Source organism: Vibrio sp. B4-6 (assembly GCF_963888245.1).
GTDB classification, from domain to species: domain Bacteria; phylum Pseudomonadota; class Gammaproteobacteria; order Enterobacterales; family Vibrionaceae; genus Vibrio; species Vibrio anguillarum.
This window is the reverse complement of sequence record NZ_CAWPIM010000066.1, coordinates 173,015-230,685: the sequence shown is the minus strand read 5'-3', so window position 1 is coordinate 230,685 and position 57,671 is coordinate 173,015. Positions and strand designations below refer to the sequence as shown.

Here is a 57,671-nt window from a genome sequence, read left to right as displayed (position 1 = left end):
AAAACTCTGGCAGTCCTTGAGGTATGCCTCCAAAAGCCGATCCAATCGTGCGGATCCCTTCAAAGCCAACAAAATATTGCAACACGGTAACGGTGACGAGAGCAAGCAGCGGCCCTGGTACTTTCGAGAGCTTCGGGATCTTAGGACCGAAGATAACCAGCGCGAGTGAAAATAACGCAAGGCCTGTTGTGGCCCAATCCATCTGCGGAAAGGCATGGAAAATAGACACTAATTTTTGATGAAAATGCTCACCTTCGATTTTGGGGAGGCCGAAGAATTCTTGCCATTGCCCAACCCAGATGATGACACCGATACCGCTGGTGAAGCCGACGATTACGGGGTCAGGAATATAGCGGATAATGCTACCGAGTTTTGCGACCCCCAGAACCAATAGAATCACACCGGCCATCATAGTGGCTATCTGCAACCCACTGACCCCATACTGGCTAACAATTCCAGCGAGTATCACGATGAAAGCGCCCGTTGGGCCGGCTATCTGCACTCGCGAGCCGCCAAACAGTGAAACGATAACGCCTGCAATAATGGCGGTGTATATCCCTTGCTCTGGTTTCACGCCAGAAGCAATAGCGAATGCCATCGCCAGTGGCAGAGCGACAACCCCTACAATCAAACCTGCACTGATATTATTTAGCCACTGTTTTGGTCGTAGCAGACCGGCTTTATAGGATTCATATACGGCAAACATAATTGATAACCTTATTGAAAATAGGGGAAAATAGAAAGCGCGGTGGATTCTACGCTCATTTAAAATGCTGTAAAGAGGGGTGAATATTCAACTGAGGTTATAAATATAGTGGTTCGGCGGCGGAATTTTTACTATTTAGAGTTGTGGATGTGAGTCTATTTTCTTATGATTCACTAGGTAGGATGTTTTTTATACAGAGATGGAGTTTGTGATGATCAATAAACGTTTTTTTAAAACAAAAGAAGAAGTCGAAGTGACCTTTGAAGTGGACGCCCCAGATACGGCTGGCAATGTTGCGATAGTAGCGGACTTTCTTGACTGGCAACCAGAACCGATGAAAAAGGTGGCGAAAAGTAATAGTTTTAAATTTAAAACCCGTTTGCCTAAAGATGCTGAATTTCAATTTCGTTACTTGTTGGATGACCAACAATGGGTTAACGATCCTAGCGCTGACCAGTACATTGCCAATGGTTTTGGCGAGGAAAATAGCCTAGTAACGACTTATCAATAGGTTGTTGATAAATCTTGTGAAAGCGTGAAATATGATTAGGACAGTACTCATTTCCACGTGTAATTGTTGATTTATTATAAGGCACTCCGGTGCCTTTTTTGACCATAGAATCACACGATATAGGTGACTTTTGAAACAGAAAGTCTTAATCTTGAGGCTCTTTTGACTTAATCCACAGGATAGATAGTGCTTCCTCGTTCTCTCATTCTGCGCTTTTCTGAGTTTTCACTTCCAAAAAAAGCGTCGATTATTGGCCTACCGATTGTCGCGGCCATCGCATTTTCCTCGTCTATTCAGGATAGCTCCTTACAGCGCCAAATTGAGCTCTCTATTACCGAAACTCAAATTGTTCAGTCGATCTTATCTGATGCTATTGAGGTAAAAAATCTTCCGGATTTTGAATATGAGATTAAATCTGGTGACAATTTAAGTACTATCTTTAATCAACTTGGCTTTGGTTACCAAGACTTGATGAAGATTATGGAAACCGATTTAAACTACCTCGCATTGGATACGTTAAAACCTGGCAACATCCTCAGGTTTTGGAAAGCGCAAAATGGAAATGCGCTTTCCAAAATGGAGCTAGAATTTAGCCTAGTCGAGCGCGCGGTATATTCACGTTTAGATGATGGTACCTATGAGTTTCAAGATGTTAAAATACCGGGTGTATGGAAAGAGTTCGCCATGGTTGGCGAGATCCAAGGCAGCTTTTCTCAGTCGGTCAATTCGATAGGGTTAGGCAGCGCTGAGATAGAACAGATCGTCTCTTTACTTAAAGATAAACTCAATTTCTCTCGTGATCTTAGGGTTGGCGATCGATTTGAAGTGGTTCAATCTCGTCAATTTGTCGGTGAGAAATTGACGGGCAATCGTGAAATCCAAGCGATTAAAATCTACAGTCGAGGCAAAGACGTTTCTGCTTATTTACACCGTGATGGGCAGTACTATGACAAAAATGGCGATAGTTTACAGCGCGCATTTCAACGCTATCCGACGACAAATAAACGCATTACCTCTAACTTTGATGCGCATCGCCTGCACCCAGTCACAAAAAGAGTGGCTCCGCACAATGGTACTGATTTTGGTGTACCAGTCGGTACTCCGGTATTCTCGACTGGCGATGGTACGGTGATCATGACGCGTAAGCACCCTTATGCGGGTAATTACGTGGTGATACAACATGGCAGTACTTACAAAACACGCTATTTGCATTTGAGTAAAATTTTAGTGCGTAAAGGTCAGAAAGTATCGCGAGGTGAGCGGATCGGTTTATCTGGGCAATCGGGCCGAGTCACTGGACCTCATCTGCATTATGAGCTGATGGTTCGAGATCGCGCAGTGAATGCCATGACCGCCAACATACCAATGGCAAACTCAGTGCCTAAAAAAGAGATGGCGGGGTTTGTTGCAAGGCGTAATGAACTCGATTCTATGCTTCAGCAGCAAGAACTGCGGTATGCCACCAGTGAGTCTTCGGCTGACCAAGAGTCTTAATGTGATAGCATAATGGATATTAGTAATCCCTCACTTTCAGAGTGAGGGTTTTTTATGCGCGCCGTACATGGCTCATGTTGTTCCAGTGAGTCACGATAGAGTGCGGTGTTTCTGGCTTTGAAAAATAGTAACCTTGGATCTGTTCACAGCCCATAGCATAGAGTTTCTCCAGAGCTTCTTGGTTCTCCACCCCTTCTGCGACGAGATCAACTCGAAGTTGATTTGCCAATTGAATAATCAACCAAACTACGCGCTCCGTTGTTTCGTTACACACCATGTTTTTGATAAAAGTGGCATCAATTTTAATGCAATCGATGGGGTAGCTATGGATGTAATTCAAGCTCGAATAGCCAGTGCCAAAGTCATCAAGCGCGATGGTAAAACCAAGTAGTCTGAGCTTATCTAAGATGTATCTAACTTCACTGGTTTGTGAAAGTAGTACTGTTTCGGTGAGCTCAATTGTGAATTCATTGGGCTCAAAGCCGTATTGAGTAATGGTTTGCATTAAGTGTTCGAGATAGCGCTTGGAATTGATCAGTTCATGTGCCGAACAGTTAAGTCCCAATTTTACCTTGTAGCCTAAGCCCTCCTCTAGCTCAACTTTTGCTAGGCATGCCAGCTCAACAATGCGTTCTCCTAATTCCACAATTAAACCTGACTGCTCAGCAGTATCGATAAACTCAATCGGTGAAATCGCACCCAGAGTTTCGCTATTCCAGCGAGTGAGAATCTCAAAATAGTTCCACTGTTCTTGGTGACGACTGACGATCGGTTGCGCTACCACAAATAGTTCACTATTTTTACTGGTTAACTTATTGAGTTCACGGCGTAGAGCTTCTGTGATTTGGGTTTGACGATGGTATTGGTCACTCAGATGGGTATCATAGCAACGGATATTACTACCGCGAGTTTGCTTACACTCTTTGAGTGCTAAACAGGCATTGAGAATCAGTTGATCGGCCGTGATTGTCTCTTGAGTTTTCCTTGAAATGCCAATGCTTAAGCTAATTTTAATGCGATGTGATGCATCGACATAACCTGTATTTAGCTTATCCAATATACAGCGGCAGATTTGCAACGGATCATTAGAGAAGGTGATAAACGCATATTCATCCCCTGCGATTCGAAATGCCAAATTCTCTTCCGGAACGCTTTTAATGATGGCATTAGCCACAAACTTAATGATTTGGTCGCCAATATAGTGCCCATATAAGTCATTGATCGATTTAAAATTATCGATGTCTAAATAAGCAAGAGTAAACGGTTCATTGGTTGTTTCAACTAAGCGTTCTAATTTGTCAGCTAGATAACTGCGGTTCATTAAATCAGTCAGGTTGTCGTGAGAAACTTCGTAGCTAAGTTGATTAACCAAGCTGTCAGAGCGTTCGCTCAACCACTTATTGCGCAGGCAGTGAACGACTATGTTCGCAATGATTCGGTGGTAGCCAATCACGAATTCCTCATCTTTGATGGGAGAGTAGAAGGTAGACACGAGCATTCCGAGTATTTCGCCATTCTTGGCACGTAGGGGAATACCGATATAGGCATCAATCTTATTTTCAATTAGAAACTTGTCATCAGGAAAAATTTTGGTCACTTGTGATGGAAACAGACAGTATTCCTGTTTTGATTTCCACACTTGCTCACACGGTGTTCCCCTGAGCGGATAACCCGTGTCGTTGTTGTCTGGCGTCTCACCAGCATGAGATAAGGTGTGAGCTCTGTAATGCCATTTGTCTAACTCGACGATGCATGTACAGCAGGTTTGAAAATGTGTATGCAGCACCAATGTGGCCCGATCATGTAACTCAGAGCCATCGAGCAGCATGAGCTCGTTAATGGTGTTTAGACTAACTGCATCCCTAGCCAATGATGTTTTAGTCATATGTCGTACTCTGTTTTTTTAGAATATGCACTTAGTGACTATGGTCGACATTGCGCAGTTTTGCCACTCGCAATGATGGGTACTTGAGATGCAAAAAATAAAATATTGGTTATTCAGCGGCTTAGTTGCAGAGTTTTATGAGTACTTTTTTGTCTAGGGTAAATTTGCTCTGGTGGACAATTTTGTGATGGAAATAGACGTAACCCCAATTTAGTTACCTAGCTTCATTCGTTAATTTTTCTTTTAAGTAGTTGAGAAATAAATGAGTTCGAGTGTGTTGATAATCAAGTTTAGGGTAATAAGCGTAAACCGTTGCTTGATCAACGGTGATATCGGGTAGCAAACGTACCAGATTGCCCAAACGTAGCTCTTCTTTGACCATCACGTCGTTGGTGACAATCACTCCCATGCCATTTTTGCCTGCATAGAAAAGTGCTTCTGGATTGGTTGTCGCGAAATTACCCGATAACGATAGGCGTTTGCCCGTTGAGGTTTTTAATTCGCGCGTTGTGTGTTCTCCCCAAATCAAGACATTGTGCTGTTGAAGCTGTTCGGCAGATTTGGGCATACCATATTTTTCAATATAGTTAGGAGAAGCATAAAAGCCGGCCCTATGTTCAAATAGGGGTGAGGCTTTAAAACTGAGGGAATTGAGTTGGTCAATTTCTCGGCTGATGAATAAATCAAGGTGAAGTTCGGGCAATTGCCCCGGAGTTGTTGTGGTCAGTTGGATTCGAATGTCAGGGTAGCGCTGTAGAAATTCATCTAAATACTGCACCAAAAATTTTGAGCCCACAGAGAGTGTCGCCCCAATTTTTAGCAGGCCAGCGGGAGTTTGGCTGACAGATCGTGTTTCATCAACCACCGATTGCCAACTTTCAAGTTGTGCTTTTGCTCGCTCATAAAAGAGAGCACCCGCTTCGGTTTGTGTCACCGTTCGTGTGGTGCGCTTAAGTAACTGCACGCCAATTTTCTCTTCCAGCCAATGTACTCGTTTACTGATGGCTGAGCTGGTGGTATTGAGCTTACGTGCCGCGCCGTTAAAGCTGCCTTCTTCAACCACTCGCATGTATGTTTTAACATTTTGTATCCAATCCATCGTTACCCTACTCATTCCTCATTGGAACTAATTCATTTCCTGAGTGCTTTATTATCAAATCTGAGTTGCCAATATATACTGAAAACGTATTTTGACACCACACCTACCGACGATAAGAGCTCACTTAGCAACCCATGAAAACTCTCGCTAGCACACCATTTAAAAAGACGCCGATGTTATTGGCGATGATGATCATTGCCACGGGCCAAGTTGGGGTGAGCATCTATTTACCTGCACTGCCGTTGATCAGCCGAGACTTAATGGTTGACCAAGCCAGTATTCAATGGCTCGTCACGCTCTTTTTAGTGGCGTTTGGAATGTCACAGCTTTTTTACGGGCCATTGTCTGATGCGGTTGGTAGACGCCCGACATTTTTACTCGGGCAGGGGATCTACTTGGCCGGTACAGTATTGTGTGTCTGTTTTTCGGATAATTTTCATGCGTTGGCTGCTGGTCGCCTACTGCAAGGGCTTGGCGCGGGAAGTGCTTCTGTTCTTGGCCGCAGTGTGCTGCGTGACAGTTATGATGGTCTGCAATTAACAAAGGCGCTTTCTTACATCGCCATCACCGCCTCAATTATGCCAATTATTGCCCCTGTGCTCGGTGGGTGGCTTGCCTTTCATTTAAGTTGGCAGTCCGTGTTTGTGTTCGTATTAGTGTATATCTGTACCATTTTTATTTTAGGTTGGTGGATATTGCCAGAAACGTTGCCATACGCGAAACATCGGTTTCAACCGAAGGCCGTATTGCATAACTATTTGCTACTCTTGAAAAATTCCCAAGTGCTGACCAGCGCCAGTTACAACTGGATCAGCTATTTATCTAGTTTAGTGACTCTGTCGGTGCTGCCTTTTCTCTTGCAAAACAAGCTGGGGTTAACGGCCGCCGATTATGGAACCGTAATGATCGTCCCTTCCGCGGGTTTGATGATAGGCAGTGTTGCCGTTAACTTACTCAATGATCGTTTTTCATCCCAACGTTTACTTGCTTTGGCGATTGTCATTATGGCTTTTGCCGGTGTTTGGTTACTGATAACACCGATGAGCGTGTTCAATTTAGTGTGGGGATTTACTTGGTTAACGATTGCGCAAGGTATCTCATTTCCATTATCCACCAGCATGCTGCTCGGGCCACACAAAACTCAAGCGGGTTCCGTTGCGGCTCTATCTGGCTCCATTCAAATGTGTTTAGCTGGATTTTTAGGGGGATACTTGGTGGAAAGATGGATCACGAGTCAGATGTCGCTAGGCTGGTTCTATTTAGCAACCAGTTGCGCTATGTTTTTGGTGTTGTGTTCTTCCTATCGCTTACGTCAAACCAAATTCGCTTAATGCTGTTTATACCCTTCCGGTTTGAAGTGGTTTAAGTCTAGTGGTGCATTTACATCGTACATGTCGGCACAAGAGAAATAATTTGAGGTATAATCTCGGCGACATTAATTCGACGGAAAAATCAATGCAACAAGATGAATTTCAAGCATTAGTCAAAAGCTTGTGCGAGCAAAAAACACTTCCTCAAGCGTTAGATATGCTGAAAGTATTTGAAGATCAAGATATTGCTGAAGCAGCCTTATCGTTAGTGGGTCAGTTTGCTTTAGCCGAAGTGGATGGGGAGCAACGCATTTACCACGTCGTGTTGCAAGAAAATGAGCAAGGTGAAGAAGAAGAGTTTGTCGAACACATTATGAATGAAGGCGATGACGTTATTAAGTTTGTTGCTTGGTTTTTTGAAACCATGTTTGAAGTTAAGCAGAAAGAAACTTACTTGGCTGCTGGTAAAACCTATAAGCAGCCTAAACGCGGTTAACTGAAAATTAATTACTTTATTTTGTGACTAAAGTCTTGTTTTTGTTCTTTTTTGGACTAATATACACCTCGTCAGGTAAATAAATTACATGTTGAGGTGATTCATGGGTTATGAATTAGGTGGTGCTTACGTTGGTCAACTGATCGCAAAAAAAGCGATGTATGATGCAATGCATGGCAAACCACAAGCAAAGAAAAAGTCTTTCATTAAAACGCTAGTGAAGAAATTCAGCAAATAGTGAATGCCTAAGAATCAAAAAGCCCTAGCTTGGTAACAAGCTGGGGCTTTGCTTTATTTACTGGGGTAAAAATGGCTGTGCAAATTCGTCCACCATTCGTCCACAAAGAGCCCGTATACCATTACTGACTAAAGAGTCGGCGGTTTCTGAGGTGTCAGTACTTTTTCTTCTAAAGTAACCAGATGCTCTGGGGCACTACTGACTTTTTTTGGTTAGCCAATCTTCCAATTTATCACACCCGCCGATATAGCGGCTTTCTAGCCAAATTTGTGGCACAGTGACGGGCGTTTTTTGACCAATGATGGCTTTAACTTCTGGGATCATCCGGTACAGCGCCGCACTTTCTTTGACTACATCATGATAGGTGTATTGAATTCCCGCTTCATCCAGCAATTTCTTTGCTTTGACGCAGTACGGGCAAGTGGCTTTTCCATACACAATATTGCCAGTTAACTCGTCACGTTGTGCCCACTCTTTGATCACCGATTGAACCAAAACACCTCGATTTAACGCTTCTCCTTGGCTGATCACTTTACCTTCAACGACCAATATTGGGGCGTGCCATGCGCCAAGTTTCAAGGGTTCCCACCAGTACGATAGCCAGTCTTTGACTTCTAACTCGATGGGAATGCCCTCCAGTTCATTATTGAAGGTGTCAGTCAAAATGTCTTTGGTGAGCGTACACTCGCCGCAAGGGATGGTGACTTTAAATGGACCCCAACTTCCAGCCCATCGGTATAGTGTGATTTTTATCGGTTTTGCCATCGTGTTTTCCTCAAGAAGCATTGCTTAGAGAATAGGAAAGAGTTGAGTGACTTTTTATTTCAACGCGAAGATTTTTTTGTTTCCCAGTGAGTAATAAAGGCCACTGAAGCGATAATGATGGCGGCGCCAAGCCATAATCGCCCGGGTGGTGCCCAGCCAAACACTAACCAACCCGCCAAAACATTCAGTGGCAGCTTCGCGTGATCAAAAGGTTGCACAAAAGACGCATCTGCCACCGCATAGGCTTTAACGATCGCCCATTGAGCCAGTGCTGTCATCGCACCCGCAAAAAGCAATATGAGCCATAGAGTGCTCCCTTGAGGTGTTTGCCAATCTGGTAAAGCGAGCAGTAGATTGAACGGTGTGATCAGTACCAAAAGGTAGACCACCATAGTAGACGGTGAGTCATGGGCAGACAGTTTTTTCACCATCAAAGAGTAACAAGCCCAAAAAAATGCCGCGCCAACAGGCAGCAACGATGCCCAGTTGAAATCGTCAGCCCAAGGTTCAAGGATAATCATCGCCCCGACAAAGCCAGTTAATGTTGCTCCCCAGCGCGCTGTACCCACTTTCTCTTTTAAAAAAAGGCCTGAGCCAATCGTGGCAAACAGAGGAGAGGTCATCAGCAGTGCAATACCTTGCCAAATGGGTACGGGATAGGCGAGTGCCCATAACCAGAGTTGTATGCCAATCACAGATAAAAACACACGGAAAATATGCATGCTTAAATGCTCGGTGCGCAGCGAGTAGCGGATCCCTAACGTTGATAAATACGGCAAAATAACGACTAACGCGATGGCATATTGAACCAGCGCCACCGTGGTAGATGACAGGCCATAATTGATACTGGCGACTTGAGCAAGGCTATTGACTATCGCAAAGGCGAGGCCTGCGATTAGCATCCAACTTGCCCCTTGGATTGGGTGGTGAAGTATTTTGGTCATAGAGAAGAGGGTTATAGAAAAAGTCGTTGAATCATACTGACTTATCAGCGTTAAACCAATCTCTGAAATAAATGGAGTGGTTCAATAAATTTGAGCAAGTGTTATCCCTGCTGATTTCAACTTGTCTGAAACGCCAAAAATTTTGCGTATGGGCTGTGGTGATGGGATAAAAAAAGCCCCCTAAAAAGAGGGCGAAAGAACATGAACGGCCAGTGCTCTGCCTTAGCACTGAAAAGAAGCACAAACGCTGCCATGCATTTGTACTTATTACATAGCAGGTTGTGTGCCATCGTTAACTTATTGAAAAATATTGAAATTATGTTTTTTCCTCTATGAAGAATGGTCTAACCTAGTGCAATGTGTTTTATCGTGGTGCAATGCCGTCAAATAAAAAAGGCCAAGCGAGTGCTTGGCCAAAAGGATGATATCCTTAGGGAGTATATGCGTTCGTATGATTGAAATTAGAAGTTGTAACGCAGGCCTAGGCGAATAGAGTCTTTTGCATCATACGCAGTGCCGAGGTCTTTTTTATCTAGGTTGTTCATTTTGTAGGCAACGTAAGTGTAGATTGATTTATTGAAATCATAACGCCCTGTCAACTCAGCAAAATCACTTTTCGTCGTTGTGACGTTTGCAGTTTCATTTTCCGTTTTTTGATACACCCCAATCAAGCGGAAGTTACTTGTGACTTTGTATTGCGCAGCAAATTCAATCCCGTTGAATTCGCTCTTCGCTTTATCGTCCAAATCCCCTTGTGTATAGGTCAGGCCTAAGTACAAATCGTCCAACGTGTAATTCGCACCGGCAATAATTTGATTCGCTGCACCTTGGCCTGTGCCATTATCGTTGCTTGCGTAGCCCAAGCCTAAACCAAGGCCGATAGGTAAGTTATAAATTGCAGAAAGACCAAAGCCATCGGTGTCTTTTTCTTCGCCTGCAATAAAGCTTGCTTTCACATTGAGGGCATCAAATGTAGCTGCGTAGAGGAAGGTGTTGTTGATTTGCTCATTACCTGCGTTGATGAACTCTTTTTGAGCGCCAGTATAAGTACCGATGTCTGACATTTGAGAAATTTGCACGCCAGCCGTATCTTGGCGGCCGACAGAAATAGCACCAAAATCAGCTTGTAAACCTGCAAATAGGTAACGTTGGTTGAAATCAGAATTTTTATCGTTGCTGGCGGAGGAATTAACCGTTTGCTCTGCTTCATAGGTTGCAAAACCTTTCAAAGAGTCAGAGATTTCTGTTGAACCTGTAATGTTCAAACGCGCACGGCTTTTGTTTTTCATCGTGCCTTCAATTTCTTTGCCTTTGTCATCACCACCGAAATCGCCACGAAATTCTGCACGTCCACCAACTTTAAGCTCATTTCCATCCGCTTTGTAAACAGTCGCAGCAAAAGAAGAACCTGATACCAATGCTGTAAGAATTGCGGTTGCGATTGTTGCTTTTTTCATTTTATTTACCTTATCCATAATCAATGAGCTTCAGTGCTCGAACGGTTTGATGTGAGTAAAGTAGATGTTTTAAATGAATGTTTAATTACTGATTCATGATGTTTACATGTTGTTTTTATTGATGATTTATTAAAAAGAATGTTATGTAGTGATGTTCAAAATAATCAAGGTGCCATGAATTTTGAGTCGAAGATCTTACTTTTATCTAATGAAGATTCAAATCCATTCACTCGCGCTGTAGATGAGGTAAACTCGACGATCTTAGTCATCTCAAGGAAGAGTATATGTATTCGGTTCGTTTGGATAAACAGAAGATAACCCCGTCTAAAGTGTTGTGTGTTGGTCGGAACTATATTGAACATATTCAAGAGCTTAACAACACAATGCCAGAACAAATGGTGGTGTTTAATAAACCCAATACGAGCATTACAACCACTCTATCCTCGTTTCACCAAGAGACGCTTCACTATGAAGCTGAAATTTGTTTTTTGATCAAAAAAGGTCAATACAGCGCGGTTGGTTTGGGGTTAGATCTGACTAAGCGGGTACTGCAATCTCAGCTTAAAGCAAAAGGTTTACCTTGGGAGCGGGCGAAAGCATTTGATGGTTCAGCAGTACTTAGCCGATTTGTGCCACTGCATGGTATCGACATCAATAAGTTGCAGTTAGAGCTATTCATCAACTGTGTTCGGGTTCAGTGCGGCGGTGTCAACCAAATGATCTATTCACCCGCCACCATTTTAGAAGAGCTGAAATCTTACACATCGCTGCGTGATGGTGACGTTGTGATGACCGGAACGCCACAAGGCGTTGGAGAAGTGCATTGTGGCGATCTCTTTTTAGGGCGTCTTAAATGTGGAGAGCAGACCTTAATCGAGATTGAATGGCTAGCGCAATAAAACTGATTTGCGCGATTCGGGCTGCGGTTATTATCAGTATTCACCGCAGCCTCTGTCTTTAATGGGCTAAGAGCGTTAAATTTAGCAAAAAGAAAGTCGCCATGCTGATGATCGTGGTCAGCAGGACATTCTTGGTTTTCCATGCAATCAGTCCCGCTAATGCTGCGGCCCACAAGTAGGGATTATGGCGATCAAGCCAAAGTGTTTGCTCTGGCAGGAACACAATCGGAGCCCAAATAGCAGTTAATACAGCAGGGCTAGAATAAGTGAGTAAGCGCTGGATAACTGGGTTGAGACGCAGCGGTAATTTAGGCTCTAAGAACAGATAACGGCTCATAAAGACCAAAGCGGTCATGGCGAGGATAGAAAGCAGAATCATCGTTGGTTCCTCCTGCTCGAACAGAGTAAAACTTCAGAAACATAACCTGCACACATTGCGCCAATGCTTGCTAGCATTAAGCTACCTTCAACTTGCCAAAGAGTCAGGCTTACCGATAACACTAGGGCACTGATGACAGCAACGAGTATCGGTATGTTTTTAATGTTCGGAATGACAATGGCGATAAAAGTAGCCGCGACTGCGAATTCCAACCCCAACTCGTTTAAAGCGGGGATGTAGCTGCCCGCAATAATACCGACCAGTGTGGCCAAATTCCAAACTAAATAGAAGCTTAAACCCGCACCAAGCGCGTACCAACGGTTAAACTGTTTTTCATTTTGTTGTCCGCAGACCGCAAACAGCTCATCAGTGAGCAGAAAACCCAGAATTAAACGCCAACGTGTCGGGAGTGGGCTGATTTTGCTGCGCATGGAAACGCTGTAGAGAAAATGGCGAGAAGTGATGAAAAATGTGGTGATCAGCAGAGTCAACAGCCCTGCACCTGTTTTAAACATCCCCGTGGCGACGAGTTGCGCTGAGCCTGCAAATAAAACCGCAGAGAGTGCTTGGCTCTCTAATACGGTCAGGCCACTTTCAATCGCAAATGATCCTGCCAATAAGCCCCATGGTAAAACGGCAATACTCAGCGGTAGCATGGCCAGTGCGCCTTGCCCAAAGAGGCGACCTCGAGGTTCCAAATGTACGTGGTTCAATAGTGTGCTATCCATAGTAATTCCTTTGCTGGAAGTGATGAATCTATCAAGCCACAAGGTTGGGTCAAGCGATTGTACAAAATTGCGCATACAACTGTCATCCACTGAAGGGAAAAGAGCGTTGTAGTCGCAGGCATTGTTCACCTAAACAGATGAAATAAAAATGCCGCCAACAATGAACTGAAGACGGCCTGTTATTTCGCTGTGCTTGTCCGGCAATGAGCGCTACAAGCTGTGTTGGTGTTCTGCGATGAGCATCGCCATTTGCTCGTCGGCTTTTTTCTCGGCGCTGGCGAAATCTTCTTCTGCTTCGAAGGCTCCGACGACCTCGTAATAGCATTTCAATTTAGGCTCAGTGCCCGACGGGCGCACAATCACTCTCGCTCCGCCTTCCAAGTGATAGGTCAATACATCGCTAGCAGGAAGTTGAATCGCTTGCGTTGTTCCATCGGCAATATAACGTGTGAGTGATTTGAGATCGTCGGTCATGAGCACTTTTCTACCGGCGATTTCCGTTGGTGGTGTGGCGCGAAGCTTGTCACCGATCGGCGGTGAGTTAGGGTCTAACTTAATGCTACGTTGTGCATTAATGTAAAAACCGTGCTGACGGTAAATGGTTTCGAGTTGATCCCAAATAGTCTTACCTTGGCTGTATAATTCGGCCGCTAGTTGTGCAAATGCCACCATGGCCGAAAGGCCATCTTTATCCCAAACGGTTTGCCCTATGGTGTAACCCAATGCTTCTTCATAGGCGAATAAGAACTGCTGTCCATCGCTTTGTTGTTGCATCGCCACGTTGGTCAACCATTTAAAGCCAGTCAAGGTTTGGTAGTATTTTGCACCTTTTGCCTGCGCAATATTACCGAGTAAACTGGATGAGACGATGGTGTTGCCAACCAACTGTTTTGAGGCATCGGTTTTGGAGAGCAAATAGTCCCCAAATAGTGTGCCAACTTGATCGCCAGTCAGCATTTGGTATTGACCATCCGCGCGTTGTACGGCAACGGCAAATCGGTCGGCATCTGGGTCGTTGGCGCAGGCCAACTGGGCATTTTGGGCATGGGCTAACGCGATAACCATATCCATCGCCCCCGGCTCTTCAGGGTTCGGGAAGTTGACGGTCGGGAAACGGCCATCCGGCTCTCGTTGTTCCTTTACACTGATGACATGGGTAAACCCAGCGTCATGCAGCAAAGTTTCAGCCATCTCAGCGCCGACACCATGCATCGCGGTATACGCAATGGTAAGGCATTGCGGATCAGTGTGGTGGTTCAACAATGGGCTTTGATTGAGGGTACGACGGTAAGTTTGGTAATACTCTTCTGTTAGCCATTGCAAAAGGCCTTGTTGGTGCGCGTTGTCTAACGGCATCAGAGAAATAGCTCGCGTTGCCGCTAAGTCGATTTCTGCTGCAATACCTGAATCGTGAGGTGGGATAATCTGGGCACCATTTTCCCAGTACACCTTGAAGCCATTGTATTCGGGTGGGTTGTGACTGGCGGTGACTACGACTGCGGCGGCGGCATTAAAGTATTTTACCCCAAAAGCGACTACTGGGGTCGGTGCCACTTTATGCGTGAGATACACTTTGATCCCCAGCGCGGCGAGTACGGAGGCGGTATCGTGTGCAAATTGCTGAGAATCTGGCCGGCCATCATAGCCAATCACCACCCCACGTGTTTTGGCATTGCTGACTTGTTGAATGAGATAGTGTCCTAAACCCGTCGCCGTTTCTTGAATTACCAGGCGGTTCATACGATTAGGGCCGCATCCCACCATGCCGCGTAAACCCGCGGTGCCGAACTCAAGGCGTGATTGAAAGCGAGCTTTTATCTCATCTAACTGATGCTGATCGACTAGTGCTTGTAGTTCTTGGCGAGTTTTAGGATCGGGATCTTTTTCTAACCATTCGGAAACGTGTTGTATCATGGTTTCACCTTCTTACATTCATGTTGAATTAATTCTAACTGATATTCATTCTCAATAATGGGGGCGCAATCGCTAAACATCGTTCTTATTTTGTTTCTCATCACGTGTTGATTCTCTTTGATTGGTTGCGTAACTGACGCTGACAAATTCCGTGTTATCTAGTTAGAGTGATGAAGCGAGAGATGGCGTAAACTGCGTAGCTCGAGCCGCCTAAACAGTAAAGAGAGGCTTAAACATAAACCCAAGTATGCACCGCCCACTAACAACCATATTTCAAAAATAAGCCCAGAAGAGTTAGCGATTTCTGTGCCAACAAACGTCATTTCTTGAATTGAAATTAGCGATACAATCGAAGAATCTTTGACCAAAGAAATCGCTTGCCCAGCTAAAGCCGGCGTGATCGCCGCCAATACTTGAGGGGCAATGACGTATCGGTATTTTACCCATCGAGACAGCCCTAAAGAGTGCGCTGCTTCCCATTGACCTTGAGCGATTCCGGCCAAACCTGAACGAACAACTTCAGCGATATAGGCTGATGAAAGCATTCCAATACACACAATTCCAGAGAATAAATTTTCCCATAGATGAGAAGGACCAAACAGCCAATGCTGAATGACATTGGTTGGCTCATGGTGTTCCCGTAGTAGGTTTTCTAGGCCCAACAACGGGATCAGTTGATTGGAGACAAAAAAATAAAAAATGAACACGAAAACCAGCGGCGGAATGTTCCTAACTAATTGCACAAAAGCGTTAGCCGGAATTCTGAACCACGAAAACTGAGAGTGGCGTGCTACGCCAAGCAGTGTGCCTAACACAAGGGCCATCACCATCGCCCAGACACTTAAGCGCAAAGTAGCAACTAACCCCTGAAAGAAATAAGGGATAGCACCATGGCTCGTTGGGGTGAAAATCAGAGCAAAAGCTTCTTGCCAACGCCAATTATAATTCACCCCAAGCTCGGCTCGGTGCGTTAACCAAATAACAAAGCCTAACAGTGCTAAGAGTAACGCATAATCGAGCTTATTGAGCGATAATTGTAGCCATGGTTTAAGGCTCCGTTTTTCATACAGCACGGTTTTTGTTCTATTCACATCCGCCCCTCAGGCTATTGCCCTGAGACGATTTGGTTTTGCCAATCTAGCGTTGAGAACCAATATTCGTAGCGTTCACTTAACCAGCCGTCATTGGTTCGTTCAATAATCCATTGATCAAAAAAGGCTTTTTTGTCCTCTTCACCTAAGCGAACGGCAAACGCTTCGTTTCCTTTGGACAACCGTTCATTGAAAGGAATGAACAGTTTGTCACTGTGTTTCACTGTTTCATGTTCAGGTTTAGGGCTTGACGCAATCACGGCGTGTGCTTGGCCGTTTAATACTTCTTGAAAGGCTTGTGCATCGTCATCAAATTGCAGAATTTTGGCTTTGGGGAAGGTTTCACGAGCGACTTGTACGGTGAATGCCCCACGGCGCGCAGCGATAGTCACTCGACGAGAGTTGAAGTCTTCAATGGTGGAAAAGCCATTAGCTAAGGATTGATTGGCAGCAAGCTGCACGCCTGAATGTGAGTAGGGGGTGGTAAAGAGCACGCTTTTCGAGCGTTCTGGCGTGATAGACATGCCGCCGATAATGACATCAAATTTCTGTGCTAAGAGTGCTGGAATAATGCCATCCCACGCGGTAGGTACAAATTCCACTTTCCAACCTGAATCTTCAGCAAGACGTTTGGCAACATCAATTTCAAAGCCAATTAGGTCGCCTTGCTTGTCGCGCATTGCCCAAGGCACAAACGTAGACATACCCACACGCAATGTGCCTCGTTCAGTGATTTTATCAAGGCTAGGCGTTTCACTGGCAAAGGCGGGTATGGAAATGGTTATCCCTAGTAACATGGTCAACCCGAGCGATAGAGCGGCGATAGCCTTCAATCCAGCGCGTTGCCACGCTTTTGGTGCAGATTGCTGCATGATGTTCTCCTTTTAAGGATGATTATTGAGCGCGCCATTGCGCCCCGAGTTTGTGTTCTAACCATGCTGAAAACCCTGATAAAGACAGAGTTAACAGTAAATAAATTGCAGCGACGGTAAACCATATTTCAAATGGCATCGCCGTTTCTGAGACAATATTTCTACCTTGAGTGGTTAAGTCAAAAATAGCCATCACACTGACGATAGACGAGTTTTTAATTAATGACACGACTTCATTGGTCAGTGGAGGTAATGTACGTTGGATAAGTTGCGGTAAGATCACATCAACATAGGTATAAAAACGAGAAAGCCCTAATGTTCGTGCCGCTTCAAACTGTCCCTTCGGAATGCTGTTTAAACCACCACGAAACACTTCGGCAGTATAAGCGCCTTGAAACAGTGCCAAAGCTAAAATGGCAGTAGAGAAGCGATCTAAGCCCAGCACTGGGCCAAACACAAAATAGAGTAGGTATATCTGCACCAGTAGCGGCGTGTTGCGGATAAGCTCAATATAAATATTGGCCAGCCAACGCCCTACCACTGAATTGGAAAGCTTCAACAAAGCGGTTGTTAAGCCAATGACTAGCGTAAAAAATAGGCTGACCGTTGAGATTTGCACCGTAACGGCTAACCCTTCGAGCAGTTCCGCGGGCCACCATTCACCCTCGTCGTAAAAAGCGATGAAATCAGGCACACGATACCATTGCCACTGGTAACCCATAGCATGTGCGCCAGAATCAAGTAGCCATACCATCCCCGCAAGCAATAGAACTATCTGTACTAGAGCGGAGAAGATCGGTTTTATCAGTACTTTTATCATCAATGGCTCAATATTTGGTTGAGAAACTGTTGAGTTCTTGGGTGTTTTGGCTGACGAAATATCTCTTCCGGCGTAGCGATCTCGAGAATTCTTCCTTCATCCATAAAAATGACGCGATCCGCTACTTTTCGGGCAAAACCCATTTCATGAGTGACGCACATCATGGTGATGCCATCTTGAGCAAGATCTACCATGACATCCAGCACCTCTCGGATGGTTTCAGGATCGAGAGCTGAAGTGGGTTCATCAAACAATAAAATGTCTGGTTGCATACAGAGTGAGCGTGCAATGGCAACACGCTGTTGCTGACCGCCAGATAATTGCACCGGATATTTGTCAGCTTGGTCAAGAATATTCACTCGCTGTAAAAAATGGCTCGCTCTTTGTCTTGCGGCTTGCTTACTCAATTTCAGTGTACGAATTGGAGCTAAAATAAGGTTTTCAATCACCGTCAAGTGAGGGAAAAGGTTGAAATGCTGGAAAACCATACCGATTTTTCCCGCAGGCTGTGTGATGTCGGAATGGTTAGAGTTCAGGGTGATCTTGCCCGCGGTGATAGCTTCTAACCCATTGACCGTTCGGATTAATGTTGATTTTCCTGAGCCTGAAGGGCCACAAACGACTAAGATTTCCCCTCGACGAACCTGAAGAGTAATGTCTTTCAAAGCGTGAAAATTATTGTACCACTTGTTTACTTTTTCAAACTCTATCGCATTCATGGTTGAATATCTTGTTGCTATTTTGTTACTACCTACCTTAGCAATATCAACGAGATAATGCACCTACGAAGCTCATATTAGCGTTAATTTGTGGGTTCCAGTATAAAGGTGTAACTATTTTTTTACGAAATGATAATTTTGTAAAAAAGTAGCCAATATTGCCTTTTGTTGAAAATAATGATTGAAGTTGTGGTTTTTAGTAGATAAGTTACAGGGGAGAGCCGAAAGCAAGGCTGCGTATAGATCCAACCTGTCCGTTGTTCGGTAGGCAGTAGAAAAGAATAAGGAAGAAGTAAGCAATGTTTCAGACTGATGATGTAAAAATTAAACGAGTTAAAGAGTTATTACCTCCTGTTGCGGTTCTAGAAAAGTTTCCGGCAACAGAAGTTGCTGCTTCAACCACATTTCAGGCTCGAGAAGCCATTCATAATATTCTACAAGATAAAGATGATCGCTTATTGGTGATCATTGGCCCATGTTCAATTCATGATCCTCAAGCGGCTGTTGAATATGGAAAACGTCTTAAAGTGTTGCGCGATGAACTAGGTGATCGCCTTGAAATTGTCATGCGTGTCTATTTTGAAAAACCTCGTACAACCGTCGGATGGAAAGGGCTCATTAACGACCCTTATTTAAATGATACCTATAAAATTAACGATGGTTTACGCATGGCGCGTAAGTTACTGCTTGATTTGACCGATATGGGGATGCCGACAGCGAGCGAATTTTTGGATATGATCACACCGCAGTATGTGGCTGACCTTATCAGTTGGGGTGCTATTGGTGCTCGTACAACAGAATCTCAAGTTCACCGTGAGCTCGCATCGGGTCTATCTTGTCCGGTTGGGTTCAAAAATGGGACAGATGGCAATATCAAAATCGCTTCTGATGCGATTCGCTCTGCCAGTGCATCGCACCATTTCTTGTCGGTCACTAAGTATGGTCATTCGGCCATCATTCAAACGGCAGGCAACCCTGATTGCCATATCATTCTACGAGGTGGTAAAGAGCCAAACTACAACGCTCAACATGTCGCGGCTATCAAGCAGGAACTAGAAATCTCCGGTTTACCACAAAAAGTGATGATTGACTTTAGCCACGCAAACAGCTCTAAACAGTACCAGCGTCAACTGGTGGTATCACAAGATGTGAGTGAGCAGATTGCATCGGGTGAACATGCTATTTTTGGTGTGATGATTGAGTCTCATCTCGTTGAAGGACGTCAGGATCTCGTGGATGGTTGTGCGGCCACTTATGGTCAATCGATTACGGATGCATGTATTGGCTGGGATGACACTGAAGTGGTATTGCGTCAGTTGGCTGGTGCCGTAGAGGCGCGTCGCGCACGCTAAATATGGCGTCACTCTATAATATAAAGTATCAACAGAGCTCCCGATTCGGGGGCTTTTCTATTTAGACTCAGCTCTGATCGCGTCACTTTAAGCGCTATGGTTGTGAAAAGTGCTCAGATAATGCTGAACGACGATTTTTACTTGGGTCGCCGTTTTCATCGTTTTCTACCGTGCTTTCATAGCCTTGTTTGATAAAGCGTTGTAAAGGCATGACAGGTTCAATGCGCTTGAGTTGAGGGGAGTTTGTTGTCCCAGCAAGTTGGTAAATGGTCACGCCACTACCAGTGTTAATCACAATTTTATCCCCATCATATTCAAACTGAGTGCTGACTAAGCGATTATTTCGAAACACGCCATTTGAATTGAGAGTTAGAACCTCAGTGCTATAACTGGGTGTACCGATTTCGATCCATGAACCATAGACATTTTTGGGGCTTGTATACTCTTGATAGCTCACTAAAAGTAAAGTGGCAAAACTAGCTGCGATAGTGAACAGCACTATCCAAAAAAGACTTTTTAATACCCACTTTTTTTTCATAGGGTGACCTGAAGAGGCTTTATTTGCATGCGTGAAACCCTTAACTGCCATTCCCACTCCATAACGTAAGCAATCAGCGACTAGTACCGGTAAGGCTAACCAATTAAAACAAGGTTAGAGAGTGGAATATGTCGTGTGGTTTAGCAAATGTCACACTGGAAAATATGATCTTTTTTCCAAAACTAGTACTAATGGATGACAAGATGAACATTGCATCATGAATTTTGTTGACTTACCGATCAGTATAGGTCGCGTTTCACTATTTGTTTAATCCCAATTGCCACTTGTGTATTTTTACGATTTCAGATAAAACGGCTTACAAACGTGTTATTCACCATATTTTGGTGGTTTATTTTACAAGGAAGAGAAATGATCAAAGAAAACACATACTTCGACGGGGCTGTTAAATCTTTAGGTTTTGCTCACCAAAGTGGTGACAGTTCGGTGGGCGTAATGGCTCCTGGCGAATACACCTTTGGCACGGCGGCTCCTGAGCGTATGACAGTCATCAAAGGTTCGTTAACGATAAAGCGTTTAGGGGATGAACACTGGTCTACATTTAAAGCGAATGAATCTTTTGAAGTCGCTGAGAATTCGTCCTTTGATTTGAAAGTTGCCGAAGTAACAGCTTATTTGTGCGAATATTTGTAGTTGAAATAGGGCTTAAAAGCCCTATTTCTTATCGAGCTGTTAAGCCAAATTTTGCATAGATGGCTTCGATCCTTCCACTTTTTACCATTTCAGACAGAGCGTTTTGTAATGCATCCGCTTGTGGATGGCTTTTAGGCATACCGTAATAGTTGCCGATAGTGTTTGGATAGTAGTAGGTTGCTACTTGGTAGTTACTAAAATTGATTGTTTTTAATTCCACTTCTAGCGCAGGTAAATCCAATACGATAACGGTATCTATTCTCTTTGCCTCTAGCATTCTTGCTAGGTTGAAGTCATCATTAACAACCGTTCTATTTATCTCTTTGTCTTGATCAAACGCTTCGAAATAAGCGGTACCTCTTTTCACACCGACATTTAGCTCTCGTAAATCTTGATAATTGTTGATTGCTGGCCCATCACTGCGAGTGACAAAAACAATATTCCGTGTTTGCTCACTTATAGGACCGATAAAGCGAACAAATGCTTCTCTGTCTGCTGTTCGTATGACACGTGGAACAATGTCAACAGTACCATTTTCTAAAGTAGCAAGGCTGCGAGGAAATGGAATGTTTCGCCACTCGATATCGAAGCCTATATTTTTTGCTGCTTCTTCAATGATTTCCTTTAATGGGCCGCTGATTTTTTGACCATCTGGACTGATCACCATTTCTGGTGGTCGATGCCTAAAATCAGCTTTAAGGGTGTTAGCAAAAAGCGTTGAGCTGATCAGCACTGCTGCCAATGAAATGAGAATATTTCTAGTCAATACCCACATATTTCGTGCCTCTCGTCAAATTTACTACTTGAGTATAGGCAAACTTTCTGAGAACCCCAAAATGACACTTAAGATCAGCCGGATGGCTACCCTATGATTAATACTGTTCAAACAGACCTGAGTTGTAGTCTTTAATTGCTTGTTCTATCTCAGAAAATGAGTTCATTACAAACGGCCCATAATGCACTACAGGTTCATCAATGGGTTGCCCCATTAGCAACAATACTCCGCTCGTATCATTGGCTTTTAATGTTAAGAACTCACCTTTTGAGAGCAACGCTAGCTCGCCTTGCTTCAACACTTTACTGCCTAGCTGTGCATTGCCTTTGTAGGTAAATGCCATGACATTAAAGTGATTTGGAGTGGCGATCTCTAATTGGCTACCCGGTGTTGCTTGCCAGTCGGCTACACTCAATTTAACGCCCGTTTTTGTTAATGGGCCAGTTACTATCTGGTTGCCACAAGTGACATCACCCGCAAGTACTCTCAGCAGGCCAGCCTCTTGGGAGTGGTATTCGGTAATGGTTTCGGGTTGAAAGTCGTGGTATTGCGCTGGCGCCATTTTTTGGCTAGCAGGCTGATTGATCCAAATCTGAAAACCGTGCAACTGACCTTCAGTCATGATTGGCATCTCGCTATGAATAACACCTCTTCCTGCGGCCATCCATTGGGCACCTCCAGAGCGTAATTCACCGACATTACCCATATGATCTTGATGTTGGAAATGCCCATTTAGCATATAAGTGAGAGTTTCGATTCCTCGGTGTGGATGAGGAGGGAATCCGCCAATATAATCGGCTTTTTGATCAGATTTAAATTCATCGAGCATTAAAAATGGTGAAAAATTAGCGTTATTAAAGCCAGCAACGCGGCTAATTTTTACGCCATCTCCATCCGAAGTGGGTTGTGCGGGGATTATCTGTTTTATTTCACGTTGCGTTAGCATAATGATTCTCCTTGTCGGTATAACATCAGTCTAAGACAATGTGCTGATAAAGAAGAGCGCTGTGTTTTGAAGGTCTTCGTCGAGAAATTCGAACATATCTTGAGGGGGGCTATAATTAGAGTAGGTTGGATCACGAGGAGGATGCCCAATGTCTATGTTGCCCAAACATGAAGATCAGAATCCGCATTATGATCCCAAAGAGGATTTTACGCTTGAGCAGATGCACCGATTTACCAAGGTGGCTAATCAAGCGCAGAAAAATCGCGATACGCTTGAACAGCTCAGTGATAAAGACGTTTCCATTGTTGAAGCAGCAAGGCGTGCGGCAATGAGGCCAGTGATTCACCCTAAACCAAATAAACCTAATACAGCACGCTACGCCGCATGGATGGTGGTGGTATGTGCAGTAGGTTTGTGGATTATGTATATGACTCGCTAGCTTTCTTTATTGGTGTCACTGTTGCTGAATGGGTTGCAGTAGATGCTTCAGTATGGTCAAGTGAAATATGTTGGTAATACTGATATTGATTTTTGCCGTTGTGTTTTGCTGCGTACATCGCTTTGTCTGCGCACCGAGTCAGCTCTGCCAAGTTATCAGCATCAGAAGGAAACAAAGCAGCGCCGATGCTGACGGTGAGGTTATTGATCATTTCTGAGCCTTGATATTTATCCTCAAACAGATAACAAATCCGGTTGAGAACGCCATCCAAATCCTTAACCGTTTTGATATCGTAAAGTAGTAGCACGAACTCATCTCCGGCAAATCTCGCGATGGAGTAATCGTGTTTATCTGTCTTCCGGTCTTTATTTCGGACGTTGTTTTTTAAACGGTTGGCGAAATATTGCAAGACTCGATCCCCGACCTCATGTCCGTAGCTGTCATTAATGGACTTGAAATTATCAATGTCTAGAAAAACGAGTGCGGTGATGGTCTTTTTATCAGACTGCTGAGAGAGCTTTTCACGTGCCCAAGTTTCGAAACTCCAACGATTGGCGAGCCCAGTCAGTTGGTCGGTGTAGGCAAGGTCTTCAATTCCCTCTTGATAAAGATGCTGGATATAGCAAACCGCTTTGTTGTAGTAGTAAGAGGAAATATGACACATGCAACAGAGTGCGATGAGACTGAGAAAGAACCGATCTATGGGGAGATATTGAGGAAGAATATCGGCTCCGGAGAGTTGTACTGATACGCCAATCAGCATAAAGAAACTGCAGCTAAAAACTAAGCCTATACGAAAGTCATTAATGAAGATCACCGCCGCAATAATTGGAAACAACCACAGCACATTGCCGACCATATGCTGTCCATATAGTAGTAATATGACCCCTTTTGTTAACAAGATGGCACTGAGGAATAAATCGGCATAGGAGGTGTTATCAGAGTGATGGTAGAAATAAAGGTAATTAGAGGCAATGGCGATCAAGCATAATAAATTAAAAGTGCTCAGGTAATATTGCTGTTCAAGAAAATGAAGAATGCCATAAAAGGCGAAAAGTAGCACAGACACAAACGAGCATAAGGCAACGACCCTACGCTTGCGTGACGCTCGCATATTGGCCATCTCTTCTAAATGTCTACCTACCAGTTCAGTCATACTCGATCTCGATGCTATCCTAAAGTATTAGATACCGAGTTAAGTCTAGAATAAATAACAGAGTTTTGCGGACGAAGTGCATGTAGTAAGTTGAAAAATACAATGGCTAATCATTTGGCGTTTTCGTTAAGTCATTAGGCTATTAATAATCGGTGATCAATGGTCTTATAACTTATTGTATTATCAGCATGTTTTGTCGATTATTTTAACGTTGTCCAAATAAGCCATTATTTAAGCCATTATTTTTTTATAAAAAAATGAATATAAGCAAATGTGGATATAGCAAAAAAATCTAAGCCGTCCTGTCGTTACATTACAAATTTAGTTACATCGCAAATTCTTTTTTGATCCAACTTCTTAGCACTAAGATACTCTCTTGTTTCAGTTGCTCTTTGGCACAAACGAAGTAGTAGTCTTGATAGGGATTAGTCACTGCGGAACCGAGTTCTTGTAGTAGGCCTAACTTGATGTCATCTTTTACAAAGAGGCGATGGGTAACGAAAATACCTAATTGGCGGATAGTTGCTTGTACGGCTTGTGCTGAAGAAACAAATGATAGGTTTTTGCGACTTTCTGGCATGCTAAGTTGATAAGCATCGCACCAAATTTGCCAGTCTTTTTTGCGGCGCTCGTTCACAGCGATAATCGCTGGGTGGCATTTAAGTATGGATGAAAGCGTCTGCTTATCACCTTGCTTTATGAGGTCAGGTTTTATGAGTTCAGGGCTGCATACCAGCACCAATTCATCTTCGGCAAGTTTCTCACAATAGTAGTCTTGCCACTCATCTTGTTTACCATGAACAATCGCGATATCAACGTTCTCTGATGTTAGAGAAAAAGTGCCTGTTAAACTCGATATTCTCACGTCTATATGTGGCGCATGCTCTTGAAAGCGGTTAACTCGTGGTATCCACCAGTGCAGCGCTAATGAGTTGACCATGTTGAGTGTCAGTCGGTTATGGCGCTCATCTCTCATAAGCACTTCAGTTGCTTCAACGATTTGCTCCAAAGCAGGCGCAATTCTCCGATAGTATTTTTGACCAGCATTATTGAGTACGACGTGACGCCCAACGCGATTGAATAGCGGCTGGTTTAGCTGGTTCTCTAATGCTTTTATTGATTGACTGACGGCTGAATGACTAACATTAAGGTGCTTTGCTGCATCCGTCATGCTGCCTGTTTCTGCTACGGCAATAAATGAGTAGAGTGACTTGAGCGGAGGTAGTTTTCGCATTGGTAAGTTTCTCTTACAGGTTTGGTTAATATTACTCGTTATTTTTCCTTTCGTCATTGTTCTATGATGGCTGTACTAGAGGAGAGTTGTATGAACCCACGAATTTTGGCTCCATTATTTATGTTGTCCTCCACATTTAGCTTGTCATTGACAGGGCTACTGTCTAAGTTTCTTGCACATGAGATACCGCTACAAAGTCTCAGTTTTCTCCGATTTTTACTCCCCGCGCTTATATTGTTGGGAGTAATGAGCTTGACTCATTTCCGTTTTCCTCCCAAAGGTATGAAACGGGCTCTGTGGGTTCGCTCAGTATGCATTGCAGGCTGTCAGCTCTGTTTTATTTACTCACTTCAGCACCTTTCTTTGGTGGAAAGTGTCGTATTGTTCAGCACTGGTCCACTGTTTATTCCTTTGTTAGAAAAATTAATATTTGGTGTAGTGATGAAAGCAGGCACGGTTGTGAGCTTGGCCATTACATTTATCGGGGTGTTACTGCTGGCTGGCGATGTTTCGGGCATCCATTTACGGATGGAGTTATTGGTCGGTTTACTTGCGGGAGCACTGAATGCGGGATCGCAGTTAAGCTTATATCGAGCGACGAAAAGTGATATGCGATCTATTGATATCAATGCTTGGACGTTTGTGTGTGCATCAATCTTATTACTACCTTTGTTATTTCTTCCTACCTCGGACGTGAATGTACTTCAACAAACCTGGGGCAGCTTGCAGCAGTTAGCTGTGGTTATTGCCTTGAGCGGAGTCTCTATATTAGTCATCAACACTCAAATTTTTCGAGCCAAAGCCTACCGTCTGGCACACTCTGGCTCGCAGCTCGCTCCGTTAATTTTTACCAATTTGCTTTTTACCGCTTTATGGCAACAGTTGTTTTTTAATGTGCAGTACTTGCCAACACAAATGGTAGGATTGGGCTTGATTGTGATGGCAACTTTTACCGGAATTCTTATCCCGAAGCTATTTAAATCCTCAGTATCGTCAAACCAGCTTAAATCAGCTTAACCCGCTTATTGCTACTGTCTGATGAGCCCATAAGGCAGGCTAGAAAATACCTTAGGATTATTTTTCACTGTGGGCGCTTGGTTGGTTTTCTGCCAGTCAAGTAACATAATGGCAAGTACATTGCGGTGCTCTCCGTCGGCAAGGTCAAACACACCTGAGGTAGAGGGGATCATCCCTTTCTTTTTATCAATCGCTTGTTGAATTGCGAGACGAGTTTTTTCTACAACAGGATCCTTTTCTAAACCTGCGAGTAGAAAAGTGATTCCAACTTCAGCAACCACATCTTCCTTCGCTCTTAGCAAAATGGTATCGATATTATTGCGAAAGTAGTCGAAGATCCATTGATGCTGCTGCTCTTTAATGGGATTTTGATAGTATTCTGAATCGGCAAAAATAATGTGTGTCATGCCATACAGCTTATTGCCATATTGTTGCGCGGAGAGTGCTTTATCAGCAGAATCTGGGTATGTTTTCCTAAAGCTATCAATGAATGGTTGTACGACATCTTGTTCACCTAACTGGCGTAACCAATAGACTTGGTTAGCAAGTTGTGCGGCCCACGCTTTAATCATTTCTTCATCAGTGGCGTACTTAGTAAAATCATAACGGCGGATCACTTGGCGCAAAAGCTGATCTTCTTTATGTTTCAAACCATATTCGTTGGCACGGGCCATAGAGCCTAATAGGTCGACGCCTAAGTAGAGGTATTCTGGCATATGTTTAGTGGCGATATAGCGTAATTGGCTGCGTTCATCTTCGTCATCGAGGTATCCAGCCAAACGTTGCTCAGAGTAGAGAAAAACCTGTTCAGCAGTTGAAACTTCTGCGGAAAATTGATTAAGTCGGCTCGCCACGCGAGCAAGATCACTCCACACCGCTGCTGAATATTTAGGATCTAGAGTTTGGCGGTACATCCGCAACCCATAGTGCCCCTCTTTGAATGCCGGCAATGTGAAAAGTTGCTCTTCATAGGTTTGACGAATAAGCTCCGCAGATTCAGAAAAAGTGTTATTCGTTGTTGACGCTGGCTCTGCATAGCCAGAGGCAGGCAACCACAATGCAATAGCGAATCCCAGAAATAGGCCACTCTTTTTTAATAACATGATGAAAACACACCTTTAAGCTAATATTCATAATAATATTATCATTTCATATATTTATTATTGTTGGTGATGTGTTCGGTGTGCGTAAAATGACCACTTTGAGCCGTCGTTAGGATAATGCGTTTAGCTGATTGTGCTTTTTACGCTATGCAAATTGATGAATTAAAATCTTACTATGTTAGCAAAAAGCTACGAGTTCATTTGGTTATATCAATAAATTTGTAATTAATTTGGGTATTCCCTCATTAATTACGTTAATCTTAAGTAAGAAGCACTATTCTAAATAGAGCAAGTAAAACCATACACATGTAGTGATCGCTACAGGCTAGTGAGGGAGAGTTGCATGAGACATATCTCAGGCAAACAGTGGTCTGTCAATTTGCTTCTCGTTGCCTTCATCATTTTTTGTGGAGGGTTGATCGAAATTATCAATTTCAATCAACGAAGTTTTATCCGAGATAATCTTCAAACCAGAGCAAAGGAAGAGCTTTCGATTATTCGAGCTCAGTTAGAAGCTGCCATTTTGTCTGACATCTATGTAGCAAATGGGTTAACCAGTTTAATTGCGATTAACGCCCATTCTCAGTTCGAAGATTGGGAAAAGATTGCGGCTAATATTTTACATGAAGGTAGACATTTGCGCGTGATTGGGCTTGCGCCTGATGATGTGATTCGTTACACCTATCCATTGAGCGGAAATCACAAAACGATAGGCTTAGATTACCGTACCGTTCCCAAACAATGGGCCACGATCTTAAAAGCAAGGGAGATCCAAGAGATCTTCATTGCAGGCCCTGTGAACCTGGTTCAAGGTGGGCGAGGCCTTGTTGCTCGGATTCCTATATTTACTGACCCTCCTGATAACCAACAATATTGGGGAGTATGCAGTGTCGTGATCGATTTAGATTCGCTATTACTTTCCACTGGCGTTGAACGTTTTACTCACCGCTTTAATTTGGCGATACGTGGGGTAGACAGTACTGGTTCGGAAGGCGAGGTATTTTTTGGTGAACAAGAGGTGTTCACGAAAGCTTTTGCAAAACAAAGTGTTCATTTTCCCTATGGCGGCTGGGAAATTGCTGTTGCGCAGAAAAGCGATGTTTTAGGTCAAGTGCCTTGGTATCAGGTTCACATTGTACGGTTGCTAGGCTATCCGATCTTAATCTTGTTGGTTGCGGCGTTTATTACGATATATCGCTTGTACTCTATTGCTAATGAAAGAGCACTTCATGACGAATTAACTCAGCTTCCTAACCGTCGGTACTTCATGTATACGCTTGATCGATATTTTGAGCAGGCTATCAAAATGGACCAATCGGCTGGTTTTGTGATCCTCAACATTGATATTGATAAGTTCAAATCGATCAATGACACCTATGGGCATGCGGCGGGTGACAAGGTATTGATTGCTTGTGCGGAGCGAGTGAAAAGCGTATTGCGTTCTTCGGATTTAGTTGCACGCATTGGCGGTGATGAGTTTCTGGTTTTACTGTCTCGAGTATCGGACAACGATGATATTGAGCGGATCAGTCTCAAAATAAAAAGTGCGTTGTGTAATGCGCCAGTCATTTATGAGCAGCACTTAATTAACCTACATGTCAGTGTAGGCGCAGCCGCATTTAGCCCAGAATTTGATAATGTGGATGCGATGTTGAAACTGGCTGATGAGCGGATGTATCAAGAAAAGAGGCAGCAGTACTACTAGATTATTTATTCAGATTCGCATTTTGAAATTTAATTGCAAAATGCAAATTTATTATGCGACACGTTGTAATGAAACCGCTCATAAAGTAGACAGATAAGGTGTTTTTTGGCAGTTTTAAAGTTGGCATGCATCCTGCTATATAGTAAGTGACCCTTCTAAGCCGAGGGTCACCTAGCCAACTGACGTTGTTAGTGAACCTTATTTTTGTTCACACTTATTAATAGCCAATCATACTTTTTGTGATTGGCTTTTTTTATTTTTACGCTCTGCAACTAGCCAGCACATTTCTCATAGCAGCTTGGTTTTCTTGGACAGACAGCACCGCGTGAGCAGATTAAGCGCGCATTATTTTCAATTCCGCGTTCAATCCAATTAATATTAAGAATTTTAGCAATAGTCGTGAGATCTTTTTTGATGTGTCTTGGAATAAGAGAGCTCCCGCCGTTGCTGACGCATAACGCTTTGAGCTCCTCAGCAATTGAGTGAGCATCCCCACCTTGTGCATTGATGGCTGGATTCAAATCTATTCCAGCGCATAGCACTCGATTATTGCCTGCTGGATCGATCATATTGACGGATTCACAGCAATATATTCTCGGCTCATCACCTACATTCAAAATCGAAATTTGCGCAGAGCTGCCACTTTGCGGCTCTGAAAGACGTCTAAACACGGCCCAATGCTGGCAAGGGTCATTCACTTTACGCATATTCCCCCACGGTAGAGGGATCCCATTGCCACGATAAACCGCTTTTAATTTGCCTTCACCATAAGCATCGAAATAGTGCCAATGCGGATAGGGTGACACGACCGTCATGCGCCTCATCGCAACGGAAGGAGAAACCCCCGCTTTCAAATGTACATCGATTTCGTAACCGCTGCGATCAAGAAGTTGTCGATAAGGCACTTTGGGGCACAGCAGTGCGCCAGCAAAAAAACTCGATTCAAAATCTCGCCATGCCTGAAGGATATCTTGGGAATTTAATTCACAGGTGGCGGTGGCATCAGGCGTTTCTTCCCAACTGTTTGTGTGGCCAACCGTTAAGACACTTTTTAGTCCCTCTTTGCTGTGCAGAATATTGTGGCCAATATACACTGCGAGGTCGTACTTTAGGCGAGTTGGGTACTCACGTAGAATTTCATTGAGGTAGATCGTGCATGGTGGTTCAAAAAAAGAGGTAATAAGTTGTTTGGCGCTAACACCAAGCTCATCAACAACATCTTGCGGGGTTCTCGTGACCCAGCGGATAACCAAACCAAGGCTTTTGGCGATGTCGATAAGATCTTCAACAGCTAAGTTTAAGCGTTTTAAACCCACTTCTTCTGCTGCTCGCTCAAGATCTGGGAAGTGGTTTTGTAAACTCTCTTGGTGAGCACGGATCAATAGATGAGCAAACTGTTTGCCAGTGATCCCGGTTTGGGAAAGCATCTCTGGGATTGCGATTTGTAAAATATCATTTGAGAATAAAAAGCTAGGTTCAAGAGCCATACCGCTGATCCCACCTCTGTTACCCTTGTCAGGAGTAATATCCGTTTGACCTGGTTCATCATCTAAAAACCAAGCGGGATCTTTTTGGAAAACTTGGGCAATGACCTCCAACATATCAACACTAGGTACCCGTTTTCCACGCTCAATCATCGAAAGGTATGAAACGGAGGGGGCGTATTCTGGGTTGATACGAATACAGCGTGCCGATAAATCTTCCATCGTTAGGTGATTACGCTTTCTTAAGTTTCTGACTTTTGTCCCTAAGAAATGTGACTGACGAACTAAGCTTTTTGATAAGGCCATTTTGTAAAATTCACACTGTAAAATTTTTGTTGTGAAATTGTAGTAAAAAATTGGTTAATCTACCAAGTAAGCAAGGTCACAAATTTGCACAAAGGTTAAACGCAAGTTTGGAATAATTGCTCTAGAACACAAAATGTTGAGTTACCTATAAGGAAAAGACGATGAATATGCTGACATTCGATAAAACAGAAATCCAAAAACTAGATAAACCCTTTATCGCTGAAGCCGTCTTCGCCGTCGAGACTATCAGTGCTAATCAACAAAATGAAAAACAGAGTAGAGCGAAGCAACTACTCGATAGATTGTTCCCTTTGGCGACGGGCTCTCATCAAGATGTGACCAGTTATGTGATCGATTACCGCCATGTGTTGGCTTATTTCAAGGATGGGCGTCATAGTGGTTTGAAGCACCCAAAACATTTTGTTGCCTTCAATGGTGAAAAGGAGTCACCATGTTCGATCTTGTTCCGTGATGGAAGTGGTAGCCATGTTGAAGTGATGTTAGGCTGCACTAAAGGGACTGGACGCGTTGAACTGATAGAGATTAATGATATTCAGTTAGAAACGTGTACCACATTTACCCAATCGGTGGAAGAAATGCCCAGCGCCGCAATGCGCCACTGGGTAAGCCTAGTCAAAGGTGATGAAAAGGGTAAGCCTCAAGCTTGTAGTGAAGATAAGGAGTACACCGCAAAAGATGGTGAAGACTATTACTTAAACTACAGTTTTAACCTTGCTTAGGTTATAGATGTGTATTGGGATTAAATGGGGCGTGGCGCCCCTTTTACTTTTCTATCCATAAATTGAGGTTTATGGAACTTGTGATTGCTTTTCAGCTACCCATAAGCCATAAGAGGTTGAAGCGATTAAAGCGGCATAACACGGTTGCGGCCTAATTGTTTTGCTTCATAGAGCAGTTTATCGGTTCTTTCTATCAAAGACTCGGACGTATCACCTAGTTGTAATTCTGTCACACCAAAAGAGGCGGTAATATTACCAACTTGGTTTCCTGAACGGCGATCCTTCACGCTCATTTTTTCTATCGAACGGCGCAGTGATTCTGCAAACTGTCTGGCAATGCGCAGTGTTTTATTTGGAACAATTAAAACGAACTCTTCGCCGCCAAATCGGTAGGCGGTAATGCCATCTCGACAGCTACTCTGAAGCTTTTTAGCGATGCCTTTGATGACGGTGTCACCAAATAGGTGGCCATAATTGTCATTAAAAGATTTGAAGTGATCGATATCTAATAAGATCAGGCTTATTGGTTGCTGCGCGCTTATTAGGGTAAAGAGATCATCATTGAACGAACGGCGGTTATATAAACCGGACAATCCATCGAATAAAGCCTCTTTTTGCACCTCGGCAAGCTGCTCTTTCAGTCGATGAATTTCTTTACTGGCACTATTAAGTTGACCATTTAAAAACTGAGTTGAATGGCGAATATCTCGCGATTCAGTGACCAATTGGCGAACCACTTTCATCACCTCTTCGATCGATAAATCATCGTTTTCGACTCGTTCTAATTCACTAAAACTTTTATCAATCACTCTGGCAAATTCGCTGGTATCGGTTAGGGTATCTGACATTGAACTTGCGACTTCATTGACTAACACTTCAATGTTGTTGCGTAGCGTGCTTAAACTGGTTTCAGAGCGCGATGCGACATAGCTGTTATAGAGTTGAGAGCTTGCCGCGGGAGGACAAAGGCCAAAGTTTTCCAATACAGAATCGAGTTCTCGATTGAGTTGAGGTATGGCGTTGTCAACATAGGTATACCAAAGTGCATAGTTAGCAGGTGTCGCCGCCACATGATTTTTCATCATCAACGGTACTGCTTTTTTTAAATTGGCTGTAGATCTCTTAAAGTCGTCGCTGGTCATTATCGTAAAATTAATAGACAGTCACAGATATTCATACCGCTAAGATTAGCGGATATCCCAAAGTTATGCGCTAAAAAAATGCAACTAAAGTTTGAAGTTGAATTTTTATTTACGGTGAACAATCGATTCTTGATGTAGATCAAACACAACAGACAGACATAGTAGGGGGTTTTTTATATATTGAATCGCTGAATGATTAAAATAAGTTGGTTACTGAATCAAGGAGTAATAGATGGAGATGTATGATATTGAATCGTTTTTGGATATTTTACCTCAGGTAGAAAGTAGCTATCCGTTTGGTCCTGACGCGTTGGTTTTCAAAATTCGCGGTAAAATGTTTGCCTATACTTCTCAGTCGAGAGAAGAGCCGTTTGTGACATTGAAGTGCACTCCCGAAGATGGTGAAGTTCTGACCAGTGCCTTTTCCGCTATTCGTCCTGGTTATCATATGAATAAAAGACACTGGATCTCCGTTAAGTTAAACGGAGATGTTGACCAGATGATGTTAGAGGAATTATGTGGACGCTCTTATCAGCTTGTGGTGAGTAAACTGAAAAAATCAGATAGAGAAGCGCTTCAGGTTCTGTTTGTGCAAGCAAAACTTGATTAAGCGGTATCCTTACGTTGTTCCAGTTTTTTTGCGCCACGCAGCATCGCTTCTATTAATTCTGTCGCGTTAAATTTTTCCAAAGCTTCGTGGGCTCCGACTTGGTGAGCTCTATCCAAACAGATCTCACTGGAAAGCGAGGTGTGAAGAATACAATAAGCATGGCTCAGCATTGGATCATTTTGAACCTCAAAGGCCAGTTCATATCCATCGAGGCCCGGCATTTCAATATCACTGACCAGCAAATCGATCGCACGTTGATGTTGAGCGTCTTGACGCATCAGCTCAATGGCATCAAGTCCATTTTTACAGATTTGGTAAGGGATGTTGATACTGTCTAAGGCATCTGACAATTGTTTACGTGCAATAGATGAATCATCCACCAGTAAAATACGCAATGCTTTTAATCGCTCACGTTCAATATCAGTCAGCATCGGGATCTTAGTTGATTCATACTGTGGATAAATTTTTGAAAGTAATAATTCGACGTCAAGTAACTGCACAATCTGTTTTTGATAGCGGGTTATGCCAGTGACAAAAACGTCTTTTCCCGCCACTGCAGGTGAAGACTCGATTGTTCGCCAGTCACACTCGATGATTTTTTCAATGCTACGTACCATAAACGCAACTACGGTTCGCAAGCAGTCCGTCACGATTAAGTAGCATTGTTTATATTCGCTAGGTTGAATTGCTCTAAAGCCAATGGCGGCAGCCATATCAATGACAGGTACCGTCAAGTTACGGATAGTCACCGTTCCGATCACATGGTGATGAGAATATGGGATTTGTGTCATTGGCATGTAAGGGACAATCTCTCGTACTTTCAGAGTCCCGATAGCAAAAAGCTGTTTCTGAGTGTTCAATGTGAACATTAACATGCCTTGGGATTGGTTTGCCTTACTGGGGGTTTTAGCCATAACACCTTACTCAACGTTGTTTCTTATGCTTAATACTAAACGATCTCTTACTGACGGCAATGCGTTAAATGCAAATAAACAGTATAACCGTATGTTTATTGATCTTTTGCACTCTTACATTGGGGTTGGACTCTTGAAAAGCATCCGTTACACTATTTGCAGTAGCAAATTTATTGAGAAAAATGATGGCAAGAACGGCAGCGGCTCTTCACATTTTAGTGAAGCATAAAGAACAAGCTGAAGATATTATCGCTCAGTTAAAAAAGGGAGCGAAATTTCAAACATTAGCCAGAAAATATTCTACCTGTCCTTCGGGTAAAAAAGGGGGCGATCTGGGTGAGTTTCGTCAGGGGCAGATGGTACCTCAATTTGATAAAATCTGTTTCACTGGAGAGGTGCTGACACCCCATTTGGTGAAAACCAAGTTTGGTTGGCATGTTGTAAAAGTTCTATATCGGACCTAGCCTCAATAGGGTGATTTTCTCATCGACGTTGATTTTTAAAGTAATAGTCAATGAGCAGTGAGTGCCACGCTTTTTCTCAAAACCAGAAATGTGTGGTGCTTTTCATTCGTTAGGAACGACACTTGATTCTTTATCTTTTTATTCCATTACCTTTTATAGAATGGCCTACTACACCCAAACCACGTCAAGTAGTAAGGTATATAAATAAAACAGCCATTTGTTCTCATAAATAAGAATCCACAATAACTTCATGAATTAAATGGATTTATTCATTAGGTTTTTTATTAAAATGAGAGCGGGTTATTTTGAGATATTGACTTATAGTCGCTTAACGTTAGTTTTATCAAGTGAGCGGTATGATCTAGGAGTTTAAAATGAGTGAAGAAAAAAAAATTAACGTTCGATTGCTTTCTGATGTTTGTATGCAGTCTCGCTTACTTAAAGATTCGCTAGAGTCAAAGTTGCCGATTAGTATTGATATCTCTCCGCTTTGCGATACGTGGATGAATGATAACAGTCTATCATCCTATAAAATTCAATTGGTTATCATCGACTATTCTCGCGTTGATGAAAATAATTTTGCTGATTACTCAGCATTTAAACGCTTATCCTGCCCTGATGCAAAAGAAGTGCTTATTAATTGCCCGCTAGATATTGAACCTAAAATGCTCTTTAAATGGCAGAATCTTGTAGGTGTATTTTATACCAATGATCAGCTTGAATCTTTAGTTAAGGGCATGGAAAAAGTGCTTGATGATGAAATGTGGTTTAATCGAAAATTGGCTCAGGAATATATACAGCATTATCGTGCAGGTAATTCATCTATTACCTCTCAAGCTTATGCTAAATTAACGAAAAGAGAGCAGCAAATAATTAAGCTACTTGGCTGTGGTGCATCTAATATGCAAATTGCAGATGAGTTGTTTGTAAGTGAAAATACAGTAAAAACACATTTACATAATGTATTTAAAAAGATAAATGCTAAAAATAGACTTCAGGCATTATTATGGGCAAAAGATAATATTGGTATTGAAGAGTTTAATTAAATTTTATTTATTTTTAAATAAGACAGCCCCTTTGATAGGGGCTGTCTTATTTTCTTAACTGAATTTCTTTTTATTCGGCTTCGATGCCTTTTTCTTTGTAAAGGCGGCGGCATGCACGTCCATCGCTGTGGAAGAGATGGCAGCGATGCCCTGGAATACCAATTGTCAATGTATCACCTGTTTCAACGCCCAAAGTATCAGGCTGGCGGTAAATTACATCAGAATCAGAGCCTTTCAAGTTCATGTAGACTTGTGTTTCATTGCCGAGTTTCTCAACCATCATCACTTTGCCTTCAATTTTCGCGTCACCATCTTCAGCGCTCAGCAAGTGCTCTGGACGCACACCTAATGACATACGCTCGCCGCGAGTGATCGTGGTGCCATCGACCAAAATCCAAAATGAGGTTCCATTAGAGAGTTGAACTTTCACGCGTTCGGCTTCGACATCTTCGATGAATACGCTCATGAAGTTCATTTTAGGAGAACCGATGAAGCCTGCGACGAAACGATTTTCTGGGTAATGATACAACTCAAGTGGTTTGCCTACTTGTGATACGAAACCAGCATCCAAGACCACGATTTTGTCAGCCATTGTCATTGCTTCGACTTGATCATGGGTAACGTAAATCATAGTACAGCCCAATTTGCGTTGCAGTTTGGTTATCTCTGAACGCATCTGTACGCGCAGCGCTGCATCTAGGTTAGACAGCGGCTCATCAAGCAAAAAGACATTCGGTTGTGAGACTAAAGTACGCCCAATCGCGACACGCTGACGTTGGCCACCTGAAAGAGACTTAGGTTGACGTTCAAGCAAATGGCTGAGTTGGAGAATATCGGCGGCGTGCTCAACACGTTGCTCGATCTCCTTTTTATCGGCTTTGGCCAACTTTAGGCCAAAAGACATGTTGTCGAAAAGATTAAGGTGCGGGTAGAGCGCATAGGATTGAAATACCATGCCGACGCCACGTTTAGAAGGTTCAACATCATTCATTCGCTTATCGCCAATAAACAAGTCACCCGAGGTGATATCTTCTAGGCCTGCGATGCAACGCAGTAGGGTGGATTTCCCACAACCTGACGGACCGACAAAGACGACAAATTCGCCTTCTTGAATTTCTAAGTCGACATTTTTAGAAATTAATACATCACCGTATGCTTTACATACATTTTTTAACGTGACACTCGCCATAGAGCTCGTCCTCGATCAATATTTTTTATAAATCACTGCCCATCATTATATGAGTTTTCTTGCAGGCAATGACAGCAGGAATTGGGTAAGGTGGTTAATAATGTAAGAAAAAGGGTGATGTCTTCAAATTAAGGGAGTTTGAAGAAAGCATCACCCATCCATGCCAATGATTTAGTTCACTTCCCCTGCACATTGAGCGTCTCCCCCGTTATAAAATCAATTACCACGAACGCTCATTTATGACAGCAAACCAATCTAGCGATGTAAGCCAGTAAACGATGAGTTACTGGAAAAGGCTCTTACTATCCACTCTGGGATGACTGTATTTTGTGTGATGTGTGTGTTTGATACATCCTCCTAATTGAGTTTTTATAGGGGGGAGTAGCGATGGATGCGATGGAGGAGGGGTTTAAGGGCTGAGTTAGATCCAGTTCAAATAATTAATGGCTGTTAAGTGGAAGCATGTCACAAAAAGGTATTTTTTTGTGATTGAGCTCTCTAACCTTGAGCGATGATGATCACGAAAATAGTCCATAATATCGAGGGCGTAGGGCGTAGGAGGATGAGTCAAGTTAGGTTTTCTCTGATTATATATGACGAAATACGGCGAAACCTGTTGGTGAGCCCTACAACACAAAAATAAAAAGGATATGAACATGAAAAACGCCCTAAGCACAGTCGCGCTAAGTACTCTAGTTGCTCTTGGTTCGTTTGGTGCACATGCTGCTATTGAAGAAGGACAACTCACCATTTGGATTAATGGTGATAAAGGCTATAACGGTTTGGCTGAAGTGGGTAAGAAATTTGAGGCGGACACGGGTATCAAAGTGACCGTGGCTCACCCTGACGCACTTCAAGATAAATTCCCACAAACTGCAGCAACGGGTGATGGACCTGATATTGTGTTCTGGGCTCATGACCGTTTTGGTGGTTATGCAGAAGCTGGCTTGCTGGCTGAAATTAAACCTTCAAAAGCGATTCAAGAGGGTATCGTGGATTTTGCCTGGGATGCGGTGAAATACAACGGTAAAATCATCGGCTACCCAGTCGCGGTAGAATCCTTGTCTCTCATCTATAATAAAGATCTTGTGCCAAACCCACCGAAAAGCTGGGAAGAAGTGGAAGCGTTGAACGCCAAACTTAAGAAAGAGGGCAAAACGGCCATCATGTGGAACTTGAAAGAACCGTATTTCACATGGCCTCTTATGGCGGCTGATGGCGGTTACGCATTCAAATACACGATTGATGGCTATGATGTGAAAGATGCGGGTATCGCGAATAAAGGCGTAAAAGACGCGATGAACTTCGTGAAAGGCTTAGTGGACAAAGGCGTGATCTCTCCGGATATGGACTACTCTGTTTCTGAAGCTGCGTTTAACCAAGGTAAAACGGCAATGACGATCAACGGTCCGTGGGCTTGGGGCAACATTGAAAAATCAGGCATTAACTACGGTGTGACGACATTACCGAAATTTAACGGGCAATCTTCCAAGCCGTTCGTGGGCGTATTGACGGCTGGTATCAGCACCGCTTCTCCAAATAAAGATCTCGCGATTGAGTTTATCGAAAACTACTTACTCACCAATGATGGTCTGCGCATGGTCAATAATGACAAACCTCTTGGTGCGGTGGCTCTTAACTCTTTCCAACGTGAGCTTGATGCAGATACACGCATCGCCGCGACAATGGATAACGCAATGAATGGCGAAATTATGCCGAACATCCCTCAGATGAATGCATTTTGGGGCAGCGCGAAAAGTGCAATTATCAATATTGTAGATGGCCGCCAAACTGTCGATGCCGCACTGGCTGATGCAGAAAAACAAATGACTAAATAATTCGGTTTTGGTCAAGCCCTTAAGGAGAGGGTAACCTCTCCTTCATTTTACGTTTATATCGCTAGCAGGTTCTTCTATGCAGTCAGTTCAAGGTACAGATGCTTTGTCAGCACCCGAAACGGCACTTCCTTCCAGTAAAAATGTGCTCATTAAATGGGCATTATTAGGTACGGTTGGTATCGTTAACGGTTACGCCACTATTCTTATGTATTCTCGCGGTGAGCTCGCCTTTGCGCTGCTTACTCTCATTCTTACCGCTCTGGCCCTTTATATTTTCGGCAGTAAACATACTTATGCACACCGCTATATTTATCCGGGTATCGCGGGAATGATCTTATTCATCCTCTTTCCTTTGGCCTACACCGTTGGTCTGGCTTTTACTAACTACAGTGCTAAAAACCAACTCTCTTTAGAACGTGCACAGACCGTGCTGTTGGATCGAACTTATCAGGGCGGGGAAAGTTATCCTTTCACTCTATACAAAACGGAAAGTGGTTACCGAATTGCAATCGAAGATGGAGAGCAGACGCTCGCTACCGACGTGTTTTCCTTAAATGGCTTATCGGTGACCGATATGGACCTTCAACCTATTGAGGGTATTGAGGGCACCAAAGAGCCGATTAAAACCATTATTAATCACCGTGCTACGTTGAGCTCAATTGATCTGCATTTCCCTAGTGGTGAAGATGTACGTATGAGTGGCTTGCGCAAGTTTGCCGCCGTATCGCCGCTTTACACCATGCAAGATGATGGCGAAACGCTGGTCAATAATCAAACAGGCGAAATACTACGGCCGAATATGGATGTTGGCTTTTATCAACCAGTGGACGAAAGTGGTCAATTTATCGGTGCGACAGTATCGCCTGGTTTTGTGGTGAAAATTGGCACACATAACTTTGAGCGTGTATGGAAAGATGACGGTATTAAAGAGCCTTTCATCAATATCTTTATCTGGACAGTCGTTTTCTCAACCTTAACCGTGATTTTCACTCTTATGATAGGGCTAGTGTTGGCTAGTGTTGTGCAATGGGAAGAGCTTAAAGGCCGCGCCGTTTACCGAGTGCTATTAATCCTGCCTTATGCTGTTCCTGCTTTTATTTCTATTTTGATCTTCAAAGGCTTGTTCAACCAAAGCTTTGGTGAGATCAATATGGTGCTCAACAGTATTTTTGGCATTAGTCCTAGTTGGTTCTCAGACCCCTTTCTCGCTAAAAGTATGGTGCTGATCGTCAATACTTGGCTTGGTTTTCCTTACATGATGATTTTGTGTATGGGTCTTTTGAAAGCGATTCCAGAGGATTTATATGAAGCATCGGCGATTGATGGTGCAGGTTTTTTACACAACTTTACCCGTATCACATTGCCGCTCATGATCAAACCAATGACTCCGTTACTTATTGCGAGCTTTGCGTTTAACTTTAACAACTTTGTGATGATTCAACTTCTGACACAAGGTGGCCCGAATATGATTGGTACTTCAGAGCCAGCCGGTTACACCGATTTACTCGTAAGCTATACCTATCGTATTGCGTTTGAAGGAGCTGGTGGTCAAGACTTCGGTTTGGCTAGTGCCATCGCAACCTTGATCTTCTTACTGGTTGGTGGGTTAGCACTACTCAACTTACGTTTTACGAAGCTGTCACAGAATTAAGGAGTAATCGTTATGGCGATGGTACAAGGTCAATCTCTCAAATATCGCTTATGGGCGACTCATGTTGCTCTGTGGGCATTTTTATCGCTGATCATTTTTCCACTATTGATGGTCATTGCGATTTCATTTCGTGAAGGGAACTTTGCCACGGGCAGTTTGATCCCAGATAACCCATCTTTAGAACACTGGAAATTGGCATTAGGTTTTGCCGTCACTAATGCTGATGGCTCTGTTACACCGCCGCCATTTCCGGTTCTGACTTGGTTATGGAATTCAGTGAAAGTAGCAGGCATTACTTCAGTGCTCATTGTGGCCCTATCGACAACGTCTGCTTATGCCTTTGCGCGCATGCGTTTTAAAGGTAAAGACACCATCCTAAAAGCGATGATGATTTTTCAAATGTTCCCAGCGGTACTGGCACTGGTTGCGATGTATGCACTGTTTGACAAATTAGGTCAATACATCCCATTTCTTGGCTTAAATACGCATGGTGGTTTAATTTTCTCCTACCTAGGTGGTATCGCACTGCACGTATGGACGATCAAAGGCTATTTTGAAACGATAGATAACTCATTAGAAGAAGCGGCTGCTTTAGATGGAGCTACACCATGGCAAGCCTTTAGACTGGTGCTGCTACCACTCTCTGTGCCGATTCTTGCGGTTGTGTTTATTCTCTCGTTTATTGGGGTGGTTGGTGAAGTACCAGTGGCATCTTTGCTACTTTCTGATGTAAACTCATATACATTAGCGGTGGGTATGCAGCAGTATCTTTATCCTCAGAACTATTTGTGGGGAGATTTTGCAGCAGCAGCAGTGTTGTCTGCTTTACCTATCACTGTCGTATTTTTGCTTGCACAGCGCTGGTTAGTCGGAGGACTTACGGCCGGTGGTGTGAAAGGATAATAACGATAGGGCGACCGTGAGGTCGCCCATATTGTATTAGCTTAACGTATTTGGTTTGGCCGCCGATCAGTTAAGTAATATGCAAATCTGGCGTTACGCATAGCTGGCTGTTAGCTTTATTCCTTACTATCCAACAAACTAACAGTTTTTGTAACCAAGACCCGAGCATTGCTTGGGTTTTTTTATACCTGTACTAAAGGGTGCTATTGGTAACGCGCATGCAGTATATGATGAATTGAATGTCTCAAAAGTGAAATGGTGTTTGGATGCGACCCACATCTGAAATCTTTGTGTAACGTCGTAAAGGAAGGCTAAAAAATTAGAACTCACGGCTAGAAGGGGCGCAGCCTAAGTATTGCAAAAGGACATACAAACTCTCTTGTTGCAACGCAACGCGGCGAAACAGATCGGCGAAGGTATCATCTCCGCCAAAGCAGGCACGGATATAGTGGTTAATTTCTTGGGGCTGGTAGCCTTCAACGTAAAGCGTTCGGACCCAGTGATACTCAATTGACTTTGGGTCGACTAATGTTGATTCGCTCAAGGTAATCTCTCTGGGAGTCAAAGCCTTTTCCTATCATCGATGCAAAATTTCAGAGGGCTCGATTTAAGCAGATAAAGATGAAGAAAAAATGACAACTGAGCGCATCGTGGGTGGTTATTTTAAGTACTTAACGTGAGCTTCCATCTCTTCCCCTATCTCTTTACGCATGTTCATTAAGCGTATCGCTGATTGGCGTAGGGCAATATCTTCTGCTGTTTGCGGCACCCATTCGGGTATAGGGGTGGGCTTGCCTTGCCCATCGACAGCCACCATGATGACAATACAATGGGTAGTCAGCTGGTTTTTCAACTCTTTTGGATCGCTCGCTTGCACATCAATGGCAATATGCATTGAGCTCGTTCCCGTATAAATGACTTTTGCGCTGACTTCAACGAGGTTCCCTACGTGGATAGGAGCGACAAAGCGGATCCCTCCCGCATAAGCGGTGATGCAATATTTACCACTCCAGCCTGCAGAGCACGCATAGGCCGCTAGATCTATCCATTTCATGACAGCGCCACCGTGGACTTTACCACCGAAATTCACATCACCGGGCTCTGCTAAAAAACGCAAAGTTATTGCACGTTGGCCACTACTCATTGGGGAATCCTTGTTTTTTATTAACGGAATCATAAATAACAAAGCGTTAACCAAACTGCAATATTATTTTGAATGCAGCAGATATAAAAAATCCTCTTAGTTGCCTAAGAGGATTTTTAAAGCCGAGCGGTACGAGTTATTTACTTTATGTTGTACCTTATTGAGCCAACTGAGCGTTAGTTATTCAGTTGCGTTAATAATAGTTTAAACAGTATTTCGACGTAACTGTTCGATCGAACAGGTTCTATCTCTGATGAGATTGTTTAGCGTGATTTCTCCAATAACCTAAGGAGAAGTCACATGACTATTTCAATTTATTCACATACCTTTCAAAGTGTCCCTCAAGCTGATTATGTGTCATTGCTGAAGTTACGCTATAAAGTTTTTTCGCAACGCTTGCAGTGGGAGCTAAAAACAAATCGAGGAATGGAGACTGATGAGTACGACGTTCCAGAAGCACACTATTTGTATGCCAAAGAGGAACAGGGTCATTTAGTGGGGTGTTGGCGAATTTTGCCAACGACGTCGCGTTATATGCTTAAAGATACTTTTTCAGAATTACTCGGTGTGCAGCAAGCACCCAAAGCAAAGGAGATTTATGAGCTGAGTCGTTTTGCGGTCGATAAAGATCATTCGGCGCAATTGGGCGGCGTGAGTAATGTTACGCTGCAGATGTTTCAGTCGCTGTATCATCACGCCCAGCAATATCACATCAATGCCTATGTAACGGTCACATCGGCCAGTGTGGAAAAATTGATTAAGCGGATGGGGATCCCATGCGAAAGACTCGGTGATAAAAAAGTGCATCTTTTGGGAAGTACACGTTCTGTCGCTTTGCATATTCCAATGAATGAAGCATATCGTGCAAGTGTCAATGCATAAGCCTTATAAATAGGGATTGATATAGCCACCTAAAATAGCTTTAGTGATCGCTTGGTAGCGATTCGTCGCGCCAAGCTTTTTACAAGCATTACTGAAATGGAACTTCACGGTACGTTCTGACGTATTAATAATCGTGGCAATTTCCCATGCGCTTTTGCCTTCGGCCGCCCAAGCTAAGCATTGTACTTCACGTGCGGTGAGCACCGCTCTCGGTTTTGCGTCTTTATGGTAACGGGTGATGTTGCCAATATTATGAGCCAGTAACGGTACAATGAGCTGTGAGGTATGGATACTTTGTTGATTCAAATCGTAAGACTTGGTATCTGAGGTTGCAAAACTTATCATGCCAAATTCCCCCCTAAGCCCATGGATTGGAATGCTAAATCCCGCTTTGAGTCCATTGCAACGCGCCTCTTCGAAAATGACTCGTCCATCATCATTGACCCGCTTAGCGTCATCCCAGCGAATGGGCAAAAAATTGGTAATGCTGTATTTGACAATCGGATCGATATGCATGAAGCCTGATTCATCATATTGCTGTCGCCAGCTATTGGGGTAATTGTCCGTGACAAGCGTTTCACTGGTTTTTAACGTGGGTTGAAAAGAGAGGCCAAAGAGGAAAAATTCATGACCAATTAAGTTATTGAGCCCATTGAGTACATTTTCCAAATCATCGTGGCTAGTGATTTGTTGGTTCTCTTGGATCAGTCTCAGAATTTTGTACATAAGCCGAAAGTTCTAAATTGCGTCGTACTATATTGGCATTTATATCAAAAAAAACCGTAACAGTACGAGCAAATAATGAAATAGTTTATCTATTTGGCGGGAAAATCTAGTTCAAATGTCGGTTTGGCCTCAATCTATCTATACCACCTGAATGGTTACTTCATTTTCACGAGCGAATGCATCAATTTCTTCTGGTGGTTGAGCATTAGTAATGATCAAATCGACATCGGCAATTGTGCCTAGCTTCACCATGGCATTACGTCCGAATTTGCTGTGGTCGACACCGAGATAAACACAGCGACTATTTTCGATGATCGCCCGTTTGACTCTCACTTCGTGATAATCGAAATCTAAAAGTGAGCCATCATAGTCAATGCCGCTAATCCCTAAAATACCGAAATCGAGACGAAATTGTGAAATGAAATCCAAAGTGGCTTCACCCGTCACGCCACCGTCTTTATTGCGCACTTCACCGCCCGCTAAGATGACATTGAAATCCGGTTTGGCCATTAAAATCGTCGCCACGTTAATGTTGTTGGTGACAATGCGCAGATTTTCGTGATTGAGCATTAATGCCCGAGCGATAGCTTCAGGTGTCGTGCCTATGTCGATAAAGAGCGTTGCGCCATCGGGAATGTGTTTGACTAGCTCGGCAGCCACTTTCTCTTTTTCTTGCTGATAAGTTACTTGGCGAGTGTGGTAAGAGGAGTTTTCAGAACTAGACGCGATGGTAGCGCCGCCGTGATTGCGTCGTAACTTATTTGCATCTGCAAGTTCGTTGAGATCTCGGCGGATGGTTTGTGGGCTGACATTGAATCGCTCGACTAAATCATCAGTACTCACAAATCCGTGTGTTTGAACTAATTCGATAATTTCTTGATGGCGTTTAACTGCTTTCACCTTAAATATCCTTATTCATTGAAGCTTAAATAGGCCAATACCTTGAATGCTTACTTTGCGTAAGGCACTACGACTTTGTGAGTGTACGGTTTAATCGACCAAATTCAATCATTAGTGAATGGGATACGCGAGTATTTGCTCGTTTTAAGTGATAATTCACATTAAACGAACATTATAGGCTCTTTATGGAACATAGTTATGTTTCTTGGAATGTGTCACATTGATTCCGTCCAGCGAGCTTGGCTTTATAAAGTGCTTTGTCTGAGCGGCGATAAATTTCGAAAAAATCGGCATCGTTGCCCGCAATTTCAGAGATACCGCAACTGATACTAAAGTGTGCGCCGTTGTCAAAAAATGCGTATGCATAAAATTCTTTACGTAAACGATCTGCCATTTGAAAGGCCTCATGCGCATTGGCCTTATGCAGAACAATCAGAAACTCTTCACCACCAATTCTGCCGCAGGCGTCGTCATGGCGTGTGTGCTTTCTTGCCATCTCTGCTAACTGCCAAATCACATCATCTCCTCGCTGGTGGCCATAGGTGTCGTTTACTAACTTGAAGTTGTCGATATCAATGGCAATACAACTTATCGGATAATGATCACGCTGAGCCAACGTAAATTCATTACACGCTTCTCGCCACAACTTGCGGCGATTGTAGAGCTGCGTTAAGTCATCGGTATTGGCCAGAGTGTGAAGCTGTTCTCGTAATTCGACAATATCGGTAATCTCAGTAGAAACACCGATAAGGCCAATCACTTCACCGGTTTGTGTACTTAGAATCGGTTTCTTTATTGCGCGGTAGACGCGTACTTTGGCATCAAATTTTGCTTGCGCACGTTCTTCACTGGTGAAGGGCTGCTTGGTATCAAATACCATTTTATCGCTGTGTAAAATATCGGCGAGCAGTTCATCTTGAAAAAAATCGTGATCAGTTTTGCCTTTGAGTTCTTCCAAAGTTGTGCCGAACAGTTTTAGTGTTAGCTGATTTGCATACAGATACTCACCTTGACGGTTTTTTACGAACACGTATGAACCGAGCTCGTTTAAAACAAGCTCATGCAAGGCAAACAAATTATTGCTATACACATCTTCTATGTTATCAAGAATCATTATCTGGCCACCAAATTTGCTAGGTTGCCTAACGGATCTGACGTAAAGGATCCCTCAATACATTTCATTTTTGTTTATTTTTATTCTTCTTCCATAAACATAGCTCGAATCGATACTATATGCTCAATTTTATGGTTGTATTGCGCTCTCGATAGCTGTTGTACGGCTTTTTGTCAGTTTTATTTGGGATAAAATAACCCCGGAAATTACCATCGTTCCACCTAAAAGATGGTAGTTTTGCACTGTTTCACCTAACAGGGTTGTGGCAAGCGAAACTGCTACCACAGGTAACAGATTCATAAACATCGCACTAGAGTCTGCACCAATTAAATCGATCGCTTTTACCCACATCCACGGAGCCAATAAGGATGCAGCGACAGAAGCGTAAGCGATTAGGGGCAGTGAGCCTTCCGTGGGCAGGAGATGTTCACTGGTCAGCCATAATGGTGTCAGCATTAAGACAGCAAACAACCCTTGCATATAAATAAGCGTCCAATTGCTTAGCAGCATTTTCCACCGTTTAAGTAACACACAATAAAGTGCGTAAACGGTTGCAGCCACCACCATTAACGCATCACCATGTGTAATATCTTGATGCAAGAAGAAGCTCATATCGCCTTGACCTAGCATAAAAGCAAGCCCTGCGAGAGAGAGGACTCCTCCGATAACACTCAAAGCTGAAATGCGCTTATGGAGCAGAGGGACGCTGATGAACACACTGAGCAGCGGTACCAGCGAAGTGATCAACGACATATTTGATGCAGTAGTCGTTAGCCCTGCGTAATAGCCAAGAGACTGATTCAGTACCATGCCTAACATGGCTAAAAAAGCCAGTTTAGTTAAATGGGGCTTGATGGTTACCCATTGGCGGATCACGGTAGGTAAGCAAAAGGGGGTTAGCAACAGCATCGCGACAAACCAGCGATAAAAACTCATCGCACTTGGCTCAATGGTTTCTGCGGCGAGCTTGTTGATGATAGAGTTACCACCCCAAATTAGAACCGTGAATAGTGGAAGAAGATATACCATGTGAGCCTCGTCGCAAATTGTGCTTTGAAGTATAGTGTGGCAGGTCTCTATAATTATATATATCTCCAAAACGACATTGCGAGCGATAGGAAGACAAGTTTGAAAAAAGCGCCCAGAAATCTTCACCCTTCACTATCGATTGACAGTGCGCCATCGGATGTCTTTATGAATTTCGATGCGTTTTTGTCAAACACAGAAACGCGAACTCATAGCCATCCATGGGGACAAGTGCAGCTAATTTCCGGCGGGATTTTGGAAATGGAAGCGCAAGAAACGCGATTTCTCGCACCGCCTCATCTCGCGATTTGGGTTCCTGCGGGGGTGAAACACTGCAGCTATAATCGTAAGCCAATTGAATATTGTTCGCTCAATATTGATCGGGCTCTCACCCATGGTTTTCCCAAGCACACCAGTTTGATAAAAGTGACGCCCATCGTTTCTGCCATCATTGAGGATTTTCGATCGCGTGAAATCAGTGTGGCTCAAAACGCGCAAGATAAACGTTTAGTTCAAGTATTGCTCGACCAATTGGCAACGCAAGAAACGCAGCATCATTTTTTGCCTTCCACTAATCACAAATATTTAGCCCCGATTCTAGCGGCGGTAGAAGAAAACCCGACCGATGATACGACATTGGCTTTATGGGCTGAAAAAGTACATACCACAGAGCGAACATTAGCGCGTCATTGCCAAACGGAACTAGGGATGAGTTTTACCGAATGGCGATTAAGAGTACGCTATCTCTATTCCATGGATTTACTGCGCACAGGGCATTCAGTGAAAGAGGTAGCATTAACTCTTGGCTACAACCAAGCCAGTCCTTTTATTACTATGTTTAAAAAATACTCCGGCCAAACGCCGGAACAGTATAAAAATCGCTTGTTATAATATTGCTTAAGCGTATGTAGGCACTTCATCCTGATCAAACTATAAAGAAGTGCCTTAGACTTAATTTGGTAATTTTTTACAACGTCTATTATTCATGAATCCATGACATAGGGGGTTGGGTGTTTTATCGTTTTAGCGGCACACGTAGTCCAAAGCGCCAACAATGGCGGCGACTTGTGCGTCATTACACTCTTGCGCTGTGACTTTTGGGCTATCTGGGTACACTTCGGTGGTGGTGCCGAAGTAGCAATTTGTGATGCCACCGCATAACCCTAATGCTTTCATTGAGTAATTAATTACTCCCTCTTGAGTGATGGGAGAGCCGATGATCTCGCCTTTATTATCGGCTGGTGCAATGTGCGTGACTTTGCGTACCGATTCAATAATGGCTGCTTGGAATTCTGGCTGCGGATTTTCCGTATCGCCGACAGTATAAAACCCATCGGGAATCGTATCGGCTTCATATCTAATCCCATCGCGCGCTGCGAGTGCAGGGCGAAACTCGCTTTCATCACTGTCTGTAGTTTCATGTAAATCAATATGCACCAACACGTCACCTAAGCTTGCGACCCAGCGCATTAAGCTTGCCGACTCTTCGGCTGGGCTATTGGCGTAAAATGAGCGATTAGGGTCAAGCGCTGATGGGTTCCAACGATTGATCGTTTCATAGCCCCAAGGGCTTACGCACGGGGCAACGGCAATGTTGAAATGAGATTGATACTGCTGTGCTTGAGTCGCTAAAAACTGCAACGCGCCGTGCACTCCGCTGGTTTCGTAACCGTGTACACCACCTGTGATCAACACCGTTGGTTTGTCAGGGTTCCATGAGCGACTTTTTAAGGCAAATAATGGGTAGCGATCTTTGTCTATTGATAGTGCACCGTATTGCTCTATCTCAAAATCCGTTGCCAAAGCGTTAATTTTCGGCACGACTTCTTGCTGATATTCTCGTTTAATCGTCGTTTGCGCGAGCCACGCTTCGCGTTCTGCTGCTTGCCAAGGTGTGCCTGGCGTACCGATAGGATAAGTATAAACAGAGTACATGAGGGTTCCTTTCTGACTAGTTGCCCACAGAGTAAGAGGTGTGAGTGTCAAGAGCAATCAAAAATACCAAGCTGGATTTACCACAGCCCGTTAACAGGGTTCATTACCTCAACCTGTTTTGGGGCAATGCAGGTTTGTTAGAGCAAGGAAATAGTCCAACTCTGGCCTGATAACTGAGGTAAATCATTGGCTAAACCGAGCAGTCACATCTAAACTGCAACCAGACCAATGCAATTGAGTGAGAACACGATTGGAGAATAGTTTCCCCCTTTCTGAACTAATGATTTCGCTAACGACCGCCTTAGACATGACGGAAGGCCAACCACCGGAGCACTGCATTCGTTGTTGCTGGGTTGGTATGCATATTGGCATGCAATTAGAGCTCGATCAGGCTGAGCTGCATGATCTGTTTTTTACCTTGCTATTGAAAGATGCGGGCTGCAGTAGCAACGCCGCGCGAATTTGCGAGTTGTATGCCACTGATGATCTCGCTTTCAAACGGCGTTATAAAACCGTCGGAACCAGTCTATCGAGTGTGATTAACTTTATCGTCAAAAATACCGGTTCAGAGCAGAGCTGGGCAGAACGTATTTTAACTACCATCGACATTTTGAAAAATGGTAATGATTATGCACAAGAGCTTATTCAAACTCGTTGTACTCGTGGGGCTGATGTGGCGCGAGAGTTGCGATTTAGCGAAGTCGTCGCGCAGGGGATCCACTCACTGGATGAACATTGGAATGGTCAAGGGCGTCCTCAACAGCTAAAAGGTGAAGCCATCCCCCTTTTCTCGCGGATTGCGTTATTAGCTCAAGTGTTTGACGTTTTTCAAATGGAACATGATTTGGACGAAGCAATACGCGAGGTTACAGAGCGTAGTGGTGTATGGTTTGACCCACAACTGGTTGAGATTATTGAACAGTTGGTGGATAACCCGCACTTTGTGGCTAGCCTCAAAGCCTCTGATATCAGCCAGCGAGTGATGCATTTACCACCAGCACAAGCGCATCAGCCTTTGGATGAAGCGTATTTAGACTGTATCGTCACGGCATTTGGCAAGATTGTTGATGCAAAAAGCCCCTATACCGCAGGGCACAGTGAACGAGTGGCTGTGTATACTGATTTAATCGCACGACAATTAGCCATTTCGGAAACTGATCGATCTTGGTTGAGACGCGCGGCATTACTGCACGACATTGGTAAGTTAGGGGTCAGTAATGCCATTTTAGATAAACCCGGTAAGTTAGACGATATGGAGTGGAAAGCCGTTCAGGCACATGCCGCGTTTACTGAACAAATCTTGCAGAAATTATCGCCCTTTAAGACGTTGGCACGTATGGCAGGGGCACATCATGAGAAACTCGATGGTACTGGCTATCCGCGTGGTGTAAACGGTGATGAGATCAGCGTGATGACTCGAATCATCACGACAGCCGATATTTTTGATGCTCTCAGCGCGGAACGCCCTTATCGCTCCGCGATGCCAATTGATAAAGCACTTTTGATCATGCAAGAGAATCTACATACTGCCATTGATCCTGACTGCTTCGCCGCGTTACAGAGCGCTCTGGCTCAATTGCCAGCCGAATATACTCAGTCACTGAGCTAGTGTTCTTTACTGCTTTGCTACTTGAAGCGTCAGCACTGTTGGTGGGATTCTTATCGCTGTGTTTCCCTTCATCAACGCTTGGTGTTACATTTTGTCACGCTTTGAATAATGAAAATGAATAAGAGAGAATTTGCATGGCAGGCGCGAGCTTACTTACCCTTCTTGATGATATTGCAACCGTGCTAGATGATGTGGCGTTGATGTCAAAAATGGCCGCGAAAAAAACGGCAGGCGTATTGGGGGATGACTTGGCGCTCAATGCTCAGCAGGTGTCTGGTGTTGCCGCTGAACGAGAGATCCCAGTGGTATGGGCAGTGGCTAAAGGCTCATTTCGCAACAAATTAATTTTGGTTCCCGCCGCCTTGCTGATGAGCTCATTAGCCCCTTGGCTGATAATGCCGCTCTTGTTAGTCGGTGGACTTTTTCTCTGCTTTGAAGGGGCAGAAAAAATCTTAGAAAAAGTGTTTCATACCAGCCATCACAGCACCGCTGACGCGGATGAGCGCATGCTCACTGACGTATCGATTGATGACTATGAAAAACGTAAAGTCGCTGGGGCGATTCGGACCGATTTTATTTTATCGGCCGAGATCATCGTGATTGCGTTGGGGACAGTGCAAGGCCATAGCATGGTGACACAAATTTTGGTGGTGAGTTTGATTGCAGTGGTCATGACCATCGGCGTTTATGGTTTGGTGGCAGGCATTGTGAAATTGGACGATTTAGGTTTCTACCTAGAGCGCACTTCAGATGGCGCAGGGCTGCGTGCTCGCTTTGGTAAAGGGTTGATCAGTTTCGCGCCTAAGCTCATGAAAGCATTAACTGTAGTGGGTACCGCCGCGATGTTTTTAGTGGGCGGTGGCATTGTGGTGCACAACGTCCCTTTTATTCACCACGTGCTTGAACCTGTGATTGCAGCCGTTGCTGAACTCTCTTTATTAACAGTAGTGATGCCAACCTTGCTTAATGGTTTCGTTGGCTTACTCGCCGGGCTAGCTGTGGTTGCAGTGTGGGGGATGGTGAGTAAATTGAAATCGTCCCATTAATTTTTTTTATGGTGATGATAACCATATTGAATGGTGATTTGCCCGCAGACGAATAGACTAGCGCTTTTCGTTTTTGGCAGTTCCCATTATGCAGTGTGCGTTTTTTGATCAACAGCTGTGCCGTTCTTGTACTCATTGCGCGGTTTCTTATTCAGAGCAGGTGAAGCGCAAAGATTTGGCACTAAAAGCGCTGTTTTCAACGCAGATGCCACAGCAGTGGCTAGAACCTGTCATAAGTGAAGAGACGGGTTTTCGTAACAAAGCGAAAATGGTGGCTCTTGGCGCGGCTCATGCACCGATTTTGGGTGTTGAATCCATGGTTGATGGGCTATCAACGCCCGTGTCGTTAGTGCAATGTGCTCTCTACCCACAAGAGACACAAGCGCTATTAACTTATCTACAAGATTGGATCCGTAGCTCGGGCATTCCTCCCTATAATAAAGCCAAGAAGAAAGGCGAACTCAAATACATATTGCTCACACGCAGCGAATATTCAGGTGAGTTTATGCTGCGTTTCGTACTGAGAAGCCGCGAAGCTTTAGGCCGAGTTGAGCAAAACCTCGTGCGGCTTCAGGCGCAGTTTCCAACCATTCGCGTCGTCTCAGTTAACCTTCAACCCATCCACATGGCGCGCCTAGAAGGTGAAGAAGAGATTTTTTTAACCGAGTGTGAGTATTTGATTGAGCAGTTTAATCAGGTGCCTATGGCTATCCGCCCGAAAAGTTTTTTCCAAACCAACCCGCATGTAGCGAAGCAGTTGTACGCGGCGGCGCGTGATTGGGTGAGAGAGATAAACCCAAGTCACATGTGGGATCTGTTTTGTGGCGTGGGCGGTTTTGCCCTACATTGTGCCAGCTCAACCATGGCAGTCACAGGCATTGAAATTGAACCAGAAGCGATTGCCAGTGCTAAACGCTCTGCCAAGACGATGGGCATTACCAATTTAGACTTTGCTGCGCTGGATTCTGCCCAATTCTCACAGGCTCAATCAATCGCGCCTGAGCTGGTGCTAGTCAACCCTCCGCGTCGTGGTTTAGGAGCTGAATTAGTTGAGCGATTGGTGGCTTTATCACCCAAACACATCATTTACTCAAGCTGTAACCCGCAAACGCTAATCACTGATATGCAAGATATGGTGAGCTACTTACCCAAAAAACTACAATGGTTTGATATGTTTCCACATACCGATCATAGCGAAGTGATGGTGCTGTTAGAGCGTCAGCCTAAGCTGAGATAAGCGCTGTGTGGTGCAAAAATGATAAAGAGAGGGAAGCCGCGGCTTCCCTTTTTGATGCATTAATGGGCTATTTTACTGCCCACGCAACCGTTTCACCGGCGCGGATCGGCACCACAATATCTGAGCCAAATGGCATACTTTCAGCAACTGGCCACTCTTCTTTGACCAAAGTAACGGTGTCGTTATTACGGGGTAGGCCGTAAAAATCAGGGCCATTGTGACTGGCAAACGCTTCAAGGTTGCCAATTTTACCAACTTGCTCAAACACCTCTGCGTATAACTCCAAGGCTGCGTGCGCTGTGTACGATCCAGCGCAGCCGCAAGCGGCTTCTTTTTTGCCTTTGGCATGAGGCGCAGAATCAGTACCCAAGAAAAATTTCTTATTGCCCGATGTCGCTGCCTGAATCAGCGCAAGCTGGTGGGTGTTGCGCTTAAGGATTGGCAAACAGTAAAAATGAGGGCGAATACCACCAGCGAGCATGTGATTGCGGTTATAAAGTAGATGGTGCGCCGTGATCGTTGCCGCTACATTCTGGTTCGCATTTTTTACAAACTCGGCAGCATCGGCGGTGGTGATGTGTTCTAACACTATTTTCAGATTTGGGAAATCATTAACAATGGGAGCAAGCACTGTATCTAGGAAGGCTTTTTCTCGGTCAAAAATATCCACATCGTGAGCGGTTACTTCGCCATGAATCAACAGCAGCATGCCAACGTCTTGCATCGCTTCCAATACAGGGTAAATATTTTGAGCGCAGGTTACGCCAGAATCTGAATTGGTGGTCGCCCCAGCCGGATAAAGTTTGGCTGCCACGACAGCGCCAGAAGCTTTGGCTTTGCGGATCTCATCAGGTGTCGTGTTATCGGTGAGATAAAGCGCCATGAGTGGCTTGAAAGAATCACGTGGTTTTTGCGCCATGATGCGCTGTTGGTACGCTAATGCTAATTCTGTTGTGGTGATCGGCGGGACCGTATTGGGCATGATCAGTGCGCGGCCGTTGTAGCGACTGATGTCTCGTACTGTATCGGCCAACACATCACCATCACGTAAGTGAACATGCCAGTCGTCTGGACGAGTAATCGTTAATGTTTTCATTGGTTGCTCCCACCGGAAAATAAATTGATTGGAGCTTAAACGGGCTTCGCTTTTAATGTGCGCGCAATCGCTTACGTTTAAGCGACAGGATGATAGAGGAAACAGGGGTGAATTTCATCCTTTTATTTTCCATAGGGTTAGCCAGCTTTGGTGATTTCCATTATCATCGCGTTATAAAAATACCTTTAAAAAAGCATAAGGATAGGCCATGTCGTCAGCTCAACTCTCACAAATTAACGTCTACCCAGTCAAATCGATAGGTGGCCTCTCGCAGTCCACCGCTTGGGTTGAAAAACAGGGGCTGGCTTTTGATCGGCGCTTTATGATCGCGTTAGCTGATGGTTCAATGGTCACTGCACGTAAGTATCCAAATATGGTTAAGGTGAATTCAATACTGGTTGCGGATGGTTTGATCTTCACGGCGGTGAACCAATCTCCGTTAAAACTGCGTTATGCAGATTTCAAAATGCAACCTTCTCCAGCGCAAGTGTGGGACGATAACTTTACCGCTTACACCACAACCGATGAAGCGGATGATTGGTTTAGCCAAGTGTTAGGCCAGCGTGTTGAGTTGCTGTTTACCGGAGAGCAATCAAACCGAATGCGTGAAAAAGTGGGTCACAATGTCAGTTTTGCTGATGGCTATCCAGTGCTGGTCATCAGTCAAGCTTCACTTGATGAACTTAATCGCCGCAGCCCTGAAGTGCACAGCATGGATCAATTTCGTACCAATCTAGTGGTACGAACCGATGAGCCTTTCGCTGAAGACAGCTGGAAGCGGATCCGAATTGGTGAGGTAGAATTTGAAGCGGTAAAACCTTGCGAACGCTGTATTCTCACTACTGTTGATGTGAATAAAGGGGCTTTTCGTCCAACCAAGGAGCCGCTAAGAACCTTGTCACAATTTCGTGCCAACGAAAGAGGTGGGGTGTTTTTTGGGCAAAATTTAGTCGCAAAAAATGAGGGGATGATTCGAGTTGGCGACAGCGTTGAGGTGCTTGAGTACAAAGAGAAAGAGTTTTATCGAGATTTGGGCATGAGTCACCATGTGATGACTTGTGTTGAGCGTGAAGCGATTGCGCGTGATTTTGTCACGTTCTGGCTAGAGCCGAAAAAGGGTGAAATGCCAAATTATCAACCTGGGCAGCACCTACCAATCGAAGTTGTGATCGATGGCGAGAACGTGGCGCGCCGCTACACTTTGTCATCTAGCCCATCGCGCCCGGGTCGGTTAGCGATTTCAGTCAAACGTATTGATGGCGGTAGAGTTTCTAACTGGTTGCTTGATCACTTGCAGGTAGGAAGTACATTGACCACGCAATCACCGGATGGCTCGTTTCATCTGTCGACTCAGCACCAACAACCGTTGTTACTGTTGTCGGCTGGAAGTGGCGTGACGCCTATGTTATCGATGTTGCGCTATCTTGCCGATAATCAACAAATTCAAGATGTGGTCTTTTATCATCAATGCCGCAGCGTTGAGGATATTCCTTGCCGTGTTGAACTTGAAGCGCTTAAGCAGCGACATCCGGGGTTGAAAGTCTTCATTTCTCTGACTCAAGCTCCAGTAGATTGGTTTGGCCTGAAAGGCCGGCTCTCTTTATCTCACCTTAAGCAAATCCAACATGTGACTGCTCGCCAAGTGTTTGTGTGTGGGCCTGATGGTTTTATGCAGAAAGCAAAAAGCTTATTGTTGAAAAAAGGGCTTGCGGAAGAATCTTACCACCAAGAAGCATTTGGTGTGGCGCACACCGTCGCAGCTGAGCTGAAAACGTTACAACTGAGCGTCAATGGCCATGTATTTGAGGGTAATAACCAAACGACCTTATTAGATCAAGCCGAAGCCGCTGGCATTGCGATTGCCAACAGTTGCCGAGCAGGGTTCTGTGGTGCGTGCAAGGTGACTGTGCAGTCGGGCAAAGTGCATCAACCTGACGTGCCAGCACTGCCTGAACATGAGCGTCATCTTGGTATCGCTTTAGCGTGTTGTTGTATTCCTGAAACCGATATTGAGGTTGTAAACTAGTTTTCGCCTCACGCTGTTGCACTACAGTGACTTTGTCCAACAAAAATGCCTCTTGGGTCAGTGTTGACCGCAAGAGGCGTGACGTTGCTAGTGATTTTTATTCGAAACCGTTTCAGTCTCTTCAAAGTGACTCTCTTAAAGCTAGTTGGCAAAGTGCAGAAATACCAATTATTCGTTTTTATATAGTTAAATTAGTTTAAATTTGTGATGAAAATTCCATATTTTTTTTGTTTGTTTTCCATCCAATCTTGCCTGTGTTTGATGTTTTTTTAGAATAACTGTCGAATAAATGAGCGCTTGAACGTTTGCGTAAAAATATGTGATGAAACTCTCATTTTGTTCGCTATACTTTCCGCCCGGTTATGAGCCGGTGCTCAACCCATACAAGCCGTCACACGGAAATGTGAATGACCCCAAGGACTGGACCAGCTAAGTTCCTCTGCTTGTATAAGGTGATCTTAGATGAACAATATGTTCGCATACCCCTCTTTTTGTCATGCTTTTGTTGTGCAAAAGGACAATGATTCCTCCTTTGCCAAGTTTTTTGGTTCTACCCTTATTTCCAAATTTCAAACTAGGTAAATACAATGAATATTCTTTTTGGCCTCGTCGGCATTTTAGCGCTGATCGCTTGCGCCTACCTGCTCTCTGAAAATCGATCTTTCATCAATTGGAAAACCGTATCACGTGCTTTATTGCTGCAAGTTGGTTTTGCCGCGCTGGTGCTCTACTTCCCATGGGGACAAAGCGCACTAGCCAGCATCAGCGGCGGTGTGTCGAGTTTGCTGGGTTTCGCCGATGCAGGAATCCGCTTTCTATTCGGTGATTTAGCCGATTCCGGATTTATTTTTGCTGTTCGTGTTCTGCCTATCATCATTTTCTTCAGCGCTCTTATCTCTGCCCTTTATTACCTTGGTATCATGCAAAAAGTCATCGAGTTTATCGGTGGTGGTATTCAAAAATTTTTAGGTACGAGCAAAGCAGAATCTCTGGTTGCTACGGGTAACATTTTCCTTTCACAAGGTGAATCACCACTGCTTGTGCGTCCCTTTTTGTCGCGCATGACACGTTCAGAACTGTTTGCTGTCATGGCCGGAGGCATGGCCTCTGTCGCAGGTAGCGTGTTGGGTGGCTATGCCGGTCTAGGTGTTGAGCTTAAATACCTTATTGCAGCCAGTTTTATGGCGGCACCCGGCAGTTTGATGATGGCAAAAATCATCGTACCAGAGCGCGATGTTCCACTTGATCAAACCAATATTGAGATGGATAAAGCGCAAGAAAGTAATGTGATTGACGCACTGGCGAGCGGGGCGATGAATGGCATGAAAGTGGCGGTGGCCGTCGGTACAATGCTGGTTGCATTTGTGAGCGTGATTGCGATGGTTAACACTGGGCTTGAA

56 protein-coding genes (2 of these 56 running past the window's edge) are annotated in these 57,671 nt (G+C 44.0%); 25 read left to right on the top strand and 31 right to left on the bottom strand.

What is annotated here, in order from left to right:
• Nucleotides 1-706 carry the beginning of a SulP family inorganic anion transporter gene (locus AACV20_RS15280; RefSeq protein ID WP_013868108.1) on the bottom strand. 956 nt of this gene lie to the left of the window's left edge, so only the first 706 of its 1,662 coding nucleotides appear in the window; it begins with the start codon at nt 704-706; its stop codon lies off the left edge, out of view.
• A 211-nt stretch (nt 707-917) separates the two neighbouring features.
• Between AACV20_RS15280 and AACV20_RS15275 the strand changes: the two genes are divergently transcribed.
• Both AACV20_RS15275 and AACV20_RS15270 read left to right on the top strand, forming a co-directional pair.
• Nucleotides 918-1,217, top strand: a complete 300-nt coding sequence (locus AACV20_RS15275; protein ID WP_026027568.1) for an isoamylase early set domain-containing protein — start codon at nt 918-920, stop codon at nt 1,215-1,217.
• 186 nt (nt 1,218-1,403) lie between these two features.
• Complete coding sequence (locus AACV20_RS15270; protein ID WP_170907578.1) at nt 1,404-2,711, top strand: peptidoglycan DD-metalloendopeptidase family protein; 1,308 nt, start codon at nt 1,404-1,406, stop codon at nt 2,709-2,711.
• A 52-nt stretch (nt 2,712-2,763) separates the two neighbouring features.
• Here AACV20_RS15270 and AACV20_RS15265 read toward each other — a convergent pair whose 3' ends face one another.
• Nucleotides 2,764-4,596, bottom strand: coding sequence for a putative bifunctional diguanylate cyclase/phosphodiesterase (locus AACV20_RS15265; protein ID WP_170907577.1), 1,833 nt, complete (start codon nt 4,594-4,596; stop codon nt 2,764-2,766).
• Between the two features lie 214 nt (nt 4,597-4,810).
• The gene (locus AACV20_RS15260) at nt 4,811-5,695 is read right to left on the bottom strand and encodes a LysR family transcriptional regulator (protein WP_026027569.1); all 885 of its coding nucleotides are present in this window, start codon (nt 5,693-5,695) and stop codon (nt 4,811-4,813) included.
• Between the two features lie 134 nt (nt 5,696-5,829).
• On the opposite strand from AACV20_RS15260, the gene AACV20_RS15255 reads away from it, so the two are divergent.
• The 3 genes from AACV20_RS15255 (at nt 5,830) to AACV20_RS15245 (ending at nt 7,739) form a co-directional block, all read left to right on the top strand.
• A complete protein-coding gene (locus AACV20_RS15255; RefSeq protein WP_013868102.1) occupies nt 5,830-7,026 on the top strand; it encodes a multidrug effflux MFS transporter in 1,197 nt (398 codons plus the stop codon).
• A gap of 124 nt (nt 7,027-7,150) precedes the next feature.
• Complete coding sequence (locus tag AACV20_RS15250; RefSeq protein ID WP_026027570.1) at nt 7,151-7,501, top strand: hypothetical protein; 351 nt, start codon at nt 7,151-7,153, stop codon at nt 7,499-7,501.
• Between the two features lie 103 nt (nt 7,502-7,604).
• A complete protein-coding gene (locus tag AACV20_RS15245; RefSeq protein WP_013868100.1) occupies nt 7,605-7,739 on the top strand; it encodes a hypothetical protein in 135 nt (44 codons plus the stop codon).
• Nucleotides 7,740-7,934: 195 nt separating this feature from the next.
• On the opposite strand, the gene AACV20_RS15240 is transcribed toward AACV20_RS15245, so the two are convergent.
• The 3 genes from AACV20_RS15240 to AACV20_RS15230 form a co-directional block, all read right to left on the bottom strand.
• Entirely contained in the window at nt 7,935-8,504 is a 570-nt protein-coding gene (locus AACV20_RS15240) for a glutaredoxin domain-containing protein (RefSeq protein ID WP_010320515.1), read from the bottom strand.
• A 59-nt stretch (nt 8,505-8,563) separates the two neighbouring features.
• On the bottom strand, nt 8,564-9,448 hold the full coding sequence (locus tag AACV20_RS15235; protein WP_013868098.1) for a DMT family transporter: 885 nt from the start codon (nt 9,446-9,448) through the stop codon (nt 8,564-8,566).
• Nucleotides 9,449-9,909: 461 nt separating this feature from the next.
• The gene (locus AACV20_RS15230) at nt 9,910-10,905 is read right to left on the bottom strand and encodes a porin (protein WP_170907576.1); all 996 of its coding nucleotides are present in this window, start codon (nt 10,903-10,905) and stop codon (nt 9,910-9,912) included.
• Between the two features lie 284 nt (nt 10,906-11,189).
• Between AACV20_RS15230 and AACV20_RS15225 the strand changes: the two genes are divergently transcribed.
• On the top strand, nt 11,190-11,804 hold the full coding sequence (locus AACV20_RS15225; protein ID WP_094145091.1) for a fumarylacetoacetate hydrolase family protein: 615 nt from the start codon (nt 11,190-11,192) through the stop codon (nt 11,802-11,804).
• A gap of 58 nt (nt 11,805-11,862) precedes the next feature.
• Here AACV20_RS15225 and AACV20_RS15220 read toward each other — a convergent pair whose 3' ends face one another.
• The 7 genes from AACV20_RS15220 to AACV20_RS15190 form a co-directional block, all read right to left on the bottom strand.
• Nucleotides 11,863-12,183, bottom strand: a complete 321-nt coding sequence (locus tag AACV20_RS15220; protein ID WP_013868095.1) for an AzlD domain-containing protein — start codon at nt 12,181-12,183, stop codon at nt 11,863-11,865.
• Entirely contained in the window at nt 12,180-12,911 is a 732-nt protein-coding gene (locus tag AACV20_RS15215) for an AzlC family ABC transporter permease (RefSeq protein WP_026027571.1), read from the bottom strand. Before AACV20_RS15215 ends, AACV20_RS15220 begins: the two co-directional genes overlap by 4 nt.
• Nucleotides 12,912-13,121: 210 nt before the next feature.
• A complete protein-coding gene (locus AACV20_RS15210; protein ID WP_170907575.1) occupies nt 13,122-14,825 on the bottom strand; it encodes a phospho-sugar mutase in 1,704 nt (567 codons plus the stop codon).
• 158 nt (nt 14,826-14,983) lie between these two features.
• Nucleotides 14,984-15,898: an amino acid ABC transporter permease gene (locus AACV20_RS15205; RefSeq protein WP_371319565.1), complete on the bottom strand. Its 915-nt coding sequence runs from the start codon at nt 15,896-15,898 to the stop codon at nt 14,984-14,986.
• Between the two features lie 32 nt (nt 15,899-15,930).
• Nucleotides 15,931-16,713 (bottom strand): transporter substrate-binding domain-containing protein, encoded by a 783-nt coding sequence (locus AACV20_RS15200; RefSeq protein ID WP_170889391.1) that lies wholly within the window; start codon nt 16,711-16,713, stop codon nt 15,931-15,933.
• 97 nt (nt 16,714-16,810) lie between these two features.
• Complete coding sequence (locus AACV20_RS15195; RefSeq protein WP_029189977.1) at nt 16,811-17,608, bottom strand: amino acid ABC transporter permease; 798 nt, start codon at nt 17,606-17,608, stop codon at nt 16,811-16,813.
• Nucleotides 17,608-18,327 (bottom strand): amino acid ABC transporter ATP-binding protein, encoded by a 720-nt coding sequence (locus tag AACV20_RS15190; RefSeq protein ID WP_170907592.1) that lies wholly within the window; start codon nt 18,325-18,327, stop codon nt 17,608-17,610. The genes AACV20_RS15195 and AACV20_RS15190 overlap by 1 nt, the downstream gene beginning before the upstream one ends.
• A 299-nt stretch (nt 18,328-18,626) precedes the next feature.
• Between AACV20_RS15190 and aroG the strand changes: the two genes are divergently transcribed.
• Entirely contained in the window at nt 18,627-19,679 is a 1,053-nt protein-coding gene (gene aroG, locus AACV20_RS15185; RefSeq protein ID WP_094143250.1) for a 3-deoxy-7-phosphoheptulonate synthase AroG, read from the top strand.
• A gap of 94 nt (nt 19,680-19,773) precedes the next feature.
• Here aroG and AACV20_RS15180 read toward each other — a convergent pair whose 3' ends face one another.
• Nucleotides 19,774-20,217, bottom strand: a complete 444-nt coding sequence (locus AACV20_RS15180) for a DUF2850 domain-containing protein (protein ID WP_026027942.1) — start codon at nt 20,215-20,217, stop codon at nt 19,774-19,776.
• Between the two features lie 369 nt (nt 20,218-20,586).
• Between AACV20_RS15180 and ppnP the strand changes: the two genes are divergently transcribed.
• Nucleotides 20,587-20,868: a pyrimidine/purine nucleoside phosphorylase gene (ppnP, locus tag AACV20_RS15175; RefSeq protein ID WP_166538041.1), complete on the top strand. Its 282-nt coding sequence runs from the start codon at nt 20,587-20,589 to the stop codon at nt 20,866-20,868.
• Between the two features lie 28 nt (nt 20,869-20,896).
• Here the strand turns inward: ppnP and AACV20_RS15170 are convergent, their stop codons facing one another.
• Together AACV20_RS15170 and AACV20_RS15165 are read right to left on the bottom strand one after the other, a co-directional pair.
• Entirely contained in the window at nt 20,897-21,643 is a 747-nt protein-coding gene (locus AACV20_RS15170) for a substrate-binding periplasmic protein (protein ID WP_170907573.1), read from the bottom strand.
• A 97-nt stretch (nt 21,644-21,740) separates the two neighbouring features.
• Nucleotides 21,741-22,589, bottom strand: a complete 849-nt coding sequence (locus AACV20_RS15165) for a pirin family protein (protein WP_170900332.1) — start codon at nt 22,587-22,589, stop codon at nt 21,741-21,743.
• Between the two features lie 148 nt (nt 22,590-22,737).
• On the opposite strand from AACV20_RS15165, the gene AACV20_RS15160 reads away from it, so the two are divergent.
• Entirely contained in the window at nt 22,738-23,028 is a 291-nt protein-coding gene (locus AACV20_RS15160; protein ID WP_013868082.1) for a hypothetical protein, read from the top strand.
• Here AACV20_RS15160 and AACV20_RS15155 read toward each other — a convergent pair.
• Nucleotides 23,009-24,184 (bottom strand): GGDEF domain-containing protein, encoded by a 1,176-nt coding sequence (locus tag AACV20_RS15155; RefSeq protein ID WP_170907572.1) that lies wholly within the window; start codon nt 24,182-24,184, stop codon nt 23,009-23,011. The two genes, AACV20_RS15160 and AACV20_RS15155, sit on opposite strands and share 20 nt — an antisense overlap.
• A gap of 325 nt (nt 24,185-24,509) precedes the next feature.
• Entirely contained in the window at nt 24,510-25,418 is a 909-nt protein-coding gene (locus AACV20_RS15150) for a LysR substrate-binding domain-containing protein (RefSeq protein ID WP_088733514.1), read from the bottom strand.
• 90 nt (nt 25,419-25,508) lie between these two features.
• On the opposite strand from AACV20_RS15150, the gene AACV20_RS15145 reads away from it, so the two are divergent.
• Nucleotides 25,509-26,435: a DMT family transporter gene (locus AACV20_RS15145; protein WP_170907571.1), complete on the top strand. Its 927-nt coding sequence runs from the start codon at nt 25,509-25,511 to the stop codon at nt 26,433-26,435.
• A gap of 11 nt (nt 26,436-26,446) precedes the next feature.
• On the opposite strand, the gene AACV20_RS15140 is transcribed toward AACV20_RS15145, so the two are convergent.
• A complete protein-coding gene (locus AACV20_RS15140; protein ID WP_170907570.1) occupies nt 26,447-27,538 on the bottom strand; it encodes a DUF3541 domain-containing protein in 1,092 nt (363 codons plus the stop codon).
• Between the two features lie 328 nt (nt 27,539-27,866).
• Here AACV20_RS15140 and AACV20_RS15135 point away from each other — a divergent pair, with 328 nt between their 5' ends.
• Nucleotides 27,867-29,243 (top strand): diguanylate cyclase, encoded by a 1,377-nt coding sequence (locus AACV20_RS15135; RefSeq protein ID WP_017045991.1) that lies wholly within the window; start codon nt 27,867-27,869, stop codon nt 29,241-29,243.
• Nucleotides 29,244-29,515: 272 nt separating this feature from the next.
• On the opposite strand, the gene AACV20_RS15130 is transcribed toward AACV20_RS15135, so the two are convergent.
• The gene (locus AACV20_RS15130) at nt 29,516-31,033 is read right to left on the bottom strand and encodes a DUF3612 domain-containing protein (RefSeq protein WP_017047432.1); all 1,518 of its coding nucleotides are present in this window, start codon (nt 31,031-31,033) and stop codon (nt 29,516-29,518) included.
• Between the two features lie 161 nt (nt 31,034-31,194).
• Between AACV20_RS15130 and AACV20_RS15125 the strand changes: the two genes are divergently transcribed.
• Entirely contained in the window at nt 31,195-31,773 is a 579-nt protein-coding gene (locus AACV20_RS15125) for a malate synthase (RefSeq protein ID WP_013868075.1), read from the top strand.
• Nucleotides 31,774-31,898: 125 nt separating this feature from the next.
• Here AACV20_RS15125 and AACV20_RS15120 read toward each other — a convergent pair whose 3' ends face one another.
• Nucleotides 31,899-32,915 carry a GGDEF domain-containing protein gene (locus tag AACV20_RS15120; RefSeq protein ID WP_017045993.1) on the bottom strand — a complete coding sequence of 339 codons (1,017 nt, stop codon included), beginning with the start codon at nt 32,913-32,915 and terminating at the stop codon, nt 31,899-31,901.
• Between the two features lie 232 nt (nt 32,916-33,147).
• Here AACV20_RS15120 and AACV20_RS15115 point away from each other — a divergent pair, with 232 nt between their 5' ends.
• Nucleotides 33,148-33,525 (top strand): MmcQ/YjbR family DNA-binding protein, encoded by a 378-nt coding sequence (locus AACV20_RS15115; RefSeq protein WP_088729757.1) that lies wholly within the window; start codon nt 33,148-33,150, stop codon nt 33,523-33,525.
• On the opposite strand, the gene AACV20_RS15110 is transcribed toward AACV20_RS15115, so the two are convergent.
• A complete protein-coding gene (locus AACV20_RS15110; RefSeq protein WP_013868073.1) occupies nt 33,522-34,439 on the bottom strand; it encodes a chemotaxis protein in 918 nt (305 codons plus the stop codon). The genes AACV20_RS15115 and AACV20_RS15110 overlap by 4 nt on opposite strands.
• 185 nt (nt 34,440-34,624) lie before the next feature.
• Between AACV20_RS15110 and ppiC the strand changes: the two genes are divergently transcribed.
• A complete protein-coding gene (gene ppiC / locus AACV20_RS15105) occupies nt 34,625-34,903 on the top strand; it encodes a peptidylprolyl isomerase PpiC (RefSeq protein ID WP_026027858.1) in 279 nt (92 codons plus the stop codon).
• Nucleotides 34,904-35,277: 374 nt separating this feature from the next.
• Nucleotides 35,278-35,949 (top strand): LuxR C-terminal-related transcriptional regulator, encoded by a 672-nt coding sequence (locus AACV20_RS15100; protein WP_013868071.1) that lies wholly within the window; start codon nt 35,278-35,280, stop codon nt 35,947-35,949.
• Between the two features lie 70 nt (nt 35,950-36,019).
• On the opposite strand, the gene malK is transcribed toward AACV20_RS15100, so the two are convergent.
• Nucleotides 36,020-37,138 carry a maltose/maltodextrin ABC transporter ATP-binding protein MalK gene (gene malK, locus AACV20_RS15095; RefSeq protein ID WP_017045996.1) on the bottom strand — a complete coding sequence of 373 codons (1,119 nt, stop codon included), beginning with the start codon at nt 37,136-37,138 and terminating at the stop codon, nt 36,020-36,022.
• 656 nt (nt 37,139-37,794) lie between these two features.
• Between malK and malE the strand changes: the two genes are divergently transcribed.
• The 3 genes from malE to malG all read left to right on the top strand — a co-directional run bounded on the left by malE (nt 37,795) and on the right by malG (nt 41,530).
• The gene (gene malE, locus AACV20_RS15090) at nt 37,795-38,976 is read left to right on the top strand and encodes a maltose/maltodextrin ABC transporter substrate-binding protein MalE (RefSeq protein ID WP_026027705.1); all 1,182 of its coding nucleotides are present in this window, start codon (nt 37,795-37,797) and stop codon (nt 38,974-38,976) included.
• 76 nt (nt 38,977-39,052) lie between these two features.
• A complete protein-coding gene (malF, locus tag AACV20_RS15085) occupies nt 39,053-40,627 on the top strand; it encodes a maltose ABC transporter permease MalF (protein WP_013868068.1) in 1,575 nt (524 codons plus the stop codon).
• 12 nt (nt 40,628-40,639) lie between these two features.
• Nucleotides 40,640-41,530: a maltose ABC transporter permease MalG gene (gene malG, locus AACV20_RS15080; RefSeq protein WP_010317575.1), complete on the top strand. Its 891-nt coding sequence runs from the start codon at nt 40,640-40,642 to the stop codon at nt 41,528-41,530.
• A gap of 319 nt (nt 41,531-41,849) precedes the next feature.
• Here the strand turns inward: malG and AACV20_RS15075 are convergent, their stop codons facing one another.
• A complete protein-coding gene (locus AACV20_RS15075; RefSeq protein ID WP_017045998.1) occupies nt 41,850-42,095 on the bottom strand; it encodes a hypothetical protein in 246 nt (81 codons plus the stop codon).
• A gap of 93 nt (nt 42,096-42,188) precedes the next feature.
• Entirely contained in the window at nt 42,189-42,674 is a 486-nt protein-coding gene (locus tag AACV20_RS15070) for an acyl-CoA thioesterase (protein WP_026027856.1), read from the bottom strand.
• A 300-nt stretch (nt 42,675-42,974) separates the two neighbouring features.
• On the opposite strand from AACV20_RS15070, the gene AACV20_RS15065 reads away from it, so the two are divergent.
• Nucleotides 42,975-43,556, top strand: a complete 582-nt coding sequence (locus AACV20_RS15065; RefSeq protein WP_013868065.1) for an acyl-homoserine-lactone synthase — start codon at nt 42,975-42,977, stop codon at nt 43,554-43,556.
• A gap of 3 nt (nt 43,557-43,559) precedes the next feature.
• On the opposite strand, the gene AACV20_RS15060 is transcribed toward AACV20_RS15065, so the two are convergent.
• From AACV20_RS15060 to AACV20_RS15045, 4 genes are all read right to left on the bottom strand, one after another.
• A complete protein-coding gene (locus AACV20_RS15060) occupies nt 43,560-44,282 on the bottom strand; it encodes a helix-turn-helix transcriptional regulator (RefSeq protein ID WP_017050309.1) in 723 nt (240 codons plus the stop codon).
• 138 nt (nt 44,283-44,420) lie between these two features.
• Nucleotides 44,421-45,182: a DeoR/GlpR family transcriptional regulator gene (locus AACV20_RS15055; protein ID WP_013868063.1), complete on the bottom strand. Its 762-nt coding sequence runs from the start codon at nt 45,180-45,182 to the stop codon at nt 44,421-44,423.
• A gap of 196 nt (nt 45,183-45,378) precedes the next feature.
• Entirely contained in the window at nt 45,379-46,296 is a 918-nt protein-coding gene (locus tag AACV20_RS15050; RefSeq protein ID WP_170907569.1) for a sensor domain-containing diguanylate cyclase, read from the bottom strand.
• A gap of 129 nt (nt 46,297-46,425) precedes the next feature.
• Complete coding sequence (locus AACV20_RS15045) at nt 46,426-47,325, bottom strand: DMT family transporter (RefSeq protein ID WP_170907568.1); 900 nt, start codon at nt 47,323-47,325, stop codon at nt 46,426-46,428.
• A gap of 99 nt (nt 47,326-47,424) precedes the next feature.
• Between AACV20_RS15045 and AACV20_RS15040 the strand changes: the two genes are divergently transcribed.
• Entirely contained in the window at nt 47,425-48,213 is a 789-nt protein-coding gene (locus AACV20_RS15040; protein ID WP_026028665.1) for an AraC family transcriptional regulator, read from the top strand.
• A 132-nt stretch (nt 48,214-48,345) separates the two neighbouring features.
• Here the strand turns inward: AACV20_RS15040 and AACV20_RS15035 are convergent, their stop codons facing one another.
• Complete coding sequence (locus AACV20_RS15035) at nt 48,346-49,257, bottom strand: M14 family metallopeptidase (protein WP_026028666.1); 912 nt, start codon at nt 49,255-49,257, stop codon at nt 48,346-48,348.
• A gap of 280 nt (nt 49,258-49,537) precedes the next feature.
• On the opposite strand from AACV20_RS15035, the gene AACV20_RS15030 reads away from it, so the two are divergent.
• The 3 genes from AACV20_RS15030 (at nt 49,538) to rlmC (ending at nt 53,149) form a co-directional block, all read left to right on the top strand.
• On the top strand, nt 49,538-50,866 hold the full coding sequence (locus tag AACV20_RS15030; protein ID WP_088718071.1) for an HD-GYP domain-containing protein: 1,329 nt from the start codon (nt 49,538-49,540) through the stop codon (nt 50,864-50,866).
• A 134-nt stretch (nt 50,867-51,000) separates the two neighbouring features.
• Complete coding sequence (locus tag AACV20_RS15025) at nt 51,001-51,912, top strand: DUF808 domain-containing protein (RefSeq protein ID WP_170907567.1); 912 nt, start codon at nt 51,001-51,003, stop codon at nt 51,910-51,912.
• A gap of 88 nt (nt 51,913-52,000) precedes the next feature.
• Nucleotides 52,001-53,149: a 23S rRNA (uracil(747)-C(5))-methyltransferase RlmC gene (gene rlmC, locus AACV20_RS15020; protein WP_170907566.1), complete on the top strand. Its 1,149-nt coding sequence runs from the start codon at nt 52,001-52,003 to the stop codon at nt 53,147-53,149.
• A 67-nt stretch (nt 53,150-53,216) separates the two neighbouring features.
• Here rlmC and pyrC read toward each other — a convergent pair whose 3' ends face one another.
• Nucleotides 53,217-54,245, bottom strand: a complete 1,029-nt coding sequence (pyrC, locus tag AACV20_RS15015) for a dihydroorotase (protein ID WP_094164247.1) — start codon at nt 54,243-54,245, stop codon at nt 53,217-53,219.
• Nucleotides 54,246-54,453: 208 nt separating this feature from the next.
• Between pyrC and AACV20_RS15010 the strand changes: the two genes are divergently transcribed.
• Complete coding sequence (locus tag AACV20_RS15010) at nt 54,454-56,271, top strand: hybrid-cluster NAD(P)-dependent oxidoreductase (RefSeq protein WP_017046009.1); 1,818 nt, start codon at nt 54,454-54,456, stop codon at nt 56,269-56,271.
• A 587-nt stretch (nt 56,272-56,858) separates the two neighbouring features.
• A protein-coding gene (locus AACV20_RS15005; RefSeq protein WP_013868046.1) for a NupC/NupG family nucleoside CNT transporter crosses the window boundary here: on the top strand, nt 56,859-57,671 show its 5' portion. The gene runs 396 nt beyond the window's last position; 813 of the gene's 1,209 nt are visible here — the first part of the coding sequence; the start codon lies at nt 56,859-56,861; its stop codon lies beyond the right edge, outside the window.

What these genes read in the sequence shown, in the direction of transcription:
- AACV20_RS15275 (WP_026027568.1), top strand. Translation starts at nt 918, where the DNA reads ATGATCAATAAACGTTTTTTTAAAACAAAAGAAGAAGTCGAAGTGACC.
- AACV20_RS15265 (WP_170907577.1), bottom strand. Translation starts at nt 4,596, where the DNA reads ATGACTAAAACATCATTGGCTAGGGATGCAGTTAGTCTAAACACCATT.
- AACV20_RS15260 (WP_026027569.1), bottom strand. Translation starts at nt 5,695, where the DNA reads ATGGATTGGATACAAAATGTTAAAACATACATGCGAGTGGTTGAAGAA.
- AACV20_RS15255 (WP_013868102.1), top strand. Translation starts at nt 5,830, where the DNA reads ATGAAAACTCTCGCTAGCACACCATTTAAAAAGACGCCGATGTTATTG.
- AACV20_RS15250 (WP_026027570.1), top strand. Translation starts at nt 7,151, where the DNA reads ATGCAACAAGATGAATTTCAAGCATTAGTCAAAAGCTTGTGCGAGCAA.
- AACV20_RS15245 (WP_013868100.1), top strand. Translation starts at nt 7,605, where the DNA reads ATGGGTTATGAATTAGGTGGTGCTTACGTTGGTCAACTGATCGCAAAA.
- AACV20_RS15240 (WP_010320515.1), bottom strand. Translation starts at nt 8,504, where the DNA reads ATGGCAAAACCGATAAAAATCACACTATACCGATGGGCTGGAAGTTGG.
- AACV20_RS15235 (WP_013868098.1), bottom strand. Translation starts at nt 9,448, where the DNA reads ATGACCAAAATACTTCACCACCCAATCCAAGGGGCAAGTTGGATGCTA.
- AACV20_RS15230 (WP_170907576.1), bottom strand. Translation starts at nt 10,905, where the DNA reads ATGAAAAAAGCAACAATCGCAACCGCAATTCTTACAGCATTGGTATCA.
- AACV20_RS15225 (WP_094145091.1), top strand. Translation starts at nt 11,190, where the DNA reads ATGTATTCGGTTCGTTTGGATAAACAGAAGATAACCCCGTCTAAAGTG.
- AACV20_RS15220 (WP_013868095.1), bottom strand. Translation starts at nt 12,183, where the DNA reads ATGATTCTGCTTTCTATCCTCGCCATGACCGCTTTGGTCTTTATGAGC.
- AACV20_RS15215 (WP_026027571.1), bottom strand. Translation starts at nt 12,911, where the DNA reads ATGGATAGCACACTATTGAACCACGTACATTTGGAACCTCGAGGTCGC.
- AACV20_RS15210 (WP_170907575.1), bottom strand. Translation starts at nt 14,825, where the DNA reads ATGATACAACACGTTTCCGAATGGTTAGAAAAAGATCCCGATCCTAAA.
- AACV20_RS15200 (WP_170889391.1), bottom strand. Translation starts at nt 16,713, where the DNA reads ATGTTACTAGGGATAACCATTTCCATACCCGCCTTTGCCAGTGAAACG.
- AACV20_RS15195 (WP_029189977.1), bottom strand. Translation starts at nt 17,608, where the DNA reads ATGATAAAAGTACTGATAAAACCGATCTTCTCCGCTCTAGTACAGATA.
- AACV20_RS15190 (WP_170907592.1), bottom strand. Translation starts at nt 18,327, where the DNA reads ATGAATGCGATAGAGTTTGAAAAAGTAAACAAGTGGTACAATAATTTT.
- aroG (WP_094143250.1), top strand. Translation starts at nt 18,627, where the DNA reads ATGTTTCAGACTGATGATGTAAAAATTAAACGAGTTAAAGAGTTATTA.
- AACV20_RS15180 (WP_026027942.1), bottom strand. Translation starts at nt 20,217, where the DNA reads ATGAAAAAAAAGTGGGTATTAAAAAGTCTTTTTTGGATAGTGCTGTTC.
- ppnP (WP_166538041.1), top strand. Translation starts at nt 20,587, where the DNA reads ATGATCAAAGAAAACACATACTTCGACGGGGCTGTTAAATCTTTAGGT.
- AACV20_RS15170 (WP_170907573.1), bottom strand. Translation starts at nt 21,643, where the DNA reads ATGTGGGTATTGACTAGAAATATTCTCATTTCATTGGCAGCAGTGCTG.
- AACV20_RS15165 (WP_170900332.1), bottom strand. Translation starts at nt 22,589, where the DNA reads ATGCTAACGCAACGTGAAATAAAACAGATAATCCCCGCACAACCCACT.
- AACV20_RS15160 (WP_013868082.1), top strand. Translation starts at nt 22,738, where the DNA reads ATGTCTATGTTGCCCAAACATGAAGATCAGAATCCGCATTATGATCCC.
- AACV20_RS15155 (WP_170907572.1), bottom strand. Translation starts at nt 24,184, where the DNA reads ATGACTGAACTGGTAGGTAGACATTTAGAAGAGATGGCCAATATGCGA.
- AACV20_RS15150 (WP_088733514.1), bottom strand. Translation starts at nt 25,418, where the DNA reads ATGCGAAAACTACCTCCGCTCAAGTCACTCTACTCATTTATTGCCGTA.
- AACV20_RS15145 (WP_170907571.1), top strand. Translation starts at nt 25,509, where the DNA reads ATGAACCCACGAATTTTGGCTCCATTATTTATGTTGTCCTCCACATTT.
- AACV20_RS15140 (WP_170907570.1), bottom strand. Translation starts at nt 27,538, where the DNA reads ATGTTATTAAAAAAGAGTGGCCTATTTCTGGGATTCGCTATTGCATTG.
- AACV20_RS15130 (WP_017047432.1), bottom strand. Translation starts at nt 31,033, where the DNA reads ATGGCCTTATCAAAAAGCTTAGTTCGTCAGTCACATTTCTTAGGGACA.
- AACV20_RS15125 (WP_013868075.1), top strand. Translation starts at nt 31,195, where the DNA reads ATGAATATGCTGACATTCGATAAAACAGAAATCCAAAAACTAGATAAA.
- AACV20_RS15120 (WP_017045993.1), bottom strand. Translation starts at nt 32,915, where the DNA reads ATGACCAGCGACGACTTTAAGAGATCTACAGCCAATTTAAAAAAAGCA.
- AACV20_RS15115 (WP_088729757.1), top strand. Translation starts at nt 33,148, where the DNA reads ATGGAGATGTATGATATTGAATCGTTTTTGGATATTTTACCTCAGGTA.
- AACV20_RS15110 (WP_013868073.1), bottom strand. Translation starts at nt 34,439, where the DNA reads ATGGCTAAAACCCCCAGTAAGGCAAACCAATCCCAAGGCATGTTAATG.
- ppiC (WP_026027858.1), top strand. Translation starts at nt 34,625, where the DNA reads ATGGCAAGAACGGCAGCGGCTCTTCACATTTTAGTGAAGCATAAAGAA.
- AACV20_RS15100 (WP_013868071.1), top strand. Translation starts at nt 35,278, where the DNA reads ATGAGTGAAGAAAAAAAAATTAACGTTCGATTGCTTTCTGATGTTTGT.
- malK (WP_017045996.1), bottom strand. Translation starts at nt 37,138, where the DNA reads ATGGCGAGTGTCACGTTAAAAAATGTATGTAAAGCATACGGTGATGTA.
- malE (WP_026027705.1), top strand. Translation starts at nt 37,795, where the DNA reads ATGAAAAACGCCCTAAGCACAGTCGCGCTAAGTACTCTAGTTGCTCTT.
- malF (WP_013868068.1), top strand. Translation starts at nt 39,053, where the DNA reads ATGCAGTCAGTTCAAGGTACAGATGCTTTGTCAGCACCCGAAACGGCA.
- malG (WP_010317575.1), top strand. Translation starts at nt 40,640, where the DNA reads ATGGCGATGGTACAAGGTCAATCTCTCAAATATCGCTTATGGGCGACT.
- AACV20_RS15070 (WP_026027856.1), bottom strand. Translation starts at nt 42,674, where the DNA reads ATGAGTAGTGGCCAACGTGCAATAACTTTGCGTTTTTTAGCAGAGCCC.
- AACV20_RS15065 (WP_013868065.1), top strand. Translation starts at nt 42,975, where the DNA reads ATGACTATTTCAATTTATTCACATACCTTTCAAAGTGTCCCTCAAGCT.
- AACV20_RS15060 (WP_017050309.1), bottom strand. Translation starts at nt 44,282, where the DNA reads ATGTACAAAATTCTGAGACTGATCCAAGAGAACCAACAAATCACTAGC.
- AACV20_RS15050 (WP_170907569.1), bottom strand. Translation starts at nt 46,296, where the DNA reads ATGATTCTTGATAACATAGAAGATGTGTATAGCAATAATTTGTTTGCC.
- AACV20_RS15045 (WP_170907568.1), bottom strand. Translation starts at nt 47,325, where the DNA reads ATGGTATATCTTCTTCCACTATTCACGGTTCTAATTTGGGGTGGTAAC.
- AACV20_RS15035 (WP_026028666.1), bottom strand. Translation starts at nt 49,257, where the DNA reads ATGTACTCTGTTTATACTTATCCTATCGGTACGCCAGGCACACCTTGG.
- AACV20_RS15030 (WP_088718071.1), top strand. Translation starts at nt 49,538, where the DNA reads ATGATTTCGCTAACGACCGCCTTAGACATGACGGAAGGCCAACCACCG.
- AACV20_RS15025 (WP_170907567.1), top strand. Translation starts at nt 51,001, where the DNA reads ATGGCAGGCGCGAGCTTACTTACCCTTCTTGATGATATTGCAACCGTG.
- rlmC (WP_170907566.1), top strand. Translation starts at nt 52,001, where the DNA reads ATGCAGTGTGCGTTTTTTGATCAACAGCTGTGCCGTTCTTGTACTCAT.
- pyrC (WP_094164247.1), bottom strand. Translation starts at nt 54,245, where the DNA reads ATGAAAACATTAACGATTACTCGTCCAGACGACTGGCATGTTCACTTA.
- AACV20_RS15010 (WP_017046009.1), top strand. Translation starts at nt 54,454, where the DNA reads ATGTCGTCAGCTCAACTCTCACAAATTAACGTCTACCCAGTCAAATCG.